Here is a 57,671-nt window from a genome sequence, read left to right as displayed (position 1 = left end):
TTTAAACCATATTCAGAAATTAAATATTTTTTATAATGATAGGCAATCGAGTAGGCCGTAAACCAAGTAAATGTATGAATCAAATCATTCGGTTCACAGGAATGATATTTTTCAAGAATGGATTTTGTAAAATGCTCTCCAAACATCTCTCTACCCGTTGTTTTTGGAATCTCCAAATTGAAATAAGGATGTTCCTTTAATTCTGCTGCTAACGATGAAATCAGATTTCCTTGTCGTGCATAATAGCCATCTGTATCATATTTTTTGCCGTAAAAAGTTCGTACGGCTTCGTCAATCATCATGTTTCCTGGTCCTGTATCAAAAGCGATAACTTTTTTAGTGTCTCCTTTTTTGGGAAGGACAGTTACATTTCCAATGCCTCCAATATTTTGCAAAGCCACCGCTTGATTTTCTTCACTGTATAATAAAGTCTCACTATAAGGTACCAATGGAGCTCCTTCACCACCGACAGCCATATCCATGACTCTAAAATTGGAAATAACTTTAGTTTTGCATTCATTCGCTATAATCGCTGCCTCTCCAATTTGTAAGGTGCTCGGCACATAATCGTCATAGGGTTTTGGTATATGGAAAATGGTTTGTCCATGACTTGCTATAAAAGAAAGATCTTCCAACTTCACATTAGCATCTTTACACAGGCTCTTTACAGAGTCTGCGAAAAGATATCCTAATTCAAAATTCACCGAACAAATTAAATCCACCGGAATTAATTCTCTGCTACAGCATTTTCTTATTTTTGTTCTCAAACTTTCTGGGATGTCATATGTTTTAAAATATAATTGTTTTACTTTGGTGGACTCATCTTGACCGCTTATTTCACAAAGAACGGTATCCACACCATCTAAAGATGTTCCAGACATTAACCCTACTGCAAGCATTATTCAACCTCCTTAATGAACTGTCTTGTTCGAACCAGCAAATCTTTCGTGACATTAAAATCTGTCTTTGCAATTCCATAATACAATAAATCTGTAATCGTTAATAAACTATTTCTAGAAGTAATCGATCCTAAGCGAATCTCTTTTTCTTCTACAGGAACAAACAGTCGAATATCCGACAATGTCGAGAGTGTTGATTTTAAATTGTACTTTGTCACTCCAACAATTCTGGCTCCCATTGTCTTAGCAACTTTTGCAATGGAATTAACCGATTCAGTTTCACCATTATAACTAATAACAAGAACAACATCGTTCTTATCTAACTGCGCAATACGAGGCATTAAAGTATGCAAGTCACGATCGTACATGACATTTTGATGAATTCGAGTCATTTTATGATAGAAATCCAAACAAACAATACTGCTTCCTCCTACACCTAACAAGAAGACGGTTTTGGCTTCATGGATAAATTCGATGGCTTTTTCTAGTGCATGATAATCGAGTAAAGAAAAAGTTTCTCTTATATTTTGTGTTAACATGTTTTCCGTTTTTTGAAGCAATCCCATTAAGGAATCTTGAGGATTTAAAAAAGTTTCAATGTCATCTTCGTTTGTATACGATTGAGTTTCTTTGGCAAGAGCTACTTTAAAAGCAGGTAAGCCTTTATATCCCATCTTTTTAGAAAATCGTACCCATGCAGCTGCCGATGTTTTCGTCATGTCTCCTAATTCTTTGGCATTAGACTCTAGAACAACTTGTCTATTGACAAAAACAAACTCTGCAATCGATCGATCGGTTTCTGTAAAAGCACTCATTGAACTTTTAATTTTATACAACACACTCATGATACACACTCTCTTTAATTGTTTTTCTATGGTCCTCTTCTAGACGCTACGAACTTTATTCCTTATTCTTTATAATCATACACTCAACAGTTAATCAATATTTTCTTTTTTGTAATTCTTAATGAAGTCTTTATACCAATAGAAACTATCTTTTTTATATCTTGCATAGCTACCATTTCCGTGATTGTCAGCATCTACATAAATCACTCCATAACGTTTATCCATTTCACAACTACCCGCTGAAACGATATCCACAATCCCCCATGCAATAAACGCTTCAAGAGGGACTCCATCTTCAAGTGCTAATTGAGCTTGCTCGTAATACGACTTCATATACTCAATGCGATAATCATCATGGATTTGATGTTTTTCGGTTAATACATCTCGAGCGCCTAACCCATTTTCAGACACAATCACCGGTTTCCCGTATCGTTCGTAAACTCTATGAAGAGACGTTCTTAATCCTACCGGATCTATTTGCCACCCCCATTCGCTTGCTTTCAAGTATGGATTTTTAGTAGAAACAACTAAGTTTCCAGCGGTTTTGTCTGCTTCATCTACAGTAATTACTGAGGAAGTATAAAACGAAATAGATACAAAATCACATGTATTTTCTTTTAATAATTTTCTATCTTCTTCTGTAATTTGTAGCACTATATTTTTGTTTTTGAAAAATGTTTCTGCGTAATATGGGTACTCACCTTTTGATAAAATATCCATACAGTACCACTGGTTCATTTGTTCTTCAAACACCAATTTCAAATTGTCCTCAGGTTTGCTCGTTAATGGATAATAGCAGAAGCAAGCGATCATGGAACCAAAACGACCTGGTAAGTTCATTTTTCTTGCTAGTTGAATGGTTTTAGCGCTAGCTACAAACTGATGATGTAACGCTTGGAAAACATCTGACAATTGATATCCATTTTCTCCTTTTAATAAACCAACGCCATTATAAGGACTAAAATACCCTGCGTTGATTTCATTAAACGGTAGCCAATATTCGACTAAATGTCCCCACCTCTCAAACACAAAGGCTGCAAAGTGAAGAAAATGGTCAATACATTCTCTTCCTTTCCATCCTCCATATTGCTCTACTAAATAGATAGGCATTGCATAGTGGTTTAATGTTAGAAATATTTTGATTTTTTTCTCTTCTAACAACTGGAACACTTTATCATAATAGGCAACACCTTCTTGGGAAGGTTCTTCTTCAATTCCTTTAGGGAAAAGTCTTGACCAGCTAATCGAAAATCTATATAAGTCTAACCCTAATTCGGCAAAATACTCTATATCCTCTTCTAGGTGTTCAAACCCTTTTGTTCCATTTCTAAAAGGATAGTATTGTTTAGACGCTTCATTTTTAGCTTCTTCTATTTTTTCTCTTGTTAATAATCGAGTTTCTTCTGTGGCATTCGAAGTACGAGGTAAATAGGGTCTACAATCTTGTGTATCTAGGCCTTTTTCCAGAGTAAATCCGCCCTCATATTGACTAGCTGCTGTTGCTCCGCCCCATAATATCTTCATTGTTTTCTCCATTCTGCTTATTTAAGTCTAAATTTAAATTTCTGCCAAGGTTTAATTTCATCTAAAATAAAGTGTTCTATATCCACTACTTTTGCGACAACATTGGTCTTACCTGAATTTTCCATATCCTTCAAGGCGATTTGTAATTCTCCTGCATAATGTCCGTATTCACTACTTTCGATTAAAATATCGCCTCTCTTAATCTGATTAGGAGCATTAAACACTTCAAATCGATGTCCTTTATACTTCACACGACTCTGTGTCGAACGAATAAAGTAGTCATTCTGATCTCCTCTATTGAAATGAAATTCCTCTAATACAATTTTCTTTTCTATCTCCGGAATGCCTTCAACTAATTCAACATCAAAAGTCACTACATCCAAATCTAGTCCTTCTATGCGAGACAATTCTTCTTTCGTTGGATAGCAATTAGAAATGAGAATATCATCCACTAATTCCATTGCAATATGGTGTTTTATTTGCACATCTAATGGCAACTCACGATGCAATTCTAGCGTTGGTAATCCTTCAGTAGTTGGCCAAGGTCCAAATGCCCCTTTATCATGTGAAGTGACAAATGTTGCTGTTTTTAATCCATACTTGTTAAAACGTTTTGTACATTCTTTATAGAAATCTAAGTTTAAACCGGAATAACGATGTGGATAAAAATTGTGACACCCATATAATTTATATTTATTAGGTCTATAATCCATGATGGTATCAATCGTATGAACATTATTGCTCATATTGATTTCGATAATTAAATTTTCTGGATTATAGGTCATAATAGATTCTTCTAATCCCGAAAAGCCGGCATCTAAACGAATTCCGTCTGCCCCAATTTCTTTGAAAAACGATAGATCCTTATATGAAATATTTAACTCTCCAAATACTCGTGGAGAAACATCAACAATGACTTCAAAACCTAGTTCGTGAGCAAAAGTATTTATTTTGGTAAATTCTTTTTTTATTTCTTCTGCAGGCTTATTCACAGACAATAGACAAGAGAAAACTCTAGAAAAGCCTAAACGACTCGTTTCTTCAAGATAGTTCTTGATTTCTTCTACCGTACTTTTTTCTGGATATATAGATACTCCTAATCTTCTCATTCATTTTCTCCTTAAAATTTAGTATAGAAAAGCCCTGCTACTAGAACAGGGCTCATAGTTTCATTTTTATTGCTCTTGTTCTTGAGCCAATAATGATTTGTCGTACATTGTAAAGAATGGATAGTAAATTAAAATCGACAATACAATTAATACAACGTTTAATACGATGGCTCTCCAGTCACTACCAGTAGCTAAGAACGCTCCAATAGGTCCAGGAAGAGTCCAAGGTGCACTTGCTACAACTTTATTCACTAATCCAGCGGACATTGCAATCCATGTTACAATCCCATTTGCTAATGGTGCTAAAATAAACGGAATAATTAATTGTGGATTTAATACAATAGGAGTACCGAAGATTAAAGGTTCATTGATATTACATACTGCTGGAATAAATGCTGTCTTACCTAAAGACTTACCATATGCAGATTTAGAACGCCAGATTAATAAAATAGCTAAACCAATCGTAGCCCCAGAACCACCAATCATTACAAACCATTGATAGAATGGTTCAGCCGCAATATTAGGAATTGCAGAGCCGCTTGCGAAAGCTGAAGTATTTTCTTCTAACAATACTAACCATAACGGTCTTGCAAGAGAACCAACGATTGACCAACCGTGAATACCAAACGACCAGAAGAATTGTGATAAGAAAATCACCACAATAACTGAGAAAATGGAATCTGTCGCTTGTACCAGTGGAGCAACGATACTACCTACAATTTTATGAACATCGATACCGATAAACATAGTAACAGTTGAAACAAGTAATAGTACGATAACTGTTGGTGTTAAAGCTTCAAAAGAACGCGCAACTGATGCTGGAACTTGAGGTGGCATTGAAATCTTGAATCCACTCTTTTGAGTGAAACGATAAATTTCAACAGCAATAAAGGCTGATAGAATCCCTATAAACATCCCCGCGGACCCCAAATTACTCATCGGGAGAACAAATCCCGAAGGCAATGAAGATAAATAATTTTTTAAAGGTTCGCTTGAATCTGCTAAAGCTTTTACTTCTGCTGAAGCAGCTGGAATTGCTTTAGGAATAATAGTTAGTAAATAAGCTAATTCAGCTAGAATCCCCCCGGATAATCCATCTAGATCATAAGAAGATGCTAGAGAAAATCCAATTCCGAAAACTGCGTACAATGTCATAATGTACATTGAAACACGGTAAGGCAATAAAATTTTAGCTTGGTTCGCTTGAATAAATTGTGTAATTCCCCAATCTTTCGGCATTGAGTTTGGAAGAAAGGCAATTACTAAAAACATTGATGCAACGACAATAATTGGTAGAGTTGCAATAATACCATCACGAATCGCTCTTAAATGGCGTTGTTCTGCTAATTTAGCCATCGGTGTCGACAGCTTCGTATCCATAAACTCTGTGATTTTATCAAACATATGATATCCCCACTTTCCTTATTATATTTCTAATTCCTCTTTGATTTGTTGAAGTAGTTTTGGTCCTCCTAGAGGAGTGTATCCTTGTGGTTTAATTAATAAACATGGGACACCTGCTTCATCTGCGCTAGCTTTCAATACATCATAACGATGACGAATTTGAGGTGCTACAAGAGAAATTTGATAATCCTCTTTTACTTTTTCTGCAAAAGCTTGTGTACCACATTCATCTACTTGAATATCTAACCCTTCTTTTGTGCCCGCATCTTGCAATGCTTTTGCAACAATAGCACTAGACATTCCCCCTGAACAAACAAGTAAAATTTTCATAATTTTCACCTCCACTCATTATAAAATTACTCCGGTCATTACGATAAAATAATAAATAATTCCGATAACGATGCTCCAAATTCCTCCAACCCACCAAAAGGCTTGAGTAATTCCTTTTTTTGAATTCACAAAGAATTGAGAAAATGAAACTGTAAAACCTGCAACGAGCCCTCCACAAATGACAAAAGGCCATTTAAAGTCAATATGAACCAAATCGCAAATTGCCGGAATCACAAACATTGATAGTACGATACTAGCGATAATCAGCAGTACGCTCTTATAACCAAACATCGGAATATCATAATCTGTGGTTCCCATTGCCGTTTTATATTGCTTTTTTTGGTCCACATTCTTAACGGTCCATTTTCTGAATTTAACCATCGTTTTCTCCTTACTCTTTATGTTCTAACTTCCAAAGTCTTTCATTCATTCGAATAACATTTTCTGCTAGAGTTCTAACTTCTATAGAAGTCATTAGGTGATCTTGAGCATGTACAAAAAGTACTGTAACTTCATTTCTTTCACCCGCTGCTTCTTTTTGAATTAAGTCTGTTTGTACTTGATGTGCTTTATTTAAAAATGTATCAGCCTCTTCAAGTAATTTTCTAGCCTCTTCAAAATTTCCTTTTTCAGATTCTTCCATCGCTTCATATACTAAAGCTTTGGCATTTCCACCATTACTGATGATTTCAAAAATAATTAGTTCCATATCTTGCATTAAATATCACCTCCTAATACTTGGATGGCGCGCTTGATATGCCCATTTCCCTTCATTAAAGCTTCTTCGGCAGTCTGCCTATCAACATCCATTATTTCCATAATGAGTGCTTTTTTTACATTATGGCCACTCTCTTCATAAAGCTTCTCTGCCAACTCATCATCTACTCCCGTTAAAGTACGGATCATATTTTTAGAACGAACGACAAGTTTCTTATTCGTTGGTTTTAAGTCAACCATATAATTTTTATACACTTTACCGAGCTTAATCATGACACTCGTTGAAATCATATTGAGAATTAACTTTTGAGCTGTTCCAACTTTCATTCGTGTAGAGCCCATAATCGCTTCTGCACCTGTAACCGCCTCAATAGGATAATCTGCAAATTTAGAGATTTCTGCATTTTGTACACAAGAGATGGCTCCAGTTAAAGCCCCAATTTCTCTTGCATAACGTAATCCCCCAATCACGTAAGGTGTTCGACCGCTAGCTGCTAAACCAATTACGGTATCATTTTCATTTATTTGATACTGAGATAAATCGCCTCGAGCTAGCTCAAGAGAATCTTCCGCTCCTTCTTGGGCAATAAACATCGCATTATCTCCACCTGCCATAATCCCAACAACTAGACCTTTATCTACTCCATATGTTGGAGGACATTCAGCCGCATCTAATACTCCAAGCCTCCCCGACGTTCCAGCTCCAATATAGAATAGACGTCCACCTTTTTGCATACGATCAACAATCTGGTCTACTAAAGCTGATATTTGGGGAACACTTTTAGAAACAATAGAAGCAACAGTTTGATCTTCATCATTGATTTTTTGAAGGATTTCTTGTGTTGATAAAATATCGATATCTATTGTTCGTTGATTATTTTTTTCAGTATCTAACTTAATTAAATCTGTCATCTTCCCACTTCCTTCTGAAATCATTTTATCATAAAAGCGTTACCATTGAAATAGAATTTTAGAAATTTCTTTATATTTTTAAAAAAATATTTCTTGTAGTATAATATTTTTGGAAACATAATTTCTACGAAAGGAGTTATATATGAAAAACTATTTAACCGTCACCGACAAAAAAATTGAAGCTTTTATTTCAGAGCATTCAGAGATTGTACTCTCTTCTAGCATTCATACATTGGCAGAACATATTGGCGTTTCGCCTTCTTCTATTAGTAAATACATTAAAAAGATTGGATACCGCTCTTATTCTCGTTTCAAAGTAAACCTTGCGCAAAAAAACGCTCAAACAATTGATGAGCAAATCGAAAAAGATGATTCTATCAAAACCATCCAATCCAAATTAATTAGCACGGTCACTCGTTCTTATGAAATGACCTTGGAACTTGTGGATGATATTGTGTTGGATAAAGTCATCGACCTCATGAAAAATGCGCGTAAAATTTATACCTTTGGGGTAGGGGCTTCTGGAATGGTCTGCAGTGACCTTTATTTCAAATTAAGCCGGATTGGTAAAAATATCCTGTACCATACTGATTCACATATTCAATTAGCCAGCCTGGGTAGTGCGACACCGGACGATCTCGTCATTGGGGTGAGCTATTCGGCCCAAACCAAGGAAGTCACGAGCGCCTTTGAAATTGCACATTCGAGAGAAATTCCAACCGTTTCGATTACCGCTTTAGGAAACAATCAACTCGATTCGCTCAGCACCTATAGTTTAAAGGTACCTCGACATGAGAATATTATTCGTTCTGCTGCGATCACCAGCCGAAACGACTCCCTATTCTTAATCGACTTGTTGTATCTTGGACTTCTCCAAAAAGACGACCGCCGTCAAAACGAAATTTTAGAATCCAGTTACCAACTCACTCACCAATTAAGAAAATAAAAAAGAACCATCCTCAGGTGATATGTACCCAGAATCCTGGACATATTAATAATTAAGCTGAACGCATGGATGTTTCCCTGTATTGAACAGGGACATCCATTTTGTTTTTTCTTGAATTCTTTTGTTATTGTAATAATCTATGTAATCTTTAATTGCCGTTTGAAATTCCTTAAAGGTAGAATATTCCTTTTCCAAACCATAGAACATTTCGTTCTTCATTCTGGCAAGAAGGTTTCTATAATGCAGTTATCATAACAAATTCCTTTTCGAGACATTGATTGAATAATCCCTCGTTCTCTTAATGACTTTTGATAAAATGCGTGTTGATATTGCCAACCTTGATCAGAATGGAGAATCAATCCATTTACATCAGGGAATTTTTTAAAAGCTTTATTTAACATCCTTTGAATCTGTTCTAAGTCGGGACTTAGAGAAAGATCATAGGAGATTATTTCATTAGTAGACATATCTAAAATTGGAGAAAAGAAACATTTTCCCCAAGGAAAAGTGAATTAAGAAACATCTGTACTCCATTTTTGAAGTGGCCTATCGGCCGTAAACTCTCTGTTAATAATATTATCAGCAACTTTCCCAACATTGCCTTGATAAGAATGGTATTTTTCTTTAGGGCGTTTCCCAAACAATCCATTTACATGCATAAGACGTTGAACTCTTTTATGATTAACTACGTAACCTTTACGGCAAAGTTCTTGGTAAATTCTTCTAACGCCATATCTACCTTTATTTTCATGAAATATTTTTTTGATTTCTGATAATAAAACACCATTCTTCTCAGCCACTACATCAACTTTAGTTAATTCAAAATAGTAAGTAGATTTAGCCATTTTCATCGCTTTAAGAAGATGTTTTAGTTATTATCCTACTTCTCGTAATTCCTTGATGATCGCTGCTTTCTCGCCTTGAGAAGCGCAGCTTCCTGTTCTTCTCTCAAGGTTCTCATTTTTTTATAACAGCATTTTCAGCTTCTAAATATGCATTTCGTTCACGTAATCGAACTAATTCTTCTCGTTCGGATTCTGAAAGGTTATCAGGTACAGCTTTTTTTATTCATAATAGGCTCCTTAGATAATGGTCGCCCTCTTTTCTTATTCTTTAGACCATTATATCCATAAGTTTGATACTTGTGGACCCAAGAACTTAATAATCCATCACTAATTCCTTCTGAAAAAGAAACTTCTGTAAGAGTTTTCCCATTTAAAACCTGTAGAACAAATGTGAATTTTTCTTCTAAAACTCTTTTGCTTAACTTTTTTAGGCGTTTCTGCCCACGTTCCTTGTCGATACAATTCTACTCATTTCATTTTGAATTCAAATGAGTAACGCATAATAAATACCCCCTTTACTGGTTTGTCCAGTAAAGGGGGTACATATCACAACAGGATGGTTCTTTTTCTGTTTGCCTTTTACCGTTCCATGATTTTTCGAACGAATTTGATCTGCTCTTGATTACAAGTTTGTCCCACTTTATTCTTTAAATTCAAATGGAATACATGTCCCTGGGTTTTCTTGTTATTCCCGTACTCTTTAAATACAAAATCAATTTGCTTTTGCTCCAACACTTCTTTCAATCGGTGCGAATGCTTTCGTAGGAAATCCCCATTACTAGTGGCTAAGTATACAGGTGGAAAATCTGGTGTAATGTAACGAACCGGGCTCATTTTCTTAATAGAAGATCCTGTTGGCTTTTCTCCAAGAATATCCGTTAAGAACGGCGTTAATAGCACTCCTCTATGTTCTACTTCCCCTTCCATATCAAAGACTCCGCAATTTAACACGAGCGCCTTTGGAACAAGCTTCTTGGACACTGTAATTCCTGGAAAGGCTTTGGCATACTCCTGGTTTAATTGAATCGCCGTGTACGCTGTTGCTAAATGCGCTCCTGCAGAGTCTCCTACTAAAAAGAGATTGCTTGGATCAAGGCGGTACTCTTTTGCATTCGTAACAACCCACTCCATAATGCTTCCTACATCTTCTAAAGGAGCTGGAAAAGTATGCTTTGGCGCAAGTCGGTAGCTAGCATTTACCACTGCAAACCCCTGAGCAGCTAAATACATACAATACGGAGCGTATACCTTCTTATCCCCGTAAACCCAAGCGCCTCCGTGAATATTAAGGAGTACAGGCAATTTGCCTTCCTTGTCTTTTGGACGATAGAGATCCAGCAGATGCCACTTGTCGCAGGATCCATAAGATAAATTTTCAACAGTCTCTACATTCGTTGGTGGAACCCAACCCAAGTCTCGTTTTAAGTCCCCGATGGTAAATAACGTACGGACAATATGACTCGTAAGTGACATTGCTAAACCCCCTTTCCTTTTAAGGCTACTCATTTCTTTCTAAAAATGGTGTTACTAATTCCATCCACTCCAAGGGAAGATAAGTGGATAAATATCCGTGATTATACCCCTTTGCTTCATACAGCGTGCAATTAGGATGCATCTGTTGAAATAGTTTTGCCGATTCCTTCACGCACTTCATTTCCTTTTCTCCATAAATATAAAGAACCTCTGCTGAACTATCAGAAATCGCTGGTTTCAATTGATAACTGGCCATATAGGTCTTATAAATCGTTACTAATGTTTTCATCGGCAATCGTGGCATATCTTCCAAATAGTAGTGTTCTAATTCTTCTGGATAAGCCATCTTAGGATACATCTTTTTCATGAGTTTCAGTTGCATTTTACATGCTGCCTTACCGAACATCAACTTCCCAAAACATTTTACAAAGGCGATGCTCATTTTTGCTAGTTTAGGTTGTGGTATACATAGACTTCCGTCAATAATTACTTTATCAGCAATATGAGCATCTAACGAAAGTAACTCCATGACAATCTGCCCACCAAGAGAGACTCCGCCTAAAGCAAATACATGCCCATCGCAATGCTTTCTTATATACTCCAGGAGCTCCTGCGCAGATCGTTCAGTGGACACATATTCCTTTTGATACTCCTCACCATGACCATCTAGCACTGGTAAAATCACATGGTATTTATCTGACAGAAGTCTCGCTTGTCTCAAATAATTCCACCATGAATTCCCTCCACCATGAATTAATACAATATGAGGATTGTGATTATCTCCAAATTCATGAAATTTCATCAAAAAGCTCCCTTTCCACTACCATTTCTTTTACTATTGTAACCCAAGCGTTCAAAAAACACATCATAATTCTTCTCAAAGTCAGTTCACATGATTATATCCAACAAAAAAGGTCGGACTGGATAGTCCGACCTTTAAACATGTCATTAAAAATTATTTTAATGTTACTGAAGCGCCAACTTCTTCTAATTGAGCTTTTAATGCTTCAGCTTCTTCTTTAGCTACGCCTTCTTTTAATACGCCAGGAGCGCCATCAACTAATGCTTTAGCTTCTTTTAATCCTAATCCAGTTGCTTCACGAACAACTTTGATTACTTTAATTTTTTGGTCTCCAGCAGAAGTTAATTCTACAGTGAAGTCAGTTTTTTCTTCTGCAGCTTCACCAGCGCCACCTGCTACTACAGCTACAGGAGCTGCTGCTGTTACGCCAAATTCTTCTTCGATAGCTTTTACTAAGTCGTTTAATTCTAATACAGTTGCTTCTTTAATGTCAGCAATGATTTGTTCAATGTTTAATGCCATTTTTAATTTCCTCCATTTTTTGGTTGTTTTAATAATTTTTGTTTTGTGTTTTTAAAGTTAGCTAGCTCGCTTTATTAAGCTGCTGCGCCATCTTTTTGATCTGCAACGGCTTTGATTGCCAATGCAGTGTTGCGAACTGGTGCTTGTAATACTGATAATAGCATTGAAAGTAACCCTTCGCGGCTTGGTAGTTTTGCAAGAGCTTCGATTTCTTCTTTTGAAGAAACTTTACCCTCAACCACACCTGCTTTAATTTCTAAAGCTTCAACTTTTTTAGCAAAGTCAGCTAAGATTTTAGCAGGAGCTACTACATCTTCGTTACTGAAAGCTACAGCTGATGGTCCTTTGAAAACGTCATCCATTCCTTCTAAACCAGCTTCTTTAGCTGCACGTGATAAAATGCTGTTTTTAACAACGGCAAATTGTACACCTGCTTTACGTAATTCTGAACGTAGATTTGTAGCTTGTTCTACAGTAATTCCTAAATAGTCAACAACAACAACTGATGATGCGTTTTTGAACTGTTCAGCAACTTCTGCAACTTGTTGTGCTTTTTTAGCAATGATTGCTTCACTCATCTTCGTTTTTCACCTCCTGAAATTTAGGTAGGGCATAAAAAAATCTCTATGCCCACAAAGACACAGAGAAATAAGATCAACTTGTTCTCCCTCGGTAGGATATTAAGGCTAGCGCCCCCTACTGTCTTCGGTCGCATTCAACTTTTATTAGTTTACACGATTGACTCTTCATTGTCAACAAAAAACACTAATAAAAAATGAACCAAGCACTTAGCCTGGTTCATTCATTTTAAATTATAGAGAAGCTACGTCTACTTTAACCCCAGGGCCGAAAGTAGTTGTCACAGCAACGTTACGTACGTATTGACCTTTAACTGTAGCAGGTTTGATACGTAATAATGTTTCGTGAATTGTTTTGAAGTTTTCTACTAATTTTTCATCTGAGAATGAAACTTTACCGATTGGAACGTGGATGTTACCAGCTTTGTCAACACGGTAAGTAACTTTACCAGCTTTGATTTCTTCAACAGCTTTAGTTACGTCCATTGTAACAGTACCTGTTTTAGGGTTTGGCATTAAGCCTTTAGGTCCTAATACACGACCTAAACGACCAACTTCACCCATCATGTCAGGTGTTGCAACGATAACGTCAAACTCAAACCACCCACCTTGGATTTTTTGAGCTAATTCGCTGTCACCAACGTAGTCTGCACCAGCTGCTTCAGCTTCTTTAGCTTTTTCACCTTTTGCGAATACTAATACGCGTTGAGTTTTACCAGTTCCGTTTGGAAGTACAACTGCTCCACGTAATTGTTGGTCAGCTTTCTTTGGATCTAAACCTAAACGGTATGCAACTTCTACAGATGCATCAAATTTAGCGAAATCTGTTTCTTTTGCTAATGCGATTGCTTCTTGAACTGGGTAAGCTTTAGAAGAATCGATTTTTTTAGCGGCTTCTAAATATTTTTTGCTTTTCTTTGCCATTGTATAATTTCCTCCTATTGTGTGGTTTTAACGGTTTTACCTCCCACAAAGTCCATGAGTGGAACACTCGTGCTAGGGACTTTTGGAAGCTGCATTTGTTTTTAGCCTTCTACTACAAATCCCATTGAACGGGCTGTACCTTCGACCATGCGCATAGCAGCTTCTACGTCTGCTGCATTTAAGTCAGGTGCTTTTAATTCAGCAATTTCTCTAACTTGATCACGAGTTACAGTAGCAACTTTTTTCTTGTTTGGTTCGCCTGAACCTTTTTCTACTTTAGCAGCTTTCTTTAATAATACTGCTGCTGGTGGTGTTTTACAGATGAAGTCGAATGAACGGTCTTCATAAACTGAAATCACAACCGGAATGATTAAACCTGCTTGGTCAGCTGTACGAGCATTGAATTCTTTACAGAATCCCATGATGTTCACTTGTGCTTGACCTAAAGCTGGACCTACTGGTGGAGCTGGAGTTGCTTTACCTGCAGGAATTTGTAATTTAACTAGTTTTACAACTTTTTTAGCCACGAGACATTACCTCCTTGATTGTTTCGTGCGTGGTTTAATGGAGATGAAGATTTCTCCTCCCACGGTGTTCCGACATGTGCATTTTCATGCACTTTGGTATTATATCAAAACTTAATTTGCAATGCAATATTTATAGTTCCCTCTTATGTAAAAAAAACTTGCGTTGGTCTTACAAACCACTTCCAATCCTTGGGGATTAATTTATAACCACTGCAATGGGGCACCGGATTGAGCCTTTCGTCTCAATTCTTACCAAGCTTCAAACTGACTCTACGGGTTTCACCCTAGAGTCAGTAATTCACATTGGTTGCTATTCCCCAATGCTGTGGTTATAAAATCCGCAAGTTTTTCGTGGTTTGTAAGAAAATGGGATTTTTTTGCAAAAAAGTGAACTGCTAGAAATCGCGTTGCAATGGGATTTGTGCCAAAGTGCGAAAATGACATGTCGGTGCCTATAACGGCCTCCCATGCTGCAAGAATGCGATGAGGACGGGGTTTGTGCTGGGAATGTGAGGTGCATACGTAAACTGCTCGAAATTCACTTATAAGTGAATTTCGGGCAGTTGTGCTAATTGTTAAATTCAATAAAGAAAACTTTGAGATAATCGCTCAGCGGAGTCGATGCTGGTACTGCAAAATCGCTTGGTAAGCCTTTCTTCAAGACAATGCGATAGCGACGATTACCGTCTGCTTCACGAATCCCCTGTTCAATCATTTGTTGGAACTGGGATTCAGTCACATTCGCTGCGTTTGTAGATAACACAAGCGTGCCTTTTGGTGCGACTAATGGGGTGATTTGCGCCACTAGTGTCCCGTAATCTTTTACTACAGAAAAAGTACGCTTCTTCGTACGTGCAAAGCTTGGTGGGTCGACCACAACGGTATCGAATGTCAACTGTTTCTTCAACGCGTATTTGAAATAATCAAAAACGTCCATGACATAGATTTGTTGTGTCTCAGGGTCAATGCCGTTTACTGCAAATTGTTCTTTTGTTTTCTCCAGGCTACGGTTAGCAACATCCACACACGTTGTTTTAGTCGCTCCTCCCATCGCTGCGGCTACAGAAAAAGCACCCGTATAACTAAATGTATTTAACACGGTCCGACCGGCACTGTAGCGCTGACGGATGGTTTCACGGACTTCACGTTGGTCCAAAAAGATACCGGTCATTAGTCCTTCGTTCATATAAGTCGCGTATTTAACGCCATTTTCTAGCACAATCAGTGGTTCTGGCGCTTCTGTCCCACCAACAAACCTACTTTCTGGTAAATCCGCTTCGTTTTTAAAACGAATCTTTTCGTAGACCCCTTTGACACCTTCAAATGCCCCAAGCGCCTGCGTTAAAATCAAGTCACGATAATGATACACGCCTTCGCTGTACCAAGAAACGACAATAAACCCGTCATACCAGTCGATTGTCACTCCGCCAAAGCCATCGCCTTCCCCATTAAAGAGACGAAACGCTGTCGTATCGTCAGAATGCAGGAGGGCACGGCGATTCCAGAAGGCGGTTTTGAAGATGCCACTAAAGAACGCATCATCCAACGCTTCGTCTTCCTCGCGGCTATAGACCCACGCAACCCCCTTGTTTTGGAATCCGACATACGCCATTCCTAAGAATCGATGTTGTTGGTCAACAACTTTTACTACTTCACCTTCATCTGCGCGAAGTTCTTGCGCAAGGTCCATCTGACTAATCAGTGGACTTCCTTTTTTGATGCTCGATGCCGTTTTACTTTTTACGACAATCTTTCCCGTCATTATTTTTTCCTCCGCTTCTTAATCAACCGATACAAGAGAAATCCCAGCCAACTGCCTAGAACATTACAAATAATGTCATCAATATGGCTGACCCCTGTATAAAATATAAACTGTGCAAACTCGATGAAAAACGAGGTCAAGAACCCGTATTTCAGCGAGCGCGATTCTCCTTTTTTACTTCCATACAGCATCCCGCAGAAGAAACCAAGTGGCATAAACCAAACAATATTTCCCACTACATTATAATACGCTGCAAATATCGAACCTTGCATAAAGAGTTTGATACTATCCACAAATGGAACCCACATAATATCTGAGAGTGGATGCATGACAAATTCCACGGTAAAGGATTCATCCAAGTTTCTAAAAATCGTCACCTGGGAAAGTAGGATTAAATAGAAGATAAATAAATTGCGATAGAGTTCCCATTTCCACACAATTCGTTTTCTTTTTCTAAACAATAAAGAAATAGACCAAACGATCAACCATCCTATAAAAAGGACGATAGCGTGGTCTAAGCTAAAAATAAACAAACGAACAAGTGGAAGATGGTTCACTCGGTCCGCAAAAATCTCTACTATCCATCGATAGAATGGACCTAATAAATACATGGTCTTCCTCCTTGTTCGTTTTTCAATCTATGATAATTCCGGCTCCCCAGGGAACACTACTCTAAATGTAGTCCCTTGACCGATTTCACTTCGTACAGAGATTCTACCATGATGACTATCCACTAGTGATTTAACAATCGCCAGTCCTAGCCCACTTTCTCCATACTTCGTACTCTTTCTGGAAATGTCTGCTTTATAGAAACGTTCCCAGATTTCATTAATTTCTCTCTTGTCAATTCCAATTCCCGTATCTGAAATTTCAACAATGGCTTTTTTACCATCGTTCCAAGCTTTCACCACGATTTTACCATCATCGGTAAATTGGTTTGCGTTTTTCGTAATATTCACCAAAATTTGTACAAAACGGTCATAATCCGCATATACACTAAACTCTGGATCACATTCATAAGAGATTTCATTATTTTTCACTTTAGTCAGTGCTTGCATTTGTTCCACAACCGCTCGGATCGCTCCAAGGCCTGCAAAACGATGTTGCACTAACACGATTTGGTTTGAACGAATCTTTTCATAATCCAGATTCTCATTGACGAGTCGAATCAATCGTTGTGTCTCACTTGAAATGAGTTCGAGCGAACGTCCCCTTCTAGATTCTGGAACCATATTGTATTTCAAGCCATCTAACAAGCCGTTCATCGTTGTTAGAGGTGTTCTCATTTCATGAGCCACGTCCATCATAAATTGCCTACGAACATTTTCTTGTCGCTCGACTTCTTTTTCCATTTCACGTAAGGAACGCGCCATGCTATTAAAGTCTAGCATCAATTCGTCAAACTCATCTTGGCTATCCACTTTTAACTGAACATCAAAGTCCCCTTCAGAAATTTTATGGGTGGCTTGACGTAATTTATTAATGCGTCTGTTTTGATAGTTCGCAAAAATAAAGCTCATCAACATTCCGATAATTCCTGCCGCACCAAACGCGATAAACATCGAGTTTCTGAGTTCTCTCACCTCTGTTTGGATACGACTGATAGGACTCGCTAAAGCGACATATCCTTTATATTGCTTTTCTTTAATAATCGGATAATAAACGGTCAATAAGTTTTCTACAGGATCTCCAGAGAAGTCTGTTTGAACCTCTTTTAAGTTAATGGCAGACCCGTTTTTTAGGTGATTTAACTCCTCTTCTGATAACGAGTTTTCACTAGCAGGATGCTTCGACGGAAAAGTCATATTATTTTGTTCGTCAAAAATCGCAATAGTGACATTTTCTTCTTTTAAAGCCGTCCCTATTTTTTTAATATCCGCATAGCTCATCTCAGAAGCAATAATCCCTTTGGCATAAGACTGCAATTGTTGCGATCTTTGCGTGTAGATATTATTGCTCATTACATTATAGAAAAGAATTCCACAAGCAACAATGGTTACCAATACAACGGAAAGGAACCCAAATAGTTGCTGATAAAAGTACTTCATTGATTACAACTCGCTATCATCAAATTTATACCCTACGCCCCAAACTGTATGAATCACGTGTGGTCCTACAGCTTCAATCTTTTGACGAAGTTTCTTAATATGAGCATCTACTGTACGTTCATCCCCGTAGAATGGATCTTCCCAGATTTTTGTTAATAGATGTTCACGGGTGAATACTTGGCGTTGATGTTTCGCCATCACCATTAATAAGTCAAACTCTTTTGGCGTTAAGTTTTCGATTTGTTTTCCATCGATAAACGCTTCATGCGTCTTCGTATTGATTTTGACATGGTCTGTTTCTACATCGAACGTTGACAATGCCCCGCTACCTGAAGCTGATGATCTTTGTGTACGACGTAAAAGAGCTTTAATACGCGCCATAATCGTTACCGCGCTAAATGGTTTTGCTACATAGTCGTCCGCTCCGATTTCAAGACCAATGACTTGGTCACTTTCAGAATCACGAGCTGTCAGCATCACGATTGGAACAGCTTGATTTACCTGACGGATTTGACGGCAAATTTGCATGCCATCCATGCTAGGTAAGTTTACATCTAAAATCACAATGCCCCATTTGGATTGATTTTCCATAAAAGCATCGAAGCCTTCTTTTCCATCATGATAGAAACTTGCTTTCCAGCCTTCGTTTTCAAAAAACATTTCCATCATTTCGCAAACTGCTTCTGTATCTTCAATCATTAAAACATGCATCATTTACACTCCTTTTTCACGTAAATCGTATTCAATATAAAGTTTCTTCACAGATTATACACTGTTAATATGAAATCATAGGCGACTAATTGTGAATATTATATGAATAAAGCTCTAAAACTGGACTATTCCTTCCGTTTCTTAGACCCTAAACTGAATCTCAAGTGATTCAATAAGGACAGTTGAGCGTCACTCCACGGATTTCTTCTGCCGTTTCCTTTTTGATGAAAATGACGCGTAAGCTCCGTCTGTTTATCGCGACTGCTCTCTAATTCCTTATAAAAATCCCGTGCAGACTTTCGAAGCGCTCCTTTTTGGAAGATAAGCCACTGCTCTGCCAAGTCGCTAGTGGCAACAGACACTTGTACGAGTCGCGTGTTCATTTCGGAAACGGTGCGTTCAATATAGCTATCGGCCGTTTCTCCTTCAGAGGTGAAAATCACTTTCACTTGCGCTTGGTCAAACGACTGCGTAATCCCTGGTACAAATTGGGCGTCGAACACAATCCAGACTTCGATATTTTCAAACTTCTGAAAATTCGAGCAGCGTTGAATGAGTAAATCTCGCGCGCTCTCTAAGTCGTCTTGCTTCTTTAAAGCGACCAGTTCCGGCCACGCTCCAATCATATTGTAACCATCTACAATATAGAGTTGCTTTTTCAACCTGCTCCCTCCGTTTCTATAGCGAACGATTACGGAAGACTTCGTACATCATTAAAGCACTTGCCACACTCGCATTGAGACTTTGCACATGCCCGACCATTGGAATCGTAACCATCTCATCGACGCTTTCTTTTACAATTCGAGATACGCCTTTTCCTTCGTTCCCCATCACAATCGCTAGAGGCCCTTTCGTATTCCATTTGCGATAGTCGGTTCCGTTCATATCGGTTCCAAACACCCATACGCCACGAGCCTTCAATTGTTCAATGGTCTGTGTCAAATTCGTCACGCGGACAACTGGCACGTGTTCGATGGCTCCGGTTGAGGCTTTGGCAACGGTCGCCGTCAGTGAAGCGGAACGGCGTTTTGGAATAATAATACCGTGAACCCCGGTTGCATCAGCTGTTCGTAAAATACTTCCTAAGTTATGCGGATCTTCCACACCGTCTAAGATGACGATAAATGGATCCTCCCCTTTTTCTTCGGCTTTCTTGAAGACATCTTCCAAGTCGGCGTATTCATAGGCTGCAATCGAAGCCACAAGTCCTTGATGAACCGCATTCCCAACCAAATCTTCAATCTTGGTCTTCGGAACGGTTTGAACTTGAATACCTTTTTCACGTGCGAGGTCAATGACTTTTGCGGCATCTCTTCCAGACGTCCCTTCTTGGATAAAGACGCGGTTCACGCGGTCTGGCGTTTGCAAAGCTTCCACCACTGCATGGCGTCCAAACACAAAGTCCACCACATCCTGAGCTTCAACACGTTCTACGTGTTCCCGAGTAGGGCGTGGTCTCTTCTCAGCGCGCTCTGAACGCCCACGGTCTGAGCGATTTCCGTTTCTTGATTTTTTCTTTGGTGCATATTCATTTCGTGCCATGTTACTGTTCACCTTCCACTTGTTGTAAGCACCAGTTGATGAGTTCTTCTAGGCGTGCTTGTTGGCCTGATAAATATAAGTACCCCATCAATGCTTCAAACCCAGTCGCAATACGATATGTTCCGACATCGGCATTTTTAGCCACCGTATGACTCTTACTATTGCGTCCTCGTTTATAAATTTCTAATTCTTCTTCATTTAAGAAGTTTTCTTGCTCTAGCATTTGTTGCATCAAGCGTGCTTGTGCTTTTGCTGAAACAAACTTCGTTGCGGTCGCATGTAATTGATTTGGCTTTGTGAGCCCTTTTTGCATCACGTGATTTCTGACATACACTTCATAAATCCCGTCCCCCATATAGGCGAGTGCCAAACCATTTAGCAGCTTCCAGTTTTTTTCTGTCATGCTTCTCTTCTCCATCTTGTTCCTTGTGGAGTGTCTTCTAATACAATCCCTTGTTCTTTTAATAAATCACGAATCTCGTCACTGCGAGCAAAGTTCTTCGCCTTACGCGCTTCAAGACGTTCCTCGATTAATGCTTGAATATCATCATCGAGCAGTGCTTCTTGTTTTTCCACGATACCGAAGATTCCAAATAGAACCGCTGCTTTTTCAAGGAGTGCTTCGAGTACTGCTTTAGAAACCACTTCTTGTTCTAAGTACACATTCCATTCTTTCAACCATTGATATAGCACCGTCATGCCGTTTGCCGCATTGAAGTCATCATCCATTTCTTTTTGGAAATCTGCTTCAATCGCTGCAAATTTTGCCAAACGTTCTGCATCTTCTGGCAATGCATCTACGGCTGTTTCTAGGCGGTAGCGAGCATTTTTGAAAGTCGTTTGTACTTTTTCAAGGTTCACGGCTGCTTCTTGAAGAGCCGCTTCACTAAATTTCAATGGACGACGGTAGTGCGCACTTGCTAAGAAGAAACGGAGCACTTGTGGGTCGAGTTGTTGGATTAAGTCGTGAACGAGTACGAAGTTTCCTAGAGATTTACTCATTTTCTCCTCGCCCATCGTCACAAATGCATTGTGCATCCAGTAGTTCGCAAATTTTTTCCCTGTTTTGGATTCACTTTGCGCGATTTCGTTTTCGTGGTGAGGGAACGCTAAGTCTTGTCCGCCACCGTGAATGTCGATCGTATCCCCTAGGTGTTTTGTCGCCATTACAGAGCATTCAATATGCCATCCTGGACGGCCCTTTCCCCATGGAGAGTTCCAGCTAATTTCATTCGGTTTTGCGTTCTTCCATAATGCAAAGTCTAGTGGATTGCGTTTCTTCGCATCATCTTCAGAGGCGGTACGATTACTTGCCCCCATCTGTAAGTCTTCGATGCGTTGGTCGCTGAGTTTTCCATAACCTTCAAACTTTTCAGTAATGAAATACACATCACCTTCTGATTCGTAGGCCATTCCTTTATCGATTAAATCTGCTACAAAGGCAATAATATCATCCATGGTATTCATAACCGTTGGATTTAAAGTCGCCTTCTTCACGTTTAGCGCGTTTGTATCTTCAAAGAATGCTTCAATATATTTCTTTGAGACTTCTTCAGCTGTCATGCCTGTCTCATTGGCCACTCGAATGATTTTATCGTCCACATCCGTAAAATTCGAAACGAAATTCACGTCATAACCGCGGTATTCAAAGTAGCGACGAATCGTATCAAAGGAAACCGTACTACGAGCATTCCCGATATGAATATAGTTATAAACCGTTGGACCGCACACGTACATACGTACTTTGCCTTCTTCAATCGGTTTGAATGCTTCTTTTTGTCTTGTTAAAGTATTGTAGATTTGAATCATAATTTTCCTCCGATAGTAGTATCTCTTTCAATCTCTTCTGGTGTATGGATGCGAACCACTCTCGCTGGTAATCCTACCGCTGTTGTATGTGGTGGAATATCTTCTAGAACGACTGCCGCTGCTCCAATCTTGGCATATTCTCCAACTGTTACAGGCCCAATCACTTGCGAATGCGCTGATAAGAGCACGCCGTTTTCGATGGTCGGATGGCGTTTGCCTGTATCTTTCCCGGTTCCACCTAAGGTTACCGCGTGGAACATCTTCACATCATCTCCGATAATGGACGTTTCTCCAATCACGATCCCCATGCCATGGTCGATAAAAAATCTTCGTCCAATCGTAGCTCCTGGATGAATCTCAATTCCTGTGAGGAACCGACTAAAGCCGCTGACCATTCGAGCAAGCAGTCTCAGTTTTGCCTTCGTATGTAACCAATGCGCTGCGCGGTGCAAGACCGTTGCGTGATATCCTGGGTACGTCAAAACGATTTCCAAGCTGCTTCTAGCCGCCGGATCATTCTTTTTATACGTTGCCATATCTTCCCTAAAACGTCCCATTCCTTCACTTCCTTTGCATTGTCTTTCTTCTCATTATAGCACAGTTTAAAGCACACAAAAAGCTGAAAAGCAGGGCTACAGGGCCTTGCTTTTCAGCTTTCTTAGAAATTATTGTAAGTCTAAAGTAACATCTACTGTTTGTAATGGTACATCGTAGAATGGATCTTCGCGGCGACCCAAGAAGTCTTTTGCTTGTTGTGGGAAGAGTGCGTACATTAACACATCTTCGTCAGATTTAGCGTATTCTTTAATCTCTTCGCGAATTTCTGGTAATTGATCTTCGATTAAGTCAGCTGGACGAACCGTCACTACTTCTGCATCTCCGATAATTTTTTCTTTCACTTCAGGATTAATTTCTGCTGGAGCTTGTCCGTATAATCCTAAAACGTAGTCTTTGATTTCTTTTGGAACGAGTTTGAAACGTTCGCCTGAAATCACGTTCATTACCGCTTGTGTCCCAACCATTTGTGATAATGGTGTTACAAGTGGTGGGTATCCTAAGTCTGCACGAACTTTAGGCACTTCAGCTAATACTTCGTCGTATTTATCTGCTAAGCCTTGTTCTGTTAATTGACTTAAAAGGTTTGATAACATTCCACCAGGTACTTGGTAAATTAATGTTTTTGGTTCTGTATCTTTAACTTTAGGGTTTAAGATACCTTCTGCACGGAATTTATCACGAATGCCGTTGAAGTGAGCTGTTGCTTCTTCCACTTTCTTCATGTCCACGCCAGTGTTAAATCCTAATTCTTCTAAAGATAAGACCATTGATTCAGTTGCAGGTTGGCTTGTACCACCAGAGAATGATGATAAGCAAGTGTCGATAATATCTGCGCCTGCTTCAGCTACTTTTAAGTAAGTCATTTCAGAAATACCGCTTGTAGCATGCGTGTGAACTTCTAAAGGAAGATCAGTTTTTTCTTTAATACGGCTTACTAATTCGTAACCTGTTTGAGGTGTTAATACCCCAGCCATGTCTTTAATACAGATTGAGTCTGCACCGAATTCTGCCATGCGTCCTACTAAATCAACGTAGTAGTCTACAGTGTGAACTGGACTTGTTGTGTAAGAAATCGCTGTTTGGCAGTGTCCGCCTGCTAATTTTGTTGCTTCGATAGATGTCTTCATGTTACGAACATCGTTTAAAGCATCGAATACACGAATAATGTCGATTCCGTTTTGTACAGATTTTTCTACGAATAAACGTACCACATCATCAGCATAGTTACGGTATCCTAATAGGTTTTGTCCACGTAATAACATTTGCAACTTTGTATCTTTCACTGCTGCGCGAATTTGACGTAGACGTTCCCATGGGTCTTCATTCAAGAAACGAATACAAGAGTCAAAAGTTGCTCCTCCCCATACTTCTAACGCATGGAATCCAGCTTGATCTAATGTTTCCAAGATTGGTAACATATCTTCAGTTGACATACGAGTCGCGATTTGACTTTGTTGTCCGTCACGCAAAACCGTTTCAGTTAAACGGATAATTTTGCTCATAATATCTTCCTTTCTTAAGGTCTTTGGGTCGATGTGTATGCTGCAATCATGTGAGCGATATGCTCTTGCATTTCTAGGACCGTGTGCTTTCTAGAACGGGCGCACACTTTTGCTTCCTCATTGCAGATAAAACAACGTCTTGGAGGCATTCCAAGGGCTGTTCTGGAAATTGGAGTTGGTGTCTCTCCGGCCATTTCCACGACATCGATATCCAGTAATCGTCCGAGCGGGTGTCCTTCTTCAAACTGAGCAACGACACGCTTTACTTCAAGAGCGTCGCCACTGAATACACGGTAATATTCCAGTCCTGTTGAAAGTGAGAAATCTTCTTGATGAAGTCTCTCAAAAGACGCTAATGTGGCGTCCAATTCAGAAATCACAGAGGCGAAGACGGTTGTAATCGCCTCTGAATTTTTAACAGGACCTGGAATATTGAGTGTAATAGACACCAATACACACGGATTAAATTGTTCTAGTAATTGTTGTTGGGTATGAGCACGTCTTTCTCTGGCATCAAGCATTTGCATGATGTCTACCGGTGCCCCGTCAAACAAGGAATTAAACATTGCGAACAACGTCGATGATGCTTCCATCACGGTATTCGATGACCGCAACCACTTTGTCACCATATTGAATTGGTTCTGGGTTTCCAACGATGCTGTATGCTTTTTCTTGTAATTCTTTGATTGTGTATTGAGGTACATCTAAACCTTTGAAGTGTTCAATTAAGTCTTGACGGTTAGGGTTGATGGCAATACCAACTTCAGTAACAACCACGTCCACACTTGTACCAGGAGTAATCACAGTATTTACTGATTCTACGAATGTAGGGATGCGTCCACGTACTAATGGGCTGATAACCATTGACATTTTTGAAGCAAAAGCTGTATCACAGTGACCACCTGAAGCTCCACGGATAACACCGTCAGAACCTGTCATTACGTTTACGTTGAAGTCTGTATCTACTTCTAAAGCAGAAAGGATGGCAACGTCTAAACGGTTGATTACTGAACCTTTAGATAATGGGTTTGCGTACATGCTTGCGTCGATTTCATAGTGGTTTGCGTTGTTTGCAAGTGAAATTGCTGATGGGTGGTCGAAGTCTTGAACGTCGATGACTTTCTCAACTAAACCTTCTTCTAACAATTCGCACATTGAGTTTGTAATCCCCCCAAGTACAAAACTTGCTTTGATGCCGTCTTTAATCATCGCTTCACGGATGAAACGAGTTGCAGCAAGAGAAGCTCCACCTGTACCAGTTTGGAATGAGAATCCTTCTTTGTAATATGGAGAACCAGTGATTACTTTAGCAGCGTATTCTGCGATTAATAATTCTTTAGGGTTTTTAGTGAAACGAGTTGCCCCTTTAGCAATCCCTTTAGGATCCCCGATTTCATCAACGACAACCACGTAGTCCACGTCTGTTTGTGGAATGCTGATTGGAGTGTTTGGATATGGTACAAGGCTATCAGTAATGGCAACTACTTGATCAGCGTATTTAGCGTCGATCATTGCGTATCCTAAAGAACCGCAAGTTGCTTTCCCTTTTGTACCGTTGATGTTACCGTACTCGTCAGAACTTGGAGCTCCGATGAAGGCAACGTCGATGTGGATGTCTCCTGCAGTGATTGCACGAGCACGTCCACCGTGTGAACGAATCACAACTGGGTTTTCCATGATCCCGCTAGAGATGGCTGCCCCTAATTTATCACGTAAACCTGATGAAGTAATGTTTGTTACAACACCGTTTTTGATGTGTTCGATTAATGGTTCGTGTACGTTTGCGATTGAAGAAGGCGCGATTGATAGGTTTTTAATTCCCATTTTTGCAATTTCTTCCATAACCATGTTAATCACATAGTCTCCTTCACGGAAGTGGTGGTGGAATGAGATTGTCATGCCATCTTTTAAGCCAGTTTTTTCAATAGCTTCACGAATGCTACCTAATAATTTTTCTTGACGAGGTTCAACAGGTTTAATTTTACGGCTAGCTGCTTCATAAGGTTTAATGCGAGCTAACTCACCTTCGTATACCCCATATTGATCTGCATATTCTTGTGGAATGTCACGTCCAGCTTTATTTAATACCATCTTAAATTTCCTCCTCGCTAATCAATCCAGCCGCTTTCGCCAATGCGATTACGCGCTCAGCACGTTCAACGATTGGTTTGTCGACCATTTTACCGTTAACTGAGATAACACCTGAACCTTTTGCTTCAGCTTCACGAATTCCCCAGATAACTTCTTTAGCGTTTTGAATTTCTTTTTCTGTTGGTGCATATACTGCATTAGCCACAGGAATTTGACGAGGGTTAATAACAGATTTTCCATCGAAACCTAATTGTTTGATGCGTTCTACTTCTTCACGGAATCCATCCATGTTGTCTACGTTAGAGTAAACAGTATCGATAGCAGCGATTCCTGCAGCACGAGCAGCGTGTAAGATCATGCTACGAGCGAAGAATAACTCTTGTCCATCAGGGTAACGACGAGTTTTCATGTTTGTTACGTAGTCTTCAGCACCTAAAGCGATCCCGATTAAACGGTCACTTGCTTTAGCGATTTCGCGAGCGTTTAACACACCTTCAGCAGATTCAATCGCAGCCATCATTTTAGTGCGGCCTACTGGGATGTTGTTTTCACGTTCAACGCGAGTGATGATTTCATCTACGTCTACGATATCTTGCGCTGTTTCAGTTTTTGGTAAACGAACAACATTTACACCAGCTAGTACAACTGCTTCAATATCTAAAGCACCTGTTGTATCTAAACCGTTGATACGTACAACTGTTTCTACATTGCTGTAGTCAAAAGTTTTTAATGCGAAGTGTACTAATACACGAGCTGAGTCTTTTTCTTTTAAAGATACAGCATCTTCTAAGTCAAACATAATTGAGTCTGCGCCGTAAAGTGGAGCATCACGCAACATTGCTGCGTTAGCACCAGGTACGAACATCATTGTTCTTCTTAAGCGTTCCATGAGTCAATCTCCTTCCAGTCGTAGTTTTCAACTTCTGATGCACGGTGAACAGCTGTCACTGTACGAGCTTGAATTGTGCAATCTAAAGCACCTTTATCTACAGCAACTACTTCTACTGAAGTAATTCCTAATTTTGATAAAGTATCTTCGATAACACGACGGATTTGATTTCCGAATTGTTTTTCGACACTACTTTCTAATTGAATGTCGATTCGACCAGCGGTACTTGGATTTAAAGTAATCATAATGTCACTTGATTCCAAAGTGCCGACTACTGCACTTTTTTTAATTTCCATTATTGTTTCCACCTTTTCTTTTGGATTTTAACCAATGAAATGTTTTTCTTCTAAATAATGATACGTAGTTGCTGGAACGAGCTGTTTTAACTCGTCTACGTTTTTATCTTGAATGGCAGCGCGCACCCGCGTCGCACTCACCACTTCCTCTCGAACAGAAAGTCTATCTATAATGACTAATTCTAAGTCGCTCCCAAAAGCATCTCTTAGCGCGTCATTATAAACGGAGGTAACTGGGGAGAGTGGTTCTTGACCCACAAAACGTTTGGTCAATTGTAACGTTGGAACAATGTTTTCTAAGAAGAGTGTTGCATCCAATGTTGCTTGAACTTTTGCCACTTCCAAATCCGCCTTCTCTTTCAAGAAGTAGGATGGGAAAGTCGCACTTGAGACCATGTAGTCTCTGGTTGGAAGCACCGTTACGTTTGGCAAATGACTCACACCACGTTTAACCATTTCCATTCGGTCATTCGTATGAAAGAACGAACGATCCTCAGAAACAACGAATACGTAGAGGTGACTCGACTGACGAGCAGCCGTTTCTACCAAATATTGATGTCCCAGCGTAAAAGGATTGGCATTCATGACAATGGCACTATTGCTACTTCCTTCTACGAAATGTTCTTTTAGTAATTTTAAATAATCACTAAAGGAAGGGATGCCTTGTTCTAAAAAGGCAAGATTTTCTGTTTCGGCAATCACGCGGTACCCTAAAGATTTAAAGAAGATAATGTTCTTTGGTTTTGTATAGACAAAACTGTTTGTGTACAAACGTTCTCTTAATTCATCTAGAAGGGCCATCACAAGATGCGTTAACAGATTTTCTGATTGATATTTTTTACAAACCACTAAACATTTCAAAATGTTGCGGTCTAAAGAACCCGTCGCTGCAATGTCACCAGAGTGATGATAAATTGCAACTGTGTAATCGACTTGTTCCGTCTTGCCAAGGTTAGCCTGATCCATTAACCATTCCCAATCTTGGCGTGCTTTTTTATCGCGATCAAGCCATAATCGTTTGAGAATGAAATTTTCCATGGAACGGCCTCCTTATTTTGGCGGGAATGCTTTTAAAAGTAATGCAGAAACGGCATATAGAATTCCTAATACTAGGAAAACTCCACCCATCCCTAAAGCCATTAATTCAAAAGCTTGTGTTAAATGTTCTGCGTTGAAATTCATCGTTTTCCTCCTTTTCCTTCTATATTATTACATGAAGAATGATAATAATAATCCACCGGCAATAACAGAAGCGATTTGTCCAGAAACGTTAGCTCCAACAGCGTACATTAAGATGAAGTTTTGAGGATCTTCGTCTGTCGCCATTTTTTGGATAACACGACTTGACATTGGGAATGCAGAAATACCTGCAGCTCCGATCATTGGGTTGATCTTTTCTCTACGGAATAAGTTCAAGATTTTAGCAAACACAACACCACCGATTGAGTCCATGATGAAGGCTACTAAACCGAACAAGATGATCATTAATGTTTGAACATTTAAGAATAAATCAGCTTGCATTTTAACTGAGATCGTAATCCCTAATAAAATAGAAACAATGTTTACTAATTCGTTTTGAGCGGCTTGAGATAAGTTATCTAAAACGCCACATTCGCGTAATAAGTTACCGAACATTAAGAAACCAACAAGTGGTAATGAAATTGGGGCAATGAAACCTGCCACAATTGTGATAATGATTGGGAACAAGATTTTCGTTAATTTAGATACGCCTGAAGCATGGTAAGTCATACGAATACGACGTTCTGCTTTAGTAGTAACCATCTTGATTGCGATCGGTTGGATGATTGGAACAAGTGCCATGTATGAGTAGGCCGCAACCGTAATCGCTCCAAGTAATTGTGGTGCTAATTGGTTCGCTACGAAGATAGAAGTAGGACCGTCTGCCGCACCGATAATACCGATTGAAGCAGCTTCACGAATATCGAATCCAAATAATACAGCTACAACAACGACAAAGAAAATACCAAATTGTGCTGCTGCACCGAATAATAACATGAATGGGTTTTGTAATAATGGCCCGAAGTCAATCATCGCACCGATACCGATGAAGATTAATAATGGGAATAATTCAGTTTCGATACCGATTTCGAATAAGATCTGTAGGACCCCATGTTGTTGTTGTCCACCAACGACTTGGTCAAGAACCCCAGTCCCTGGGAAGTTTACTAAGATTGTACCTAATCCCATTGGTACTAATAATGTTGGTTCGTACTCTTTTTTAATCCCTAAGTACATTAATAGGGCACCGACAAGCATCATGAAGATTTGGCCGCCCGTAATAGACATTACATTTTGAACTAATGTTTCCACTGTTTCACTCCTTGAATTTCAATATAATTAGTTAATTGTAATTAAAGCGTCTCCTGGGTTTACCACTTGACCTTCTTTAACGTGAATTCCTGCTACAACCCCTGCTTTAGCTGCAACGATTTCGTTTTCCATTTTCATCGCTTCTAAAATCATTAATGGTTGGTTTTCAGTAACTGTATCCCCTACGTTTACAAGTACACGTAAGATATTTCCTGGCATTGGAGATGGCATTGCGTCTGCGCCTGCTGGTGTTGATGCTACAGGAGCTGCTGGAGCAGGTGCTGCTTCTACTGCAGGTGCTGCTGGAGCCGCTGGGGCTGCTGGTGCTACAGGAGCTACAGGAGCCACTGCGCCGATTTCTTCCATTTCTACTTGGTACTCTTGACCGTCTACTTTGATTTTGAATTTACGTAACATTTCGTAACATTCCTCCTAAAATAAATTATGATTTACGTTTTTGGTAGATTTCTTTAACAGCCCACTGACTATCATTTGATTCGCCTGCAGCAATTGCCGAAGCGATAACCGAGATAATCTTGGTTTCTGGGTTGCGTTTAAGGACGCGTTTACCCACAAATTGGCTTTCTGGGTAATCTGAGGCCGCAATCGCTGCCGCAATAATTGAGACGTGCTTAGCTTCTTCTGCTTCTACCGGTACAAAAGCTTCTAATTTTTCCCATTCCGATTGAGGGGATGCAGGCTGCGTTGATGCGTGTTCCGTTGCTTCAGAACTCTTTTTGCCAAATAATCGTTGGAGAATTCCCATTCCTTCACTCCCTTCCCAACATAATCTGCATAGAATTATTATACAGAAAACACTATCATTCCAGAAATATAAAATGGGGCTTTTCCTGTTCTTTTGGTGTTTTATTATAAATAGGATATAAGCATTATGTTCAATTTGTCACATCAAACTGTTTTTTTATTGTTTTTCGATATGAAAACACTATCTTTTTTATTAAATATTGTTTAAGATATCGCTATAAGTAAACGAATTCATTTTTGAGGTGACTTCGTGGAGAGCCCTTCAGGTTTTAGCGACTGAATGTTTCTCCTGCTATTATAAAAATTTTTTCAAAAAAGAAAGGAAGATATGATGGTTATCACAGTTGCAGCTTATGTAATGATGGCTATTTTCATGTACATTATCATGAAGAAAAAAATGTCACCATTCACAGCTTTAGTATTAATTCCATTAATTTTCGCAATTATTTTAGTTGCTACAGGTCAAGTACAAGACGTTAACATCGGTACATTAATTCGCCAAGGGTTATTCGGAAATAACTCAAAAGATAAATTAACAGCGATGAAAGGAACTGCTGAAACAGGGGTTATGCTTCTATTCGCGATCCTTTACTTCTCTACAATGTTAGACGCTGGATTATTCGATCCAATTACTAACAAAATGATTCGCTTCGCTAAAGGCGATCCAATGAAAGTATTGATGGCTACTTCTATCGTAGCTGCTGCCGTATCATTAAACGGTGACGGAACTACAACTACATTAATCTGCTGCTCAGCTTTCGTGCCAATTTACAAAAAATTAGACATGAAATTAATGAACTTAGGGGTTCTTGTTATCTTACAAAACACAATCATGAACTTATTACCATGGGGCGGACCTACTGCTCGTGCAATGTCAGTTCTTGGTGTAGAAGCAGATATCCTAGGTTACTTAGCACCAGGGATGGTTCTTTCAGCACTTTACGTAATCTTCGTTGTAGCTCGCTCAATGGGTAAAAAAGAACGTGCTCGTTTAGGAATTCAAGAATTAACAGATGCTGAATTAGACGAATTAACAACTATTTCTGATCCTGAAGTATTAGAAAAACGTCGTCCACAAAACTTCTTAATCAACGCAATCATGACAATCGTATTAATCGGTTGGTTAGTTGCAGGTTCATTCATCGATGCAATCGAAGTGAAACCAGTTGTATTATTCTTAGTTGGTACAGGTTTAGCCTTAATGATCAACTATCCAGACTTAAAAGCTCAATCTAAACGTATTGGGGACAACGCTGGGGACGCTGTACAAGTAGTATTACTAGTATTTGCTGCCGGAGTATTCATGGGATTATTCCAAGGAACTGGAATGGCAACTGCTTTAACTGAAAGTATCGTTCGTGTAATCCCTAAAGAATTAGCAGGCTTCTGGTCATTAATCATCGCGATTATCTCAGTACCTGGTACATTCTTCTTAACAAACGACGGATTCTACTATGGAGTATTAATTCCATTCGCTGAAGTTGGACGTCAATACGGATTCACTGATATGCAAATGGCATTAGCTTCATTAATGGGTCAAGCATTCCACTTATTAAGCCCATTAGTAGCGTTCATCTACTTACTATTACGTCTAACAGGATTAGACATGGGTGAATGGCAAAAAGAATCAGCTAAATACGCAGCTGTTATCTTCGTAATCTTCGTTGTAACAATCGTATTAATGGGTCACATGCCATTATATATCGCACAATAATTCAAAACGAATTTGTGAAAAAGACTTGTTCAGGCCCAGCCTAACAAGTCTTTTTTGTGCATTTTTCATTCTTTTCGTTTATACTATTTCTGATGCATAGAACAAATTCAAGGAGGCTATTATGTCAGCAGTCATTCAAGCAGTTAAAAAGAATTTAGACATTACTCAAAATAAACCTCTCAAAATTTCACTTTACGAAGCATTTCGTAAAACGATTATTTTAGGGGAGATTCCTGCCGGCACAAGAATTAACGAAAAAGAGTTTTCGACTGAGTTAAATATCAGCAGAACTCCTATTCGATACGCCTTAAATGAATTAACGAAAGAATTGTTAGTAGAACACATTCCTAAAATTGGCGTTATTGTAAAAGGAATTTCTATCAAAGACGCCCATGAAATCTTTGAAATTAGAAAGTCCCTCGACACCTTAGCAACCATTAATGCTATGAAGCTCATGACGAAGAAAGATTTCGAAGAGCTCGCAGCCATCTTAGAAGAGTGCGATAAACTAAATGCTGAAGATAAAGTAGATGAAGTACTCGCTAACTTCACAACCTTTAATGACTTCATTTACGAAAAATGTCAAATGACTCGTCTAAAAGAAATCGTTAACGAACTCCGTACTTACGTGATATACTTCCGTGACTTATCGATTCGTTCATCCGAACGCCGCACAAAAGCGCTGAACGAACACAAACTCATCTATCGCGGAATGCTTAACAAAGATGTGGAACAAATCACACTCATTACACATGAGCACTTAGACCGTTCATTGAAATTTATCCTAAAACAAATGGAGACATTACACATTGATTAATCCTGAGTTTTTAGCACAATCGGCAACGGACGCCCTTCTTCAAGAAGTGAATCTCGCGCCAAAACCAGGGCTCGTCGATCCAATTTCCACCGGCGCTCATAAGGACATGACAAAGGACACCTTCTACAAAAGTATCGAAGCGCTCCGTCCTTTTTTACTCGCCTACGCCGAAGCAGGAAGCCGCCACAACGGCACTCCACTCGACTTATTTAACGAGCTCCGCGCTCTTGGAAAACAAGCCGAAGACGCGATGATGGCTGCCACAAACCATATCAACACCCATAAAGGAGCCAACTTCTCCTTTGCCCTGGTTTTAGGTGCCACCGCTCATACAAAAGGCAACATTCCAGAAGCTTTGCACTACTGCCATCTCATGACGCGCCATCTCATTGAAGTGGATTTTGCCAATCTCGACCAAAAAGAAAACCTCTCTTACGGGGAGAAACTTTATGTCGAACACGGCATCACAGGCATTCGAGGCGAAGCAGCAACAGGCTATCCAAGCCTTGCAAAAGCCCTCGACTATTACAACACACTGAACACGCATACTCCTCGTCACCGTGACTTACTCCTGCTCCTCTACCTCATGACATTCGTAGAAGACGGAAACCTCATTCACCGAGGCGGAATCGAAGCGTATAAACAAGTCCAACAAGAGGCCAAACTCCTCTTTGACGAAGCCCAAACGATCTCAGAAGAAGAGCTTGTCTCCAAATTAGAAGACTACGACAATGTCCTTATCGATCGCAACTTGAGCCCTGGAGGCAGCGCAGACCTACTCTCACTCACCTTCTTCTGTCACAAAATACAACAAAACGGATGAACCCTCATCCGTTTTTTCTTTGCCCTTTTTCCGCCCCAGCATTTTCCCTATCTGCGTCCATTACTAGCACACACTTCATATCCTCCTCTTCCCGGCGCCAGAGAACGTAGCATGCACACTCCCGTTGCACTCTCTTATTCAAGAAAGGATTAACCTTTTTATTTATTCTTTCACCCTTCGGACTGATATTCGGAAAAATCTCGGATTCTATAATAGCAGTAATGGGGAATCGTATTAAATGCGAATTAAAGGGAGTTAGGAATTTATTCCTTACTCCCTTTTTGAGGCTTTAAAGGTGAGAGACCATAGGCTCGAACCGGTACCCCATTACCGCTATTATGAAGATATCCGAAGATTTTGGAGAATATCGGGCCAAAGGCCCATTTTTTTAAATAAAAAGAGTTAACGCAGTTTGCGTTAACCCTTTCTGTCAGCTTTTATTTAATAAGAGCAAGTGCAGCTTGGATATGTGCAATGCTGCGTTCTCTTCCAAGCAACTCAATCGTCTTACCGATAGCCGGCCCGTGTGTTTGTCCGCTCGTTGCCACACGAATTGGCATAAACAAGTTTTTACCCTTCACGCCAGTTTCCTTTTGAACCTCTTTAATGGCTGCCAAAATACTCGGCTCATCGAATGTTTCCATCGCTTCTAATTTAGACATAAAAGCATTCAATACTGTTGGAACAGTTTCACCTTGAAGCACTTCTTTCGCTTCGTCATTTTCCACTTCGAAATCTTTTCTGAAGAATAATGTTGATAAAGCAACGATTTCATTCATGTAGCTCATTTGGTCGTGGTACAGAGCCACTAATTTCACTAACCATGCATGTTCTTCAGGAGAAACTTTTTCCGCTACGATTCCCGCTTTTTTCAATTGAGCAATCGCCATTTCAGCCACTTCTTCTAATGGAGTTTTCTTCACGTATGTGTTGTTAATCCATTCTAATTTCTTCGGATCGAAGGCTGCTGGTGATTTACCAAGACGTTTTTCGTCGAAGATTTCGATGAATTCTTCACGGCTGAAGATTTCATGTTCACCTTGAGGAGACCATCCTAGAAGCGCGATAAAGTTGAACATCGCTTCTGGCAAGTACCCTAAGTCTTTATATTGTTCGATGAATTGTAGAATTGATTCATCACGTTTCGATAATTTCTTACCTGTTTCTGTATTAATGATTAATGTCATATGTCCAAAACGTGGTGGTTCCCAACCGAATGCTTCGTAAATCATTAATTGTTTTGGAGTGTTGGCAATATGGTCATCTCCACGTAAAACGTGAGTGATTTCCATAAAGTGGTCATCCACTGCTACTGCGAAGTTGTATGTTGGCATTCCGTCACGTTTTAAGATAACGAAGTCTCCACCGACGCTTGTAGACTCGAATGAGATTTCGCCTTTAACGATATCGTCAAAAGCATACGTTCCAGTCTTTGGAACGCGGAAACGAACAACAGGAGTGCGTCCTTCTGCTTCAAAAGCGTCACGTTGCTCTTGTGTTAAGTGAGCGTGTTGCCCGCTGTAGTGAGGCATTTCGCCACGAGCACGTTGCGCTTCACGTTCTGCTTCCAATTCTTCCTCTGTCATATAGCATTTATACGCTTTGTCTTCAGCAATTAATTGCTCGATGAGTGGATTATAAATATGTTCACGTTCTGATTGACGGTAAGGACCGTATTTACCAGGTTTGTCTGGACCTTCATCCCAATCCATTCCAAGCCAAGTTAAGTTTTCTAATTGGCTTTCTTCTCCGTGTTCAAGATTTCTCTTGCGGTCAGTATCCTCGATACGGATGATGAACTCTCCACCATAATGTCTCGCGAATAAATAGTTAAATAGGGCTGTACGAGCATTCCCGATGTGCAAGTGCCCCGTTGGACTTGGTGCATAACGTACACGCACTTTATCTGTCATTGTAAAACTTCCTTTCTTTGTCATTCTTACTTATTGTAAAACTTTTCAAGTTATATTTCCATGATTAATTTACAAGTCTTCTAAAATATATTTAAAATCTTTTTCTTCCATTTTTTGAATCATAATAATCCCATCCCCTAAAGGAAGTAAGGTTGATTTTAAGGTTGGATCGCTTTGCACTAAATCAAGGAACATGTTGAGACGGCGATGAATTTTGCGCACACGTCTTGGACGATCCATCACATCCTCTAAAATCGTTCCTCCTTGGAAAATATCATCCACCACTAGCACGCCGCCAACTTCTAGCACGTCCATGCAATATGGGAAGAACTCAATATATTTTGCTTTGGCACTATCCATAAAGAGAAAGTCATATTTTCCTTGTTCAAGCGTCGGTAAAATATCAGCCGCATCGCCTTCCAATTGGGTGATTCGGTCGGCTAAACCTAATTTCTCAAAGTTTGCTTTGGCACGGCTATACATTAACTCATAGCGGTCAATGGTCGTGACTTTTGCTTGTGGTGAAGCTGTTGCCATTAAACTCGCTGAGAATCCAACGGCTGTCCCAATTTCTAAAATATTCTTTGGTTGGAAAAGTCCAACTATAAAATCTAGGAAAACAGCTGTTTCATGAGGAATAATGGGAATTCCTAATTCATTAGCCGTATTTTCTAATTCGCCTAAGCCCCCCGGAAAACGGCGTTGACTAGTGCGCATGTACTCGACCAGTTCCGGTTTGACAACAGGTCTGTGCATCATTTCGTTTAACATAAATTCTCCTTCGTTAGAATCCGCCACCGCCGGATCCTCCACCACTACCGCCGCTCGATCCGCCAGAGAATCCTCCGCCGAACCCACCAGAGTTGCTACCTCCATTCACATAAGAGCTAGAACTGTTGTATGAGCTTGAGAAGGCACTATTAAAGTCCTCAATAGGATAATAAATCGTTCCTGTTTGACTTGAATAGAACACACTGTCTGGTAGTTGGTCTGGTATTAATTTCTTCAACACTTTAATCACGTGTTCCGCTACGCCTAAAGAAATGGCATAAACTAAGAAGTGATCCCACAGTTGAATACTTGGTAAATCTTCAATTCTCTTCATTGGAGAGAGATCTTTCAGCATTTGTTTAAAGGCTTGCCATTGACGGTAACGATACTCTCCTTCAAGCGTACGTCTCTTCGCTGCTGCTCCACCTCCGATTAATGTCAGAGGAATGAAAACAAGGGCAAAGATAAACGTAAGGGCAGCTAATACTGGGTTCTTACTTAAAAGGCTCAACCCGAAAGTGGCTGCGACAAGTAGGAATACAAAACAACCTGCAAAATAGTTTCTCGCTTCTGGTTCTCCTTTTGTAAAACGGTCCACACGATGTTTTTCTGCAGCCGTATCGACCGCATTCAACCAACTAGTGGCTGCATTATAATACGCTTTCGGATGATCTTCAGCGTATTCTTTAATATCTTTTAGGTAGATGGTATCATCTCCGCCACCCACGTCTTCAAAGAGCAATTTCACTGCTAATTTCTCGTGACGAAGAAGTTTCGATACATCTCCAACGAGTTTAATTTCATGTGGTTGTGTTTCCGACAAGGTTAAAATCTTCTTGCGGACTAAATCCATGACCGTTGCACTTAAATCTTTCATTGTACTCTTGCCATAAATCGCTTTGTTCATAATAGCCGGAGTAATATCTTCAGGAATTTCAAAGAGATGATCTGGAACGTGAGGAACTTTTTGCAGTCTCTTACGGTTAGCAATAAAGCCTTTAACCCATGCAAAGATTAAGTTCACAACCATCAGAATCCACCCTATATACACACCGATGGACCCTAGCGTCTTCATACCTTCTTCTTGTTGCACCAATTTTTCTTCTTGCGCCACAATATCATCAAAGGCTTTTCGATTCACTACATTGGTATTTCCTGGAGTCAATGTTTGTGGGAAAATCATATGCACTTCAACGAAATCCCCACTCTTATTAGAAGGAGCTGTGAAGGTCACCGACTTGTAATCATCGGCAATTTTTACATTCCCGTTTTGGCCAGCCCCATGTCCCCAGGCACGAAGCGTTTCTTTAGACGCATTTCCTGGAAGGTTAACCTTGACGGTGATGTTTTCTTGGTCGATTTCCCACTGTGTACCAACGACTTTACGGTTTAATTCCGCTGTATCCTCATAATTAGTAATTAATTTTGGAATCGTATATTGGAAGGTAATGGTTCTTCTCGAATTCGAAAACGGTGTGAAGACTTTAAATTTTAATTTATCCCCTTCATGAGTAAGCTGATAGGTACCACTCGTTCCTGTCGAATTTTGAGGCATTTCTACCGCTCCAGAACCCGTCTCCAAAAAGGCAGTGACATCCGTTGGTTCTCTAAACCCTGAGTAGTCTAAGTTATAGAACACTCCATTATAAGAACCATCTGCCTGAAACGTAATTTTTTCTTGAAACTGAACATCGCCGTTTTCTAAAATATTCACAGTGATATCGTACTTGTCTACTTTTAAGCTACGAGCATCGACACTCGAGCTAAATCCAAAAAAGGCCACTAATCCTAATAAAAACGTAATGATGTAACGTATTTTTCGATTCATGTTTTCACCTCTAAACTGTCAAAAAAAGTGTGAAATCACTGCGGGATTGTCCACGAAGGAACTTCGCCATCATCTCACACTTGTTTGTACTCTCTTACATTACTGATCCAACAATATTCAATTTTTTCTTCAAATAGAATTTAGCCGCTAATGCTGCCGCTCCAATGAGTAAGTACCATTCATAACTCATTACAAGATTGATGGCATTTGGAATGAAGGATTGGCTGGCTACGACTAAGAGTAACCAAGCGACCATCGCCACTGTACTTACTACTAAGTAACGAATGTATCCACGTTGACCTTTTGGATTGTCAAATTTAGGAGCATTTTTCGAAATAGCTAACATTACAAAAGCGCCTGCGATGAAGTTGATGATTAATGTTAATAATCCCATTGGTTGTGACCCTGAGTCTGGATTTAACATCAACATCACCCCTGTAACAAGAGCGAATAATCCGCCTACTAATAAACCACCATCTAAAGCGATTTGCCAATCTGGAGATTTTGCATCTGGATCTTTAGCAGGTCCTTCAACAATCGCATGCACGCGTTCTGTTACCGTTCCGAATAGTTGACGTGCAGTCACCCCTGATTTTTGATGTTCGATGATTTGAGGAAGCATAAGGGCTAATTCTTTCTCGATTTGTGCCCCTTCAAATCCTGCTTCTTTTAATGCGCGTTCTAATTGATAGATATATTGTTCATTTTTACTTGTTAATTTTGCTTTTTGAGCGTCTACTGACACTACTTCTTGTACGTTTTGTTCTGACATACTACAATCCTCCGTTATCCTTACACATTAAATCTAAAGAGCATTACGTCGCCGTCTTGCACGACATATTCTTTACCTTCTTGACGAACTTTTCCGTTCTCTTTTGCAGCTGTCATACTACCGTATTCAAGTAAGTCTGCATACGCAACCGTTTCGGCACGGATGAATCCACGTTCGAAATCGGAGTGGATGATTCCCGCACATTGCGGAGCTTTCATGCCACGGCGGAATGTCCACGCACGTACTTCTTGTTCCCCAGCTGTAAAGTAAGTCGCCAAGCCTAATAAGTGATACGCTTTTTGGATTAAGATGTCTAATCCAGAAACTTCAATTCCCATCTCTTCTAAGAAGGCTTGTTTTTCTTCTTCCTCAAGTTCTGCCACTTCTTCTTCAATTTTCGCACAGATAACAACGACTTCTGCATCTTCTTTGGCAGCATAATCTTCCACTAATTGCACGTATTGATTATGGCCACCTTCCATCACGTCATCTTCGGAGATGTTTGCGATGTACAGCATTGGTTTCGTTGTTAAAAGGAATAAGCCTTTCACGATTGGAAGTTCTTCATCTGTGAATTCAATCGTACGCGCTAATTGACCTTCTTCTAACACCGGTTTGATTTTTTCTAAGACAGCAAGTTCTGCAACCGCGTCTTTATCTTTTGTTTTCGCAATTTTTGCCACACGAGCAATACGTTTGTCCACTGATTCAAGGTCGGCCAACACTAACTCTAGGTTGATTGTTTCGATGTCGGCGATTGGGTCTACTTTCCCAGCCACGTGTGTAATATTTTCGTCTTCAAAACAACGAACCACTTGGCAAATCGCGTCTACTTGACGGATGTGGCTTAGGAATTTGTTTCCAAGACCTTCCCCACGGCTTGCCCCTTTAACGATCCCCGCGATATCTGTAAATTCAAAGGTCGTCGGAACAGTCTTCTTAGGTTTAACTAATTCCGTTAATTTTTGTAAACGAAGGTCTGGCACTTCTACCACTCCCACGTTTGGGTCAATCGTCGCAAACGGATAGTTCGCTGCTTCGACCCCTGCTTTTGTAATTGCATTAAATAATGTTGACTTTCCAACGTTTGGTAAGCCGACGATTCCAGCTGTTAAGGCCATTTGTCACACTCTTTCTTTATTTGTTTTCTTCGGCAACAGAAATCGTCACCTTTTTCATCTTCTTCTCGAATTCCCGCCTTGGCATTAGGACCATTTGACCACAGTGATCACACTTGATACGAATGTCCATTCCCATACGGATGATTTCCCAGGAATTCGTTTGGCACGCATGCGGTTTTTTCATTTCCACATGATCGTGTAGTTGATACGTTGTTCCTGCTTTCATAAAGACTCCTTTATTAATCGTCTAATTCGATTTCTAATACTTCTAAAATACGGGTTAAATCTTTTTGAGAAAGATACTCGATTTCGATTTTACCACGTTCGCCTTTTTCAACGATTTGCACGCTAGTTCCGAATTTATCCATTAAACGTTCTTCTGATTCAACGATATACATGGATTTTTTCGGTTTTTGGATTTTTTTCGTTGTTTTCTTAACAGGTTCATTGATGGATTGGACTAAAGTTTCTAAGTCGCGTACCGTTAGATTTTCTTTCACGGCCTTTTTAGCCACCGCCCCAATTTTCGTTTGGTCTTTTAATCCAAGAAGCGTACGTGCATGCCCTGCTGAAAGAGACCCATTTTGTACGAGTTCTTGGACTGCAGCTGGCAAGGTTAGTAATCGTAAGAAATTCGCCACGTATGAACGGCTCTTCCCTACTCGGCTCGCTACTTCTTCTTGTTTTAATTTCAATGAATCCATTAATGTACGATACGCCATCGCTTCATCTAAAGGCTTCAAGTTTTCGCGTTGTAAGTTTTCAACCACTGCGATTTGAATCATTGTTTCTTCTGAGTAGTCACGTACGATGGCTGGAATCGTTTCTTTCTCAGCTAATTTAGACGCGCGCAGACGACGTTCCCCAGCAACTAATTCATATCCTTTAATTTTAGATTTGCGAACGATAATCGGTTGGAAAACTCCATTTTGGCGAATCGATTCCGCAAGTTCTGCTAATCCTTCCTCATCAAAGTCTTTACGCGGCTGATAAGGATTTGGACGAATTTCTGATACAGCAATCTGTTGAATTTGCTCGGTTTCTTGTACTTGTTCTAAGGCATCAAGGGTATCTAAGTCATTCATAAACAACGCGTCGATTCCACGTCCAAGGCCTTTTCCTTTTTGATTTTTACTCATGTGCCAACACTTCCTTTGCTAACTCCATGTATACTTCCGCTCCTCTAGAACGTGGGTCATAGTCCACAATCGCTTGCCCGTAACTTGGTGCTTCAGACAGACGGACGTTTCGAGGGATAATCGTTTTATAGACTTTCTCACGGAAATACTTAATCACATCCTCTTTGACTTCATTCCCTAAATTCGTACGCGCATCGTACATCGTTAGGAGAACGCCCTCAATCTTCAAATGAGGATTAAAATGCTTGCGAACCATCGTGATGGTGTTCATGAGTTGCGACAACCCTTCCAACGCATAATATTCGCACTGCACTGGAATTAATACCGTATCACTAGCGGTAAAAGCATTCATTGTTAAATGTCCCAGTGAAGGAGGACAGTCGATAAAGATATAATCATAATCGTCTTTAATCTTCTTCACAGCCTCTTTCAAACGTTGCTCACGACGCGGTTGACTCGTTAACTCGATTTCTGCACCTGCTAACTGAATCGTCGAAGGGGCAATCATCAAGTTTTCACGACTCGTCGGAACAATCACGTCCGCCATCGGTACTTGGTTGACTAAAACATCATATACATCTTGTTCAAGTTCCCCTTTTTGTACGCCAAGACCGCTCGTTGCGTTCCCCTGAGGGTCACTATCAATAATTAATACTTTTTTGCCATTGACCGCCAACGCAGCCGCTAAACTTACAGTTGAAGTCGTCTTCCCAACTCCACCTTTCTGATTGGCAACGGATATTACACGTCCCATACTCTTCCTCCATGTTTCTTGTTCTAAAAAAGGGAGAATGCAAGCATTCTCCCTCTCGCATGTCTACAAAATGTTCTTCATTTCTCGCAATATTTTGTTCTTTTCTATTGTAACAAAAAAGTGCCTTTTTTTGTAGTCATACCGGTTTATTTTACGAAAAAAGCTCTGCCCTTACTGAGGCAAAGCTTTCTTTTGTTGTTCATTGAATTGTAAGTACGCAATCGTATATTCTTTGCGGGTTTGCTCGCCTTCATCGACAACTGTAATCTCCACATTTGTGATAAGATTTCCAGCGGCATCGGTCTTGATTTTCAACTCCACTTTCGACGTATCATTCGTCGCAATTCCTAGCACTGACGTTAATGCCTTACGAATCGTTTCATCGTCTCCAGAATAGGATTTTTCATAACTTTGCCACCCCTTCGTCCAAGGAACGAGTTGATGGATTTCTTTTGTAAATTGAATCAGTTTTGTATACGGAAATACGACCGTATTTTGTAAACTGGAAGTCGCTGTAATGGTTTGTTCCCATTTATCTTGATAATAGCGAATAAAGCCAATATTCGCATCAGCAATCACTTCGAGTTGATTCGTCACTTTCCCGGAAGTCTTATCGATTTTAGAACCGTATCCCGTACCATCTTTCCAAGCGCTCGCACTGGCAATGGTTTGGGCGGAAGGAGTTTTCGTCCCTTCTTTATAGTCCGATTGCTTTACGGTAATATGATAATTTGCAATCGAGTCAGCAGAAGTGACTACTTGTTCTTGCACTGCTTCAGTCGATAAACTCTTCCCGCAAGCCGTCAAAATGAATAGAAACGCTATAATCATCGTGCTTTTAATCCATTTCATCATTCTACCTCCTCCTTTATCATCCGTTTCATTATAGCAAACTTCCTCTTAAAATTCCTATAAAACAAAATGGCTTTAACATAAAAATCTCTACAAAATAAGCTGGGCACAAGGCCCAGCTTACACAGTTTGCGTGGCAACGTCCTACCCTCGCAGGGAGAAACCCCCAACTACTATCGGCGCTAAGAAGCTTAACTTCTGTGTTCGAGATGGGAACAGGTGTATCCTTCTTGCCATCGTCACCACACTTTATTTCTGAAAAAACTTTCGTTCTTTCAAAACTGAATCTATATCCAACGCCATCAATCTACCAGCTATACAACTCGTGGTTAAGTCCTCGACCGATTAGTACTAGTCCGCTCCATGCCTCGCGGCACTTCCACTTCTAGCCTATCTACCTGATCTTCTCTCAGGGGTCTTACTCACTGAATGTGATGGGAAATCTCATCTCGAGGGGGGCTTCACGCTTAGATGCTTTCAGCGTTTATCCCGTCCACACATAGCTACCCAGCGATGCTCTTGGCAGAACAACTGGTACACCAGCGGTGTGTCCATCCCGGTCCTCTCGTACTAAGGACAGCTCCTCTCAAATTTCCAACGCCCGCGACGGATAGGGACCGAACTGTCTCACGACGTTCTGAACCCAGCTCGCGTACCGCTTTAATGGGCGAACAGCCCAACCCTTGGGACCGACTTCAGCCCCAGGATGCGATGAGCCGACATCGAGGTGCCAAACCTCCCCGTCGATGTGAACTCTTGGGGGAGATAAGCCTGTTATCCCCAGGGTAGCTTTTATCCGTTGAGCGATGGCCCTTCCATACGGTACCACCGGATCACTAAGCCCGACTTTCGTCCCTGCTCGACTTGTAGGTCTCGCAGTCAAGCTCCCTTCTGCCTTTACACTCTTCGAATGATTTCCAACCATTCTGAGGGAACCTTTGGGCGCCTCCGTTACACTTTAGGAGGCGACCGCCCCAGTCAAACTGCCCGTCTGACACTGTCTCCCACCCCGGTAAGGGGTGCGGGTTAGAGTGGTCATGTCACAAGGGTAGTATCCCACCGTTGCCTCCTCCGAAACTGGCGTCCCGGATTCTTCAGCTCCTACCTATCCTGTACATGTGACACAAACACTCAATATCAAACTACAGTAAAGCTCCATGGGGTCTTTCCGTCCTGTCGCGGGTAACCTGCATCTTCACAGGTACTATAATTTCACCGAGTCTCTCGTTGAGACAGTGCCCAGATCGTTACGCCTTTCGTGCGGGTCGGAACTTACCCGACAAGGAATTTCGCTACCTTAGGACCGTTATAGTTACGGCCGCCGTTTACTGGGGCTTCAATTCAAAGCTTCGCTTGCGCTAACCTCTCCTCTTAACCTTCCAGCACCGGGCAGGCGTCAGCCCCTATACGTCATCTTTCGATTTTGCAGAGACCTGTGTTTTTGATAAACAGTCGCCTGGGCCTATTCACTGCGGCTGGTATTGCTACCAGCACCCCTTCTCCCGAAGTTACGGGGTCATTTTGCCGAGTTCCTTAACGAGAGTTCGCTCGCTCACCTTAGGATTCTCTCCTCAACTACCTGTGTCGGTTTGCGGTACGGGTCCTATAAATCTTGCTAGAAGCTTTTCTCGGCAGTGTGACATCAGAAACTTCGGTACTAAACTTCCCTCCCCGTTACAGCTTGTCGCATCTGTGATAAGCATTTGACTCATCAGCCGACTCACTGCTTGGGCGTACACTTCCAGTCGTACGCTTTTCTTAGCCTCCTGCGTCCCTCCATTGCTCAAACGATTTATAGAAGTACAGGAATATCAACCTGTTGTCCATCGACTACGCCTATCGGCCTCGCCTTAGGTCCCGACTAACCCTGGGAGGACGAGCCTTCCCCAGGAAACCTTAGTTATTCGGTGGACGGGATTCTCACCCGTCTTTCGCTACTCATACCGGCATTCTCACTTCTAAGCGCTCCACATGTCCTTACGATCATGCTTCACCGCCCTTAGAACGCTCTCCTACCACTGGACCATAAGGTCCAATCCACAGCTTCGGTAATCTGTTTAGCCCCGTTACATTTTCGGCGCAGGGTCACTCGACTAGTGAGCTATTACGCACTCTTTGAATGATGGCTGCTTCTAAGCCAACATCCTAGTTGTCTGTGCAACCCCACATCCTTTTCCACTTAACAGATATTTTGGGACCTTAGCTGGTGGTCTGGGCTGTTTCCCTTTCGACTACGGATCTTATCACTCGCAGTCTGACTCCCGGATATAAATACATGGCATTCGGAGTTTATCTGAATTCGGTAACCCGAGATGGGCCCCTAGTCCAAACAGTGCTCTACCTCCACGATTCTCACTTCCGAGGCTAGCCCTAAAGCTATTTCGGAGAGAACCAGCTATCTCCAAGTTCGATTGGAATTTCTCCGCTACCCACACCTCATCCAAGCACTTTTCAACGTGCCCTGGTTCGGTCCTCCAGTGCGTTTTACCGCACCTTCAACCTGGACATGGGTAGATCACTTGGTTTCGGGTCTACGTCCACATACTTCATGCGCCCTATTCAGACTCGCTTTCGCTACGGCTCCGACTCTTCATCTTAACCTCGCATGTAAACGTAACTCGCCGGTTCATTCTACAAAAGGCACGCCATCACCCATTAACGGGCTCTGACTACTTGTAAGCACACGGTTTCAGGTACTCTTTCACTCCCCTCCCGGGGTTCTTTTCACCTTTCCCTCACGGTACTGGTTCACTATCGGTCACTAGGTAGTATTTAGCCTTGCCAGATGGTCCTGGCGGATTCCGACGGGATTCCTCGTGTCCCGCCGTACTCAGGATGCTAGTAGAGTTCGTCAAGATGTCGCGTACAGGATTGTCACCTTCTGTGATGGGCCTTTCCAGACCACTTCTGCTATCTTGATGTCTTCTCACGTTCTAGTCCTACAACCCCAACAAGCAAGCTCGTTGGTTTGGGCTCCTCCCGTTTCGCTCGCCGCTACTCAGGGAATCGATTTTTCTTTCTCTTCCTGCAGGTAATGAGATGTTTCAGTTCCCTGCGTGTACCTCCTAATGAGCTATGTATTCACTCATTGGTAACACCCTATGAAAGGTGCTGGGTTCCCCCATTCGGAAATCTTTGGATCTTAGCTTACTTACAGCTCCCCAAAGCATATCGGTGTTAGTTCCGTCCTTCTTCGGCTCCTAGTACCAAGGCATCCACCGTGCGCCCTTATTCACTTAACCGTTGGTTAAATGTCGCATAGCGTTGCGTTTTGTTAAAAAACTCTTTTCGTTAGATCTTACTCTAACTCTCGGTAAATTAATTGGTTATTTGTTGTGATATAGTATTCAGTTTTCAAAGAACAAAATTGAGAGATGAACCTCTCAAAACTAAACAAAGAAGTCTAAACCCTGTAGGGTTCCGTATTACCTTCAATACCTTACGGCACTGAGGTTTATCCTTAGAAAGGAGGTGATCCAGCCGCACCTTCCGATACGGCTACCTTGTTACGACTTCACCCCAATCATCTATCCCACCTTAGGCGGCTGGCTCCAAATGGTTACCTCACCGACTTTGGGTGTTACAAACTCTCGTGGTGTGACGGGCGGTGTGTACAAGACCCGGGAACGTATTCACCGCGGCGTGCTGATCCGCGATTACTAGCGATTCCGGCTTCATGTAGGCGAGTTGCAGCCTACAATCCGAACTGAGAATGGCTTTAAGAGATTCGCTTACCCTCGCGAGTTCGCTGCTCGTTGTACCATCCATTGTAGCACGTGTGTAGCCCAAGTCATAAGGGGCATGATGATTTGACGTCATCCCCACCTTCCTCCGGTTTGTCACCGGCAGTCTCACTAGAGTGCCCAACCGAATGCTGGCAACTAGTAATAAGGGTTGCGCTCGTTGCGGGACTTAACCCAACATCTCACGACACGAGCTGACGACAACCATGCACCACCTGTCACTTTGTCCCCGAAGGGAAAGCTCTATCTCTAGAGTGGTCAAAGGATGTCAAGACTTGGTAAGGTTCTTCGCGTTGCTTCGAATTAAACCACATGCTCCACCGCTTGTGCGGGTCCCCGTCAATTCCTTTGAGTTTCAACCTTGCGGTCGTACTCCCCAGGCGGAGTGCTTAATGCGTTAACTGCAGCACTGAAGGGCGGAAACCCTCCAACACTTAGCACTCATCGTTTACGGCGTGGACTACCAGGGTATCTAATCCTGTTTGCTACCCACGCTTTCGAGCCTCAGCGTCAGTTACAGACCAGAGAGTCGCCTTCGCCACTGGTGTTCCTCCATATATCTACGCATTTCACCGCTACACATGGAATTCCACTCTCCTCTTCTGCACTCAAGTTCCCCAGTTTCCAATGACCCTCCCCGGTTGAGCCGGGGGCTTTCACATCAGACTTAAGGAACCGCCTGCGCTCGCTTTACGCCCAATAAATCCGGACAACGCTTGCCACCTACGTATTACCGCGGCTGCTGGCACGTAGTTAGCCGTGGCTTTCTGGTTAGATACCGTCAAGGCGCTAACAGTTACTCTAGCACTTGTTCTTCTCTAACAACAGAGTTTTACGATCCGAAAACCTTCTTCACTCACGCGGCGTTGCTCCGTCAGACTTGCGTCCATTGCGGAAGATTCCCTACTGCTGCCTCCCGTAGGAGTTTGGGCCGTGTCTCAGTCCCAATGTGGCCGATCACCCTCTCAGGTCGGCTATGCATCACGGCCTTGGTGAGCCGTTACCTCACCAACTAGCTAATGCACCGCGGGTCCATCCATCAGCAGAAGCTTGCGCCTCTTTTCCTCTTCAAGCCATGCGGCTCGAAGACCTATGCGGTTTTAGCATCCGTTTCCGGATGTTATCCCCCTCTGATGGGCAGGTTACCCACGTGTTACTCACCCGTTCGCCACTAGATTGACCAGTGCAAGCACCGGTCGCTCTCGTTCGACTTGCATGTATTAGGCACGCCGCCAGCGTTCGTCCTGAGCCAGGATCAAACTCTCATGAAAATTTGAATTTTCATAAGCTTTGAAAGCTCATTTTAATTACTGACTTATTGTATCTCTTTAAGAGATAAGAAATTGTTGTTTCTTCATTCAATTGAATGAAGTCCCTACACATTTGGTTCGTCTTCTTTGTTCAGTTTTCAAAGGTCAATCGTTGTTTTGCAACAACTTTGATATCATATCACGCGTTAATTTTCTTTGCAAGAAATATGATTCGATGTTTTTTAACATCTTGCGCGACAACGTTTAATAATTTATCACAGGATGAAAGAGACGTCAACGAATAACTACTCGATTTTTGAAAAAAATTGTATAATCGAGAAAACGACTGCAAGGAGGGCCTATGAGACTCGAACATTTATTAATGAAACATCTGGTGCTGAGCCGCCGAGAAATGAAGAAACTCATCAAGAACGAAGCGGTTCTGATCGACGGGATTCCGGCCACTCACGTTAGTAATAATGTCGATGCAACCCTGCAAGTCATCACGGTGAACGGGACGCGGATTCATGACGATAGCCAGAAGTACTATATGCTAAATAAACCTCAAGGCCTTATCTCCGCTACGACCGATAAAGAACATACGACGGTTATCGACCTCTTCGCAAATGAGAACGTTGAAGGCCTCTACCCGCTCGGACGACTTGACGGGGATACCGAAGGACTGCTGCTCGTGACCAATAATGGTCCGCTGGGTTACCGCATGCTGAACCCCGACCAACATATCGAGAAGGAATATTATGTAGAAGTCAACGGTCCACTTGACAATGATGCCGTAGAAACCTTCAAACGTGGTGTCACCTTCCACGGTGGGTATCAATGTAAACCTAGCATGCTTACGATTATCGAAAGTAGCGACAACTTGGGCCGTGCGACCGTCACCATTTCTGAAGGGAAATTCCATCAAGTGAAGAAGATGTTCCTGTGCGTCGGTGTGAAAGTGACGTATCTTAAACGCATTCGCTTTGGAGAGTTTGTGTTAGATGAATCGCTGGCTCCTGGGGAATACCGAGAACTAAACGAAGCAGAACTCCAACTTGTAAAGACGTATTTCTAAAAAAGCAAAATATAACATATAAGTTACGTAACTTATATGTTACATTTCGGTTGTTCAACAATGAGAATTCTTCTTGCTCTGTCAAACGCACTCTCTCACAGTCATAAAGAGATAGACATCACTCGTAAAAAGTGGTTTAATAAAAGTAACAGCATTCCATACAGTTGAACATTTTGGAGGTAAGGTTATGGATTATGAAGTCATTAAACTTAACGTTTCAAATGATAAAATTCGAGAATATAAGCAATTCGAGGGATTAAAATTATTTTCTACTATTATAAAATCACAAGATGAACGGACTCTGACGAATAAAAGAATTTACGTTACGAAAAAGAACAACTATGTTTATTACGAACGAACCGATACGAATTGGAATTTTTGGTCAAACCCCAAAAATCATCAGTCTTCGTTCATACCTGATGAAGAAAATCACCGCATTCTCTTCGAAGTCGCACCTGATTTAAGTGCATTCTCTAAGTATTTGGGGGAAGAACTGATTCGAAAAATCCAGATCAAACAACAGAATGGTGAAATCATCGAAAAATTAGATATTTAATGACAGTGGATTCACAAATACGGATACTCCCGTATAATCCACTGAACTTGTTTAAATACAAAAAAGCTCGCCTGCACAACGCAAGCGAGCTTTTCTACTCTATTTCACTCTTCAATACCATAGTGCGAAGAATACCATGCTCCTATGGCCATCAATATTAATGCAATAAAATAAGTGACTTCTGGTATCTGACCAAAGATGAGAATCGACAAGAATGCTGCAATGAATGGAGAAACCGCATAATAAGCACTAGTTCTCGCCGCCCCAAGAAGTCGTTGCGCATGGACATAAAAATAAATACTTAGTCCATAAGACACAATCCCTACTGCCATAACCGCAATGACGCTCCAAAGATTCATCAATCTCTCCCCAATCACTAAACCAATCACGATAGAGCCAGTTCCCGAAAATATCCCCTTTAATAAGACGATTTCTAACGGATCGCACAAAGAAAGTTTTCTGGTGCAATTATTTTCCAACCCCCAGAAAACAGCAGCCAATAATACGAATAAAGAGCCATAGGAAAACTCTAGACTCGTAACATCTTCAAAAGACAAAATAACGCTAGAAAGGGTTACGAAAAAAATTCCCATCCATAAACGTTTACTGATACGTTCACTAAAAATGACTAATGCAATCAGCGCAGTCGCAACAATCTCAAAATTATTTAACAAAGAGACATTCGCAGCAGTTGTTGCGTTTAACCCTATCAACATACAAATTGGCGCTGCTATATCTAACAATATCATAGCGACTATATACGGCATTTCCGCTTTGCTGAGATGAATCTCAGTGGTTTCCACTTGTCTCGCTTTTCTTGAAACCGCAATTAAGCTCATTCCAATCCCCGCACCTAAATATAAAAATCCTGCCATTAATGTCGGCGGCATTTCATTTAATAATATTTTTGAAAAAGGAGAACTCATCGCATATAATACTGCAGCAAGTATCGCCATCATAATCCCTTTCCGCATCTCTTGCTTCATCTACTCACCTCTTGAAATCTAACAGAATATACTGTATATTTTGTACACTATCGAACACTTTGTATCGTAATTATATAGAATTATATTTTTTCAAAACAACAGTCAATTTAGTATTTCTGTAAGATAACGAACATTTTAAATAAATTGTACGGAGGAATCTTCCTATGGATCGACGACAACAAAAATCACGAAAAGCTATTTTTGAAGCTTTTAGCCTTCTTTTAGAAAAGAAGCGTTACAGTAAAATTACTGTGCAAGACATTATTGATACCGCCAATGTCGGTCGAAGCACTTTTTACGCTCATTTTGAGACAAAAGATGAATTGTTAAACGCTATTTGCGAAGAGATTTTTGACCATATCTTCGAAAGTCTTCACACTGACGATTCATACACTTCAGAGAATCGAAACAGTGCACTAGCCGATAAACTCTCTCACCTATTATGGCATCTACGAGAGCAAAAAAATGAGATTAGCGCCTTTCTAACCGATGAAAACAGTAATCTCTTTTTAAGATACTTTAAGCAACACTTAACCATTCTTTTTGCGGATTTTTCTAACAGCGCAAATAAGTCCATCCCAAAAGAGTTCGTCACTAATCATTATGTGACGAGTTTTGCGGAAACTGTTAAATGGTGGTCGAGTAACGGAATGTCTCTTTCTCCAGAAGTGGTTGTTGAGTATTATATGCAATTAATTCGTTAGTCCTTTCGACAAAAAAAGCTCGCCTGCACCACGCAAGCGAGCTTTTCTACTATATATAAAATTATTGGATAGGTCCTAAGAGAATATTCGCCCACGCATCATGCAATGACTCTTGGTCACTTGGTTGGAACAAGCCAGCCAACACGTCGCGGTATAAGCGAGATAATTCTGTACGGTTGAAGTACGAACTTCCGCCGCTCGCACGAACGATTTCTTCCACGGCTTTCTTCGATACTTCCACTGAACGGTTCTTAATCGAAGACAAGCGAGGCAACCAGATGAAGCTGTATTCAGAGCTTGCTTCTAGCGTGTCGCTCAACTCGTTGATTTGCGGTTGGATGCCGTCTAGCATAATCGCCGCTTCTGCAATTCTCCAGCGAATGTTTTTATCGTTAGCGTAAGGCGCATCATTCGATACAGAGTGACGTTTCTTCACTGTCTCTACCCCGATTTCTAGCGCACGTTTCCCGATACCAAAGTATGTTGCCGCTAATAAAATCTCGAAGTATGCAAAAATACCGAATACCACTGGATCAAAGCTTGGTCCAGGAGCCACTTTCGTTAAAATTTGCTCTTCTGCTGCGAAGATACCTTTCAACTCAACGCTGTTTGATTGCGTTGCACGCATGCCCATTGTATCCCAGTCGTCTTTTACGATGAACGTTTCTTTGTCTGGTGTTAAATACGCGAACACTGATAGTGGTGACTCCCCTGTGTTATCTTGCCCAAATGAAACCAACTTGTCGCAATATTTTCCCATTGATAAGAAGACTTTCTTGCCGTAAAAACGATACGCGCCGCCATCCTCTGGACGAGCCTCAGAAATCGAACCGAATAACACGCGGTCATTCGAAGGTTCAGAAATCCCAAACGCCAACAACTTGCCTTCTGCAGCATCGCGAAGGAGTTGTTCTCCCTTCTTGTTGCCAAAACGAACCATGTGCTTGCCAAGGCCCACAATAATCTGGTGCATGTTCACCCCAAGCGCTGTCCCTGGAGCCGCCATCGCTAAACGCGTTTGTTCTTGCGCGATCTCTTTGAGCGACAGACCGAATCCGCCGTACTCTTTTGGCACGAACGCCTTCAAGTATCCCGCCTCTTTTAGCGCTGCATAATCTTCCGCAGGCCACGCATTCTCTTTGTCGTAACGCGGTGCACGCTCATGAATTTCTTGTAATAACTCTTCCGATAAAAACATAAAAACCCTCCTTAATGATTGTACATCGTTAGTATACGATTAGGGGCGGGTGGATGGCAAACGTAAGACAACGGTTGCAAACAACTTTTTCACTCAGAATTGTAAATACTCACTTAGTTCAATATTAGTAATTAATTTTAGTCAAAACAATACCTCATTGACCAAAATCAGTAGGCTTTGTCATATTATAATTAAAGGTAAGAGCACCTCAAAAACATATTAAATACAATTTCTTTATATCTTTTTGGTCAAGCCTCCGCAAAATTTTTAATTAGAAAAAGTTCATAAACTGCCTCTAATTTCTTCACCATTTTCAGCTTCCACCCTTTGTTTTTTAGCTTCGATTTCGTAACGATTAGACAATTCGTAGAATATTTGCGCCGTTTTTGGATATCTTGATTCTAAAAATTCAGCATTAGCTCTAAACTTTCCTGCTATTTTCAACTCTTCTTTTCCTGCACATGGACTAAAAATACCCCGACGATTGAATACGGCTATCTGATAACTATTTAACATCTTATCATCACAATATTTTTCAATCATTTTTCGCACACTTTCACATGGCTCATGACCATCATCACCCAATGGAGAAAAAGAAAATAATCTACCCAGAGTTGACGTAAAGAGTCTTTCCCGATTATTTTCAATTAGTAAATCTCTATATTTATTTATCCAGTTTTCTAGTTCACTTTCATCTACTCTGCCATTAATTTCTGCGGGGCAAAAATGAGCAATACCATAAATTGAATACATATTTTGAAAATACTTTTTGTCAATTGATAAATCATCTGCTTTGTCATGATCTCTTTTGAATATTCCACAAACTAACTGAGTAAATATTTCTGGAGAACTTTTAATTTTTTGATTCAAGCACTTCATCTGCTCCCATTCCAAAAAATTTCTGAAGAATAATTCTATTTGAATAATCCTATTACACTTATCTATATCTTTCATATACGCATTCTGAATTATACTAATAAACTCTTCAACATCATATCTTATTAACCAATTATTTTCGGAATAGGACATCCTTTCAATCCCTTCAAAACAGTTAAATATCTTTTCTGCTGTAAGTGGTCTCCTAAGATGTATTTGATGTAGCTGATCTAAAAACACATTTAAATTTGCATATTTCTTACTCTCGGATATTACCCAAGAATTATTACATTCCTTACAATACACGCTCGTTCTCCAGAACTCTTTCTTAATTATTTCTGAAGCTTTTTCTACTAGTGGAATATCCGTCGCTCTTTCCGCTTCACTTCTATATATTTTTGCCAATATTTCTGTTGAATAACTATAATTTGTTAGTTCTTCAATAATTTCGCCATAGTCTATATATTTACTTTCACTAATATTTCTTAAATAATCAAGCGCAAAGTCTCCTGATTTTTGTATTTTTAACAAACACTTAAATACCTTATAATCCCAATCTCCGCTGTTCCAAAACTTCGCTAGATAAATACCTAGGGTTGAATGTGGCTCTTTAGCACATATTTTTACTAATTTTGCCAAATTATAATTTTTAGAATGAAACTCTGAGATTTTATCTTTTATCAGCCATTCTGTAACTTTCTCATTTTCTTCTTTATCATACGGTGAAGGATTTCTTAATGGACAATCACGATTAAATAAATAGCTGTATTCATACTCTTTAGTCTCAATATATATTTCATCAAGAAACTTTTCATATTCAACAATAATATTTTCAGCCATTGCCCGATTAGGTGAGGAATAATACCTATGTTTATAAATTAGATAACGAACTTCATTTTTTATTAGTATTACCTTTTCATCAGACATTTTACTTAATTCATTTAAACACTTCTCAAAAATACTCTTTCTGAGATTATTTGTCACTGTCCCTGATAAGTTAAGCAGCTTTTTCCATCGATCTACTGAAAAATCCATATGTTCCAACAATAATTGACAATACCCTAATTCTGACTTTTTCATTTCATCTATTGTCGTTGTTTGCAGTTTGCAGTGTTCACGATATTTTGGTGCAGATAACTCACTAATTCCAATACTAATATTGTGATTAATTGATGTAAACAAATATTGCCACATATTATTATAATTAATTTCAAAAGCAATTCGTGCTGCTTTAATTTTCTCATCTGCAGACTGTAAGCAACAGACATTGATTGATGTGCAAAATACATTTATTAAGGTGTTTTTAGGAGAGTTTGATTCATACTGAAACTGTTTAGAATCCAATTTTAAAAGCCATCTAAAAGCGCGCCAAAAAAATTTCTTTTGGAGAAGTAACTGTTCAACTCCCCACAAAATTTCAATATAGGGGTTCCTCTCAAAAAAAGAATCATTTGTTTGATTTTGAAATAGAGATAGTAACCCCGAATGATCATTCCATTCGCTTTCAATCCTTTTCATTACCGATGTAGGGGAAATCTCACATAATTCTCGCCAAAAATTTGATATGTAAATCCACTGTTTATCCGTTTTTATATCTTTTAGTATTGTCTCAATTAAATTATCAAGATGCCATTGAGTATCTTCATCCCCATTAAAAGTTGCCTTGATAAGTAACGTCTTTAACATCCCTTTTCTTATTGTTACAGACCAAAATAATTGTTCACCTTTAAATTGAGCACGGAGTCTATCGTTACTATTATATGTAAATAATTCTTCTGATGCTTTAATGACCTTAAATACTTCTTCAGTAAATACCCTCCAAATTTTTTCATTGAATAATACATCTAAATAACTCCATATATTCTCAAGACTTGCTAAATAATATGACACTTTACCATTACGATTAACTCTATACAATAATGGGTCTTCTCCTTTTACAAAAGGAAGCACCTCGTCAATAAATTTATCGTATGAATCCTCGTATAATGATTCAATAACCTTTTTATCCCCTTCACATTCTTCCCAACTTCCAATTAGAAGACATATTTTTTTTGCTTTTTCGCTAATTTTATACATCCAAGAAGGCTCTTTCAAATATCCCCCTTTAAAAATCTGCTTCTTCATTTGGCTATACAACCCATGTGTATCAGATAAGAAAGCATATGCTTTACTGTATTCTAGCCCTGCATCTTGCAAACAATTTAATAATGTATCTCGAGTTCTTGGGCGCAATTCTAAAACAGGATTTCTGAACGTTGGAGTATTTTCATCAACCACAAAAATATTGGTATTATTTTCAATCGCTACTATCTCATCTGCATAAAACCAAGGTATATAAATGTTCCCTTCCCTCCCCATTAATTGTAATTTCTTCCACGATTCTGGTGTTCTCACTACATAAATAGGACGATGATCTTTAATTTTCCATAATTCATTAAGAACGCAATAAATCGTTTCCTCTCTGTTACGGCCTCTTACAAAGACTAATTCCTCGTACCTCATATCTTTAATTTGCTCTTGAAAATTTTCATCATCGTTAACGAAAAAGTCTATCCCTATAGAGGGTGAGATTGTACTTCTTCTAAGATTAACATCTACTTCTCCTGAAGATAAGATTTGCAATTTCTCGCGATTATGTAGTTCAATGTCACGTGACATTTTATCAATACGTTGCTGCAATTCCAACGAACTGTTTTTCGCATCATCTCTCCATTCTCGAAGAAAATACTGCTGATATCTCTGTGGATCAACAGTTTTCAACCCTTCTAAGATTACATATATAATTCTTGTTATATAAGATTCTGCAATCTCATAAGGAATCTCATATTTATTCATTAATTTTGAAAAAGACTTAAATAACCTATCTTTTAAATCGTATCCATCTGCACTTTCTAAATTCTTTGCAATTTCAGACAAATTATCTTTTGACAAGACTAATAATAAATCATTAAAGAAATCACTTTCCTTTTGATCATCCTGAATAAAAAATTCCCCAGATTCAACGACCAATTTTTTCCAATCCTGTGAATCTTTGAACTTTTTTATTGCTTGTTCCCCTACAGAAAATAAAACATTTTGTGCTGTAGCACTCCCCAACGAAGCAACGACACCCAATACAGCTTCAATCATATTAACCCTCCTAGACTTTCAACTCTTATTGCGAATTTTATGAAGCATTTGAGTTCATTATATCATTTTCACTAATTAAATTTAAGCGTTTTTGAAAACGATTTACTTTTTATTACTATCTACCTTTTTCTCTTTCTTAAATGATAGTTTTCAATATAAATTTCTTTCAAAATTGCTTAAAACAAAAAGACGCCCTATTCAGAGCGCCTCTCTTTCTTATACCCTTTTAAAGCCATTATAAAAATCGAGGATAACAGGTAATAATGAATAGTAAAAATTTATCCCACAAAAATTTTCACTTTGTATTTTGCACCTCTCACGTTTTTGATAGTGTCACTACATTTATATCACGTTTTCCGTCTTATGTTCTTTCATTAAATGCTCAATAAACCAAGATACCGTACTTTTCCAAGATACTATTGCTTCCCCATATATTTTATCGCTTCTATTATTATATCTTGTATTTGGTAGATAGGAGATTGTGTTCATATGTCCTAGTTCTGTTGTAAGGACCAATTTTTTATTTAAAGAATTCACTTTAGTTAAGATATTCATTGCAGCATCAAAAGAATTCCATACCTCATCTCTAAATGAGCTAATCAATAATAACGGGCATTTCACCTTTTCTAATTCCATTATTCCCGTTTTATCCTTCATCGGAATTTTAAACAACTTATTTTTAATAACTTCAATCCATCTAAAAGGTTTATAAGGAACCTCCTTATCCTCATATGTCCAGGAAGAATGTTTTGCATTCATTTTGCCTCTTAATCCTTCATAAACTCTATCGCTTGGTGAGTTTAAAACAGCACATTTTAATCCAGAATATTTTGTTAAGGATAATAAAGCCAACTCTGCTCCTTTAGATCGTCCATAAATCCCTATGTTAAATCCATCTACAAACTCCAATTGCTTTAAATACTGCAATGCTTCTTCTATACTTTCAATTGGAATTTGATTAAGATCCGAAGGTTGTTTACGCATCCCAA

General features: G+C 40.1%; 57 protein-coding genes, 3 rRNA genes, 1 pseudogene and 1 other annotated feature (2 of these 62 cut by a window edge). Of the genes and pseudogenes, 7 read left to right on the top strand and 54 right to left on the bottom strand.

From position 1 onward, the window contains the following. From anmK to murQ, 9 genes are all read right to left on the bottom strand, one after another. On the bottom strand, positions 1-899 hold the 5' portion of the coding sequence (gene anmK, locus NQ540_RS00925) for an anhydro-N-acetylmuramic acid kinase AnmK (RefSeq protein WP_005607768.1). The gene continues 244 nt to the left of window position 1, outside the view; only the first 899 of its 1,143 coding nucleotides appear in the window; its start codon is at positions 897-899; its stop codon lies off the left edge, out of view. Then, a complete protein-coding gene (locus NQ540_RS00920; RefSeq protein WP_259912569.1) occupies positions 899-1,735 on the bottom strand; it encodes a MurR/RpiR family transcriptional regulator in 837 nt (278 codons plus the stop codon). The genes anmK and NQ540_RS00920 overlap by 1 nt, the downstream gene beginning before the upstream one ends. Before the next feature lie 99 nt (positions 1,736-1,834). After that, positions 1,835-3,268 (bottom strand): glycoside hydrolase family 1 protein, encoded by a 1,434-nt coding sequence (locus NQ540_RS00915; RefSeq protein WP_039849254.1) that lies wholly within the window; start codon positions 3,266-3,268, stop codon positions 1,835-1,837. A 17-nt stretch (positions 3,269-3,285) separates the two neighbouring features. Then, positions 3,286-4,377: a DUF871 domain-containing protein gene (locus tag NQ540_RS00910; RefSeq protein ID WP_005607774.1), complete on the bottom strand. Its 1,092-nt coding sequence runs from the start codon at positions 4,375-4,377 to the stop codon at positions 3,286-3,288. Between the two features lie 66 nt (positions 4,378-4,443). Next, positions 4,444-5,781, bottom strand: a complete 1,338-nt coding sequence (locus NQ540_RS00905) for a PTS sugar transporter subunit IIC (protein WP_005607776.1) — start codon at positions 5,779-5,781, stop codon at positions 4,444-4,446. A gap of 21 nt (positions 5,782-5,802) precedes the next feature. Then, positions 5,803-6,111, bottom strand: coding sequence for a PTS sugar transporter subunit IIB (locus NQ540_RS00900; RefSeq protein WP_039849255.1), 309 nt, complete (start codon positions 6,109-6,111; stop codon positions 5,803-5,805). 18 nt (positions 6,112-6,129) lie between these two features. After that, complete coding sequence (locus NQ540_RS00895; RefSeq protein ID WP_005607780.1) at positions 6,130-6,492, bottom strand: hypothetical protein; 363 nt, start codon at positions 6,490-6,492, stop codon at positions 6,130-6,132. 10 nt (positions 6,493-6,502) lie between these two features. Then, positions 6,503-6,829: a PTS lactose/cellobiose transporter subunit IIA gene (locus NQ540_RS00890; RefSeq protein ID WP_005607782.1), complete on the bottom strand. Its 327-nt coding sequence runs from the start codon at positions 6,827-6,829 to the stop codon at positions 6,503-6,505. Next, the gene (gene murQ / locus NQ540_RS00885) at positions 6,829-7,740 is read right to left on the bottom strand and encodes an N-acetylmuramic acid 6-phosphate etherase (protein WP_039849256.1); all 912 of its coding nucleotides are present in this window, start codon (positions 7,738-7,740) and stop codon (positions 6,829-6,831) included. Before murQ ends, NQ540_RS00890 begins: the two co-directional genes overlap by 1 nt. Positions 7,741-7,882: 142 nt before the next feature. Between murQ and NQ540_RS00880 the strand changes: the two genes are divergently transcribed. Beyond that, positions 7,883-8,686 (top strand): MurR/RpiR family transcriptional regulator, encoded by an 804-nt coding sequence (locus NQ540_RS00880; RefSeq protein WP_005607788.1) that lies wholly within the window; start codon positions 7,883-7,885, stop codon positions 8,684-8,686. Positions 8,687-8,731: 45 nt separating this feature from the next. On the opposite strand, the gene NQ540_RS09750 is transcribed toward NQ540_RS00880, so the two are convergent. The 29 genes and pseudogenes from NQ540_RS09750 to NQ540_RS00740 form a co-directional block, all read right to left on the bottom strand. Next, positions 8,732-8,893 carry an IS3 family transposase gene (locus NQ540_RS09750; RefSeq protein ID WP_169304272.1) on the bottom strand — a complete coding sequence of 54 codons (162 nt, stop codon included), beginning with the start codon at positions 8,891-8,893 and terminating at the stop codon, positions 8,732-8,734. 8 nt (positions 8,894-8,901) lie between these two features. Then, positions 8,902-9,174, bottom strand: a pseudogene (locus NQ540_RS00875) (transposase); the annotation flags it as partial. A gap of 24 nt (positions 9,175-9,198) precedes the next feature. Continuing rightward, on the bottom strand, positions 9,199-9,537 hold the full coding sequence (locus NQ540_RS00870; RefSeq protein WP_005607799.1) for an IS3 family transposase: 339 nt from the start codon (positions 9,535-9,537) through the stop codon (positions 9,199-9,201). Between the two features lie 197 nt (positions 9,538-9,734). After that, on the bottom strand, positions 9,735-9,989 hold the full coding sequence (locus tag NQ540_RS00865; protein WP_223429393.1) for a helix-turn-helix domain-containing protein: 255 nt from the start codon (positions 9,987-9,989) through the stop codon (positions 9,735-9,737). Positions 9,990-10,110: 121 nt separating this feature from the next. Next, positions 10,111-11,004 (bottom strand): alpha/beta hydrolase, encoded by an 894-nt coding sequence (locus NQ540_RS00860; protein WP_039849257.1) that lies wholly within the window; start codon positions 11,002-11,004, stop codon positions 10,111-10,113. 25 nt (positions 11,005-11,029) lie between these two features. After that, positions 11,030-11,806: an alpha/beta fold hydrolase gene (locus NQ540_RS00855; protein WP_005607804.1), complete on the bottom strand. Its 777-nt coding sequence runs from the start codon at positions 11,804-11,806 to the stop codon at positions 11,030-11,032. 153 nt (positions 11,807-11,959) lie between these two features. Continuing rightward, positions 11,960-12,328 carry a 50S ribosomal protein L7/L12 gene (rplL, locus tag NQ540_RS00850; protein WP_005607807.1) on the bottom strand — a complete coding sequence of 123 codons (369 nt, stop codon included), beginning with the start codon at positions 12,326-12,328 and terminating at the stop codon, positions 11,960-11,962. Between the two features lie 74 nt (positions 12,329-12,402). Beyond that, complete coding sequence (gene rplJ, locus NQ540_RS00845) at positions 12,403-12,906, bottom strand: 50S ribosomal protein L10 (protein ID WP_005607810.1); 504 nt, start codon at positions 12,904-12,906, stop codon at positions 12,403-12,405. 28 nt (positions 12,907-12,934) lie between these two features. Then, positions 12,935-13,055: a sequence feature (ribosomal protein L10 leader region), on the bottom strand. A gap of 85 nt (positions 13,056-13,140) precedes the next feature. Next, complete coding sequence (gene rplA, locus NQ540_RS00840) at positions 13,141-13,830, bottom strand: 50S ribosomal protein L1 (protein WP_005607812.1); 690 nt, start codon at positions 13,828-13,830, stop codon at positions 13,141-13,143. Between the two features lie 101 nt (positions 13,831-13,931). Next, positions 13,932-14,357 carry a 50S ribosomal protein L11 gene (gene rplK, locus NQ540_RS00835; RefSeq protein ID WP_005607816.1) on the bottom strand — a complete coding sequence of 142 codons (426 nt, stop codon included), beginning with the start codon at positions 14,355-14,357 and terminating at the stop codon, positions 13,932-13,934. Positions 14,358-14,925: 568 nt separating this feature from the next. Continuing rightward, positions 14,926-16,119: a class I SAM-dependent rRNA methyltransferase gene (locus tag NQ540_RS00830; RefSeq protein ID WP_005607819.1), complete on the bottom strand. Its 1,194-nt coding sequence runs from the start codon at positions 16,117-16,119 to the stop codon at positions 14,926-14,928. Continuing rightward, positions 16,119-16,730, bottom strand: coding sequence for a VanZ family protein (locus NQ540_RS00825; protein WP_005607822.1), 612 nt, complete (start codon positions 16,728-16,730; stop codon positions 16,119-16,121). The genes NQ540_RS00830 and NQ540_RS00825 overlap by 1 nt, the downstream gene beginning before the upstream one ends. 27 nt (positions 16,731-16,757) lie before the next feature. Beyond that, positions 16,758-18,167, bottom strand: a complete 1,410-nt coding sequence (locus NQ540_RS00820) for a sensor histidine kinase (RefSeq protein ID WP_005607825.1) — start codon at positions 18,165-18,167, stop codon at positions 16,758-16,760. Positions 18,168-18,170: 3 nt separating this feature from the next. Then, entirely contained in the window at positions 18,171-18,878 is a 708-nt protein-coding gene (locus tag NQ540_RS00815) for a response regulator transcription factor (RefSeq protein ID WP_039849258.1), read from the bottom strand. A gap of 125 nt (positions 18,879-19,003) precedes the next feature. Next, complete coding sequence (locus NQ540_RS00810) at positions 19,004-19,540, bottom strand: NYN domain-containing protein (protein ID WP_005607832.1); 537 nt, start codon at positions 19,538-19,540, stop codon at positions 19,004-19,006. Positions 19,541-19,556: 16 nt separating this feature from the next. Beyond that, on the bottom strand, positions 19,557-20,420 hold the full coding sequence (gene rlmB / locus NQ540_RS00805) for a 23S rRNA (guanosine(2251)-2'-O)-methyltransferase RlmB (protein ID WP_005607835.1): 864 nt from the start codon (positions 20,418-20,420) through the stop codon (positions 19,557-19,559). A gap of 1 nt (position 20,421) precedes the next feature. Continuing rightward, positions 20,422-20,823 carry a Mini-ribonuclease 3 gene (locus tag NQ540_RS00800; protein WP_005607838.1) on the bottom strand — a complete coding sequence of 134 codons (402 nt, stop codon included), beginning with the start codon at positions 20,821-20,823 and terminating at the stop codon, positions 20,422-20,424. Then, positions 20,820-22,229 carry a cysteine--tRNA ligase gene (gene cysS / locus NQ540_RS00795; protein ID WP_005607842.1) on the bottom strand — a complete coding sequence of 470 codons (1,410 nt, stop codon included), beginning with the start codon at positions 22,227-22,229 and terminating at the stop codon, positions 20,820-20,822. The genes NQ540_RS00800 and cysS overlap by 4 nt, the downstream gene beginning before the upstream one ends. After that, positions 22,226-22,786 carry a serine O-acetyltransferase EpsC gene (gene epsC, locus NQ540_RS00790; RefSeq protein ID WP_005607845.1) on the bottom strand — a complete coding sequence of 187 codons (561 nt, stop codon included), beginning with the start codon at positions 22,784-22,786 and terminating at the stop codon, positions 22,226-22,228. Before epsC ends, cysS begins: the two co-directional genes overlap by 4 nt. A gap of 108 nt (positions 22,787-22,894) precedes the next feature. Next, entirely contained in the window at positions 22,895-24,289 is a 1,395-nt protein-coding gene (locus NQ540_RS00785; protein ID WP_005607848.1) for an oxaloacetate decarboxylase subunit alpha, read from the bottom strand. Between the two features lie 14 nt (positions 24,290-24,303). Next, positions 24,304-24,855, bottom strand: a complete 552-nt coding sequence (citX, locus tag NQ540_RS00780; protein ID WP_005607851.1) for a citrate lyase holo-[acyl-carrier protein] synthase — start codon at positions 24,853-24,855, stop codon at positions 24,304-24,306. Further along, a complete protein-coding gene (gene citF, locus NQ540_RS00775) occupies positions 24,848-26,380 on the bottom strand; it encodes a citrate lyase subunit alpha (RefSeq protein WP_005607854.1) in 1,533 nt (510 codons plus the stop codon). The genes citX and citF overlap by 8 nt, the downstream gene beginning before the upstream one ends. Before the next feature lies 1 nt (position 26,381). Further along, positions 26,382-27,269: a citrate (pro-3S)-lyase subunit beta gene (gene citE, locus NQ540_RS00770; RefSeq protein WP_005607857.1), complete on the bottom strand. Its 888-nt coding sequence runs from the start codon at positions 27,267-27,269 to the stop codon at positions 26,382-26,384. Beyond that, positions 27,257-27,565 (bottom strand): citrate lyase acyl carrier protein, encoded by a 309-nt coding sequence (citD, locus tag NQ540_RS00765; protein ID WP_005607859.1) that lies wholly within the window; start codon positions 27,563-27,565, stop codon positions 27,257-27,259. Before citD ends, citE begins: the two co-directional genes overlap by 13 nt. Before the next feature lie 27 nt (positions 27,566-27,592). Then, positions 27,593-28,603 carry a [citrate (pro-3S)-lyase] ligase gene (citC, locus tag NQ540_RS00760; RefSeq protein ID WP_005607861.1) on the bottom strand — a complete coding sequence of 337 codons (1,011 nt, stop codon included), beginning with the start codon at positions 28,601-28,603 and terminating at the stop codon, positions 27,593-27,595. A gap of 12 nt (positions 28,604-28,615) precedes the next feature. Further along, positions 28,616-28,747: an OadG-related small transporter subunit gene (locus tag NQ540_RS00755; RefSeq protein WP_005607863.1), complete on the bottom strand. Its 132-nt coding sequence runs from the start codon at positions 28,745-28,747 to the stop codon at positions 28,616-28,618. A 27-nt stretch (positions 28,748-28,774) separates the two neighbouring features. After that, complete coding sequence (locus tag NQ540_RS00750) at positions 28,775-29,872, bottom strand: sodium ion-translocating decarboxylase subunit beta (protein ID WP_371440392.1); 1,098 nt, start codon at positions 29,870-29,872, stop codon at positions 28,775-28,777. 51 nt (positions 29,873-29,923) lie between these two features. Continuing rightward, positions 29,924-30,313 carry an acetyl-CoA carboxylase biotin carboxyl carrier protein subunit gene (locus NQ540_RS00745; RefSeq protein WP_005607868.1) on the bottom strand — a complete coding sequence of 130 codons (390 nt, stop codon included), beginning with the start codon at positions 30,311-30,313 and terminating at the stop codon, positions 29,924-29,926. Between the two features lie 25 nt (positions 30,314-30,338). Next, positions 30,339-30,662, bottom strand: coding sequence for a hypothetical protein (locus tag NQ540_RS00740; protein WP_005607870.1), 324 nt, complete (start codon positions 30,660-30,662; stop codon positions 30,339-30,341). A 330-nt stretch (positions 30,663-30,992) separates the two neighbouring features. Between NQ540_RS00740 and NQ540_RS00735 the strand changes: the two genes are divergently transcribed. From NQ540_RS00735 to citG, 3 genes are all read left to right on the top strand, one after another. After that, positions 30,993-32,375 carry a CitMHS family transporter gene (locus NQ540_RS00735; RefSeq protein WP_005607872.1) on the top strand — a complete coding sequence of 461 codons (1,383 nt, stop codon included), beginning with the start codon at positions 30,993-30,995 and terminating at the stop codon, positions 32,373-32,375. Between the two features lie 121 nt (positions 32,376-32,496). Then, positions 32,497-33,192 (top strand): GntR family transcriptional regulator, encoded by a 696-nt coding sequence (locus NQ540_RS00730; RefSeq protein WP_005607874.1) that lies wholly within the window; start codon positions 32,497-32,499, stop codon positions 33,190-33,192. After that, positions 33,185-34,015: a triphosphoribosyl-dephospho-CoA synthase CitG gene (gene citG / locus NQ540_RS00725; protein ID WP_005607877.1), complete on the top strand. Its 831-nt coding sequence runs from the start codon at positions 33,185-33,187 to the stop codon at positions 34,013-34,015. The genes NQ540_RS00730 and citG overlap by 8 nt, the downstream gene beginning before the upstream one ends. Positions 34,016-34,452: 437 nt before the next feature. On the opposite strand, the gene gltX is transcribed toward citG, so the two are convergent. The 12 genes from gltX to NQ540_RS00665 form a co-directional block, all read right to left on the bottom strand. Then, positions 34,453-35,928: a glutamate--tRNA ligase gene (gene gltX / locus NQ540_RS00720; RefSeq protein WP_039849259.1), complete on the bottom strand. Its 1,476-nt coding sequence runs from the start codon at positions 35,926-35,928 to the stop codon at positions 34,453-34,455. Between the two features lie 69 nt (positions 35,929-35,997). Continuing rightward, complete coding sequence (locus NQ540_RS00715; protein ID WP_039849296.1) at positions 35,998-36,699, bottom strand: O-methyltransferase; 702 nt, start codon at positions 36,697-36,699, stop codon at positions 35,998-36,000. A gap of 13 nt (positions 36,700-36,712) precedes the next feature. Continuing rightward, entirely contained in the window at positions 36,713-38,527 is a 1,815-nt protein-coding gene (locus tag NQ540_RS00710; protein WP_005607889.1) for a DUF2207 domain-containing protein, read from the bottom strand. Between the two features lie 94 nt (positions 38,528-38,621). After that, positions 38,622-39,299: a DUF1129 domain-containing protein gene (locus NQ540_RS00705; RefSeq protein ID WP_005607892.1), complete on the bottom strand. Its 678-nt coding sequence runs from the start codon at positions 39,297-39,299 to the stop codon at positions 38,622-38,624. Positions 39,300-39,319: 20 nt separating this feature from the next. Beyond that, positions 39,320-40,420 (bottom strand): redox-regulated ATPase YchF, encoded by a 1,101-nt coding sequence (gene ychF / locus NQ540_RS00700; protein WP_005607895.1) that lies wholly within the window; start codon positions 40,418-40,420, stop codon positions 39,320-39,322. 16 nt (positions 40,421-40,436) lie between these two features. Beyond that, complete coding sequence (locus NQ540_RS00695) at positions 40,437-40,646, bottom strand: DUF951 domain-containing protein (protein WP_005607897.1); 210 nt, start codon at positions 40,644-40,646, stop codon at positions 40,437-40,439. Between the two features lie 13 nt (positions 40,647-40,659). After that, positions 40,660-41,559, bottom strand: coding sequence for a ParB/RepB/Spo0J family partition protein (locus NQ540_RS00690; RefSeq protein ID WP_005607900.1), 900 nt, complete (start codon positions 41,557-41,559; stop codon positions 40,660-40,662). Next, on the bottom strand, positions 41,552-42,313 hold the full coding sequence (locus NQ540_RS00685) for a ParA family protein (RefSeq protein WP_005607902.1): 762 nt from the start codon (positions 42,311-42,313) through the stop codon (positions 41,552-41,554). Before NQ540_RS00685 ends, NQ540_RS00690 begins: the two co-directional genes overlap by 8 nt. 171 nt (positions 42,314-42,484) lie before the next feature. Further along, positions 42,485-43,168: a hypothetical protein gene (locus tag NQ540_RS00680; RefSeq protein ID WP_005607905.1), complete on the bottom strand. Its 684-nt coding sequence runs from the start codon at positions 43,166-43,168 to the stop codon at positions 42,485-42,487. 128 nt (positions 43,169-43,296) lie between these two features. Then, positions 43,297-43,412: ribosomal RNA gene (gene rrf, locus NQ540_RS00675) — 5S ribosomal RNA — on the bottom strand. Between the two features lie 78 nt (positions 43,413-43,490). Then, positions 43,491-46,407: ribosomal RNA gene (locus tag NQ540_RS00670) — 23S ribosomal RNA — on the bottom strand. Between the two features lie 222 nt (positions 46,408-46,629). Next, positions 46,630-48,179 (bottom strand): 16S ribosomal RNA (locus tag NQ540_RS00665). Together the 16S, 23S and 5S rRNA genes form the textbook arrangement of a ribosomal RNA operon. 340 nt (positions 48,180-48,519) lie before the next feature. Here NQ540_RS00665 and NQ540_RS00660 point away from each other — a divergent pair. Then, entirely contained in the window at positions 48,520-49,233 is a 714-nt protein-coding gene (locus tag NQ540_RS00660) for a pseudouridine synthase (RefSeq protein ID WP_039849297.1), read from the top strand. A gap of 187 nt (positions 49,234-49,420) precedes the next feature. Continuing rightward, the gene (locus NQ540_RS00655) at positions 49,421-49,789 is read left to right on the top strand and encodes an EXLDI protein (protein ID WP_005607939.1); all 369 of its coding nucleotides are present in this window, start codon (positions 49,421-49,423) and stop codon (positions 49,787-49,789) included. A gap of 104 nt (positions 49,790-49,893) precedes the next feature. Here NQ540_RS00655 and NQ540_RS00650 read toward each other — a convergent pair whose 3' ends face one another. After that, a complete protein-coding gene (locus NQ540_RS00650) occupies positions 49,894-50,775 on the bottom strand; it encodes a DMT family transporter (RefSeq protein ID WP_005607942.1) in 882 nt (293 codons plus the stop codon). Between the two features lie 164 nt (positions 50,776-50,939). Between NQ540_RS00650 and NQ540_RS00645 the strand changes: the two genes are divergently transcribed. Continuing rightward, entirely contained in the window at positions 50,940-51,479 is a 540-nt protein-coding gene (locus tag NQ540_RS00645; RefSeq protein WP_005607945.1) for a TetR/AcrR family transcriptional regulator, read from the top strand. Between the two features lie 61 nt (positions 51,480-51,540). On the opposite strand, the gene NQ540_RS00640 is transcribed toward NQ540_RS00645, so the two are convergent. The 3 genes from NQ540_RS00640 to NQ540_RS00630 all read right to left on the bottom strand — a co-directional run. Beyond that, positions 51,541-52,677: an acyl-CoA dehydrogenase family protein gene (locus tag NQ540_RS00640; RefSeq protein WP_005607947.1), complete on the bottom strand. Its 1,137-nt coding sequence runs from the start codon at positions 52,675-52,677 to the stop codon at positions 51,541-51,543. Between the two features lie 282 nt (positions 52,678-52,959). Next, positions 52,960-56,682 carry a hypothetical protein gene (locus NQ540_RS00635; protein WP_005607949.1) on the bottom strand — a complete coding sequence of 1,241 codons (3,723 nt, stop codon included), beginning with the start codon at positions 56,680-56,682 and terminating at the stop codon, positions 52,960-52,962. 342 nt (positions 56,683-57,024) lie between these two features. Then, positions 57,025-57,671, bottom strand: partial view of an acyl-CoA thioesterase/bile acid-CoA:amino acid N-acyltransferase family protein gene (locus NQ540_RS00630; RefSeq protein WP_156780480.1) — the 3' portion only. 604 nt of this gene lie beyond the right edge of the window; 647 of the gene's 1,251 nt are visible here — the last part of the coding sequence; its start codon lies beyond the right edge, outside the window; its stop codon occupies positions 57,025-57,027.

It is taken from the genome of Granulicatella adiacens ATCC 49175 (assembly GCF_025150565.1).
GTDB classification, from domain to species: Bacteria; Bacillota; Bacilli; order Lactobacillales; family Aerococcaceae; genus Granulicatella; species Granulicatella adiacens.
This window is presented reverse-complemented; position numbering and strand designations above follow the sequence as displayed.

Coding starts and splice junctions, on each gene's coding strand:
- NQ540_RS00915 (WP_039849254.1), bottom strand. CDS start 3,268: ATGAAGATATTATGGGGCGGAGCAACAGCAGCTAGTCAATATGAGGGC.
- NQ540_RS00910 (WP_005607774.1), bottom strand. CDS start 4,377: ATGAGAAGATTAGGAGTATCTATATATCCAGAAAAAAGTACGGTAGAA.
- NQ540_RS00905 (WP_005607776.1), bottom strand. CDS start 5,781: ATGTTTGATAAAATCACAGAGTTTATGGATACGAAGCTGTCGACACCG.
- NQ540_RS00900 (WP_039849255.1), bottom strand. CDS start 6,111: ATGAAAATTTTACTTGTTTGTTCAGGGGGAATGTCTAGTGCTATTGTT.
- NQ540_RS00895 (WP_005607780.1), bottom strand. CDS start 6,492: ATGGTTAAATTCAGAAAATGGACCGTTAAGAATGTGGACCAAAAAAAG.
- NQ540_RS00890 (WP_005607782.1), bottom strand. CDS start 6,829: ATGCAAGATATGGAACTAATTATTTTTGAAATCATCAGTAATGGTGGA.
- murQ (WP_039849256.1), bottom strand. CDS start 7,740: ATGACAGATTTAATTAAGTTAGATACTGAAAAAAATAATCAACGAACA.
- NQ540_RS00880 (WP_005607788.1), top strand. CDS start 7,883: ATGAAAAACTATTTAACCGTCACCGACAAAAAAATTGAAGCTTTTATT.
- NQ540_RS09750 (WP_169304272.1), bottom strand. CDS start 8,893: ATGTTCTATGGTTTGGAAAAGGAATATTCTACCTTTAAGGAATTTCAA.
- NQ540_RS00870 (WP_005607799.1), bottom strand. CDS start 9,537: ATGAAAATGGCTAAATCTACTTACTATTTTGAATTAACTAAAGTTGAT.
- NQ540_RS00860 (WP_039849257.1), bottom strand. CDS start 11,004: ATGTCACTTACGAGTCATATTGTCCGTACGTTATTTACCATCGGGGAC.
- NQ540_RS00855 (WP_005607804.1), bottom strand. CDS start 11,806: ATGAAATTTCATGAATTTGGAGATAATCACAATCCTCATATTGTATTA.
- rplL (WP_005607807.1), bottom strand. CDS start 12,328: ATGGCATTAAACATTGAACAAATCATTGCTGACATTAAAGAAGCAACT.
- rplJ (WP_005607810.1), bottom strand. CDS start 12,906: ATGAGTGAAGCAATCATTGCTAAAAAAGCACAACAAGTTGCAGAAGTT.
- rplA (WP_005607812.1), bottom strand. CDS start 13,830: ATGGCAAAGAAAAGCAAAAAATATTTAGAAGCCGCTAAAAAAATCGAT.
- NQ540_RS00830 (WP_005607819.1), bottom strand. CDS start 16,119: ATGACGGGAAAGATTGTCGTAAAAAGTAAAACGGCATCGAGCATCAAA.
- NQ540_RS00825 (WP_005607822.1), bottom strand. CDS start 16,730: ATGTATTTATTAGGTCCATTCTATCGATGGATAGTAGAGATTTTTGCG.
- NQ540_RS00820 (WP_005607825.1), bottom strand. CDS start 18,167: ATGAAGTACTTTTATCAGCAACTATTTGGGTTCCTTTCCGTTGTATTG.
- NQ540_RS00815 (WP_039849258.1), bottom strand. CDS start 18,878: ATGCATGTTTTAATGATTGAAGATACAGAAGCAGTTTGCGAAATGATG.
- rlmB (WP_005607835.1), bottom strand. CDS start 20,420: ATGGCACGAAATGAATATGCACCAAAGAAAAAATCAAGAAACGGAAAT.
- NQ540_RS00800 (WP_005607838.1), bottom strand. CDS start 20,823: ATGACAGAAAAAAACTGGAAGCTGCTAAATGGTTTGGCACTCGCCTAT.
- cysS (WP_005607842.1), bottom strand. CDS start 22,229: ATGATTCAAATCTACAATACTTTAACAAGACAAAAAGAAGCATTCAAA.
- epsC (WP_005607845.1), bottom strand. CDS start 22,786: ATGGGACGTTTTAGGGAAGATATGGCAACGTATAAAAAGAATGATCCG.
- NQ540_RS00785 (WP_005607848.1), bottom strand. CDS start 24,289: ATGAGCAAAATTATCCGTTTAACTGAAACGGTTTTGCGTGACGGACAA.
- citX (WP_005607851.1), bottom strand. CDS start 24,855: ATGTTTAATTCCTTGTTTGACGGGGCACCGGTAGACATCATGCAAATG.
- citF (WP_005607854.1), bottom strand. CDS start 26,380: ATGGTATTAAATAAAGCTGGACGTGACATTCCACAAGAATATGCAGAT.
- citE (WP_005607857.1), bottom strand. CDS start 27,269: ATGGAACGCTTAAGAAGAACAATGATGTTCGTACCTGGTGCTAACGCA.
- citD (WP_005607859.1), bottom strand. CDS start 27,565: ATGGAAATTAAAAAAAGTGCAGTAGTCGGCACTTTGGAATCAAGTGAC.
- citC (WP_005607861.1), bottom strand. CDS start 28,603: ATGGAAAATTTCATTCTCAAACGATTATGGCTTGATCGCGATAAAAAA.
- NQ540_RS00755 (WP_005607863.1), bottom strand. CDS start 28,747: ATGAATTTCAACGCAGAACATTTAACACAAGCTTTTGAATTAATGGCT.
- NQ540_RS00750 (WP_371440392.1), bottom strand. CDS start 29,872: ATGTCTATTACGGGCGGCCAAATCTTCATGATGCTTGTCGGTGCCCTA.
- NQ540_RS00745 (WP_005607868.1), bottom strand. CDS start 30,313: ATGTTACGTAAATTCAAAATCAAAGTAGACGGTCAAGAGTACCAAGTA.
- NQ540_RS00740 (WP_005607870.1), bottom strand. CDS start 30,662: ATGGGAATTCTCCAACGATTATTTGGCAAAAAGAGTTCTGAAGCAACG.
- NQ540_RS00735 (WP_005607872.1), top strand. CDS start 30,993: ATGGTTATCACAGTTGCAGCTTATGTAATGATGGCTATTTTCATGTAC.
- NQ540_RS00730 (WP_005607874.1), top strand. CDS start 32,497: ATGTCAGCAGTCATTCAAGCAGTTAAAAAGAATTTAGACATTACTCAA.
- gltX (WP_039849259.1), bottom strand. CDS start 35,928: ATGACAGATAAAGTGCGTGTACGTTATGCACCAAGTCCAACGGGGCAC.
- NQ540_RS00715 (WP_039849296.1), bottom strand. CDS start 36,699: ATGTTAAACGAAATGATGCACAGACCTGTTGTCAAACCGGAACTGGTC.
- NQ540_RS00710 (WP_005607889.1), bottom strand. CDS start 38,527: ATGAATCGAAAAATACGTTACATCATTACGTTTTTATTAGGATTAGTG.
- NQ540_RS00705 (WP_005607892.1), bottom strand. CDS start 39,299: ATGTCAGAACAAAACGTACAAGAAGTAGTGTCAGTAGACGCTCAAAAA.
- ychF (WP_005607895.1), bottom strand. CDS start 40,420: ATGGCCTTAACAGCTGGAATCGTCGGCTTACCAAACGTTGGAAAGTCA.
- NQ540_RS00695 (WP_005607897.1), bottom strand. CDS start 40,646: ATGAAAGCAGGAACAACGTATCAACTACACGATCATGTGGAAATGAAA.
- NQ540_RS00690 (WP_005607900.1), bottom strand. CDS start 41,559: ATGAGTAAAAATCAAAAAGGAAAAGGCCTTGGACGTGGAATCGACGCG.
- NQ540_RS00685 (WP_005607902.1), bottom strand. CDS start 42,313: ATGGGACGTGTAATATCCGTTGCCAATCAGAAAGGTGGAGTTGGGAAG.
- NQ540_RS00680 (WP_005607905.1), bottom strand. CDS start 43,168: ATGATGAAATGGATTAAAAGCACGATGATTATAGCGTTTCTATTCATT.
- NQ540_RS00660 (WP_039849297.1), top strand. CDS start 48,520: ATGAGACTCGAACATTTATTAATGAAACATCTGGTGCTGAGCCGCCGA.
- NQ540_RS00655 (WP_005607939.1), top strand. CDS start 49,421: ATGGATTATGAAGTCATTAAACTTAACGTTTCAAATGATAAAATTCGA.
- NQ540_RS00650 (WP_005607942.1), bottom strand. CDS start 50,775: ATGAAGCAAGAGATGCGGAAAGGGATTATGATGGCGATACTTGCTGCA.
- NQ540_RS00645 (WP_005607945.1), top strand. CDS start 50,940: ATGGATCGACGACAACAAAAATCACGAAAAGCTATTTTTGAAGCTTTT.
- NQ540_RS00640 (WP_005607947.1), bottom strand. CDS start 52,677: ATGTTTTTATCGGAAGAGTTATTACAAGAAATTCATGAGCGTGCACCG.
- NQ540_RS00635 (WP_005607949.1), bottom strand. CDS start 56,682: ATGATTGAAGCTGTATTGGGTGTCGTTGCTTCGTTGGGGAGTGCTACA.